The sequence below is a fragment of the Tardiphaga sp. 862_B3_N4_1 genome, assembly GCF_051811085.1.
GTDB classification, from domain to species: domain Bacteria; phylum Pseudomonadota; class Alphaproteobacteria; order Rhizobiales; family Xanthobacteraceae; genus Tardiphaga; species Tardiphaga robiniae.
The window spans coordinates 2,648,098-2,704,378 of record NZ_JBPWQB010000002.1 but is presented as its reverse complement, the minus strand read 5'-3'; the positions used below and the strand labels follow the sequence as shown (position 1 = coordinate 2,704,378).

The following is a 56,281-nucleotide window of genomic DNA, read 5'->3' as shown; positions in this document are numbered from 1 at the left end:
AGATAGCCCGACACGAACCGCGCGGCGATGCCAAGCCGGCGCAGCGCCTCGATCATGAACAGCGCGAAATCGCGGCAGGTGCCGGATTTGGTCTGCAGCGTATCGAGCGGATGCTGGGTGCCGTGCTCGTAGCGCTTGCGATAGGCGAACTGCTTGCGGATGCCGAGCGTCATGCCGGTCAGAATATTGACGGTCGGCGTGCGCCCCTGCGGGTCGAGAAATCCGCGCGCCCATGTGGCGAGTTCGCCATCGGGATCGCCATATTGCGGCCGGATGAATTCCTGCAGATCGGGCAGTTCTTCGCCGTCGTACAGGAACGGATAGAAATAGGCCTTGTCATCGGCGGTCAGCGCGAACTCGTCCGACGGCAGATGTTCGATGGTCGCGGTGGAGACGAAGGTGAGCTTTCGCGCGTGCTCGTCGAAGGTGGCGATCGCCACTGAATTGCCGAACACGTCGTGGATCCAGCGCAGCGACGCCGGCTCGGGCGTGATCTCGAGCTTGCCGTTGAGCATGCGCAGATCATGGCCATCGCGCGGCCGCAGCATGATCCGGTGTTCGCCGAACGCGACGGGATGCGCGTAGCGATATTCGGTCTTGTGATGAATCGTGAGCAGGGGCATCAATGGTTCGTTCATGCGTGATTTGTCCCGTGTAATTTATACGGAAGCCTGCAGAATCACAGGCCGGGATGCCGCATCGTTAGGCAATATCGGGAAAAAGCCTTGGACAGAATTTTGGACAGAGCCTTGGATAGCAATCAGGACACATCCCTACGTCTCGGCCCCCAGGAGGTTCCGCCCGTTCTGGAACTCAATACCGCCGGACACTCTCCTTTTCTGCTGACCTGCGATCACTACGGCCGGCTGATTCCCGAGATGCTCGGCGATCTCGGCCTGCCAGAAAGCGAGCTCGCCCGCCACATCGCCTGGGATGTCGGCATCGCCGGCGTGGCCGAGCAGATGGCTCGGGCGCTCGATGCGCATCTGGTAGCCCAGCGCTATTCGCGGCTCGTCATCGACTGCAACCGCCCGCCGGACGCCGTAAGCGCGATTCCGCTGATCAGCGAGGCGACCACCGTGCCCGGCAATGACGGTCTCACGTCCGATGCGAAGGCGCGCCGGCGCGAGCTGATCTTCGATCCGTATCACCGGCGCATCGACGAGGTGATCGATGCAAGGCTGGCGAAGGGCCAGCCGACAGTGCTGGTGTCGCTGCACAGTTTCACGCCTGTCTATGCCGGCATTCCCCGCCCCTGGCATATCGGCACGCTCTATCAGCACGACAGCAAACTGCCACCGCTGCTGCTGCAGCTGTTGCGCGCCGAAGCCGATCTGGTGGTGGGCGACAACGAGCCTTATGCGGTGTCCGATGCCACCGACTACACAATTCCCGTGCATGGCGAGAAGCGCGGGTTGATGAATACGGGCATCGAGATCCGGCAGGATCTGATCACCGATGTCAGCGGCCAGACCGAATGGGCGGAGCGGTTGACGCGCATCTTCGGCGAGATCGAGGCGACGCTGATCACGCCGCGCGCATCGCATCTCTAGCTCTTGATGCTGCCAATGCACCCGCGCGGCGTGAGGTGCCTAGCCGTGCGTCCCGATGAAATAAGCCACCACCACAAATCCCGCCGCAACCGCCCACAGGAAATACGCCGCGCGGCCACCAGGGCTCAGCGTCGAGTCAGACGGATTGTCCGGATTGACGAAGACCTTCACCGCGTCACCGTTCTTGTAGTCCATCCCGAACAGCCGCAACTGCCATTGCGGCGGGTTCGGGTTGCTGGTGCTCAGGCTCCCGGCGGATCCGATATAGGCGACGTGCTTGAAACGATAGTTGTATTGCACGTTCCGGGTCTGCATCACCGGCCCGCTACGACCGGTGTCGCTGTCACGGCTCACATAGGTCTCGGGCGCGCCCAGTTTGACGATGCCGGGCACGACCGGCCACTTCTTGGCCAGAGATCCCTGCCGGTGTAGCGCCAGGCCGAACAAGGCAACGAGGAAGCCGAACCCGCAGAGCGCCGTCACAATCGGCGATCGCTTCGGATCGGCAAGATGCTCTGCGATGAATTCGTTGATGCGGACGCCGCCAAAGATGCCGCCGACCACAATCGCCAGCACGATAACTGCAGCGATGCCAAGGCAGCCGCCGATCCCCTTCGGCATCTCGCGATCGAGCACGGCGTCGCGCGGGTGTCGCGGATTGTAATACACCATCACCGCGGTGCCGACCGGATAGCGCGCGATTGTCTCGGCGACTTCGAAATTGCCGCGGTCCTCGCCGATACTGACGCGGTTGTTGGTGAGCTTCTGTCCGCTAACGGTGTATTCGTAGACGATATTCGCAAAATTGCGTTTTTCGGTACGCTTGCGCTCCTCGCGCGTGTCGTCGAGCACCTTGACGTCGCGCACTTCGGAGGTCGAAACGATCACCTTGCCGAAGGTGGACGGCCAGTCCCTGGCAGCGCGGACCTGCAGATATTTATAGCCGGCAGCGACCAGGATCAGGCCGAACGGCGCCAGCAGCATGGCATAAACGAACCAGGGAATGTCGGGCACGGCGAAACCTCATGGCACGGCGCGGCGCGCCCCGAGGTTTGACGTGGCCATGCAGAGAAAGGTTCAGCGCGACAAAAGACTCACCGTGCCCGGGTCAGCGCCAGCCAGACCCCGCCGCCGATCATGAAGCCGCCGGAGATGCGCGACAGCAACCGCGTCCGCCGCGCCGAGAAGAATTGTCGTGCGCGGCCCGCGGCCACCGCGTAGACGATATCGGTGAGCGCGGCCGTCACCATGAAGGTCGCACCGAGAATTCCGACCTGCAGGATGTGGTTCTTCTCCATGTCGACGAATTGCGGAATGAAGGCGCCGAAGAACACGAGCACTTTCGGATTGCTGAGCAGCACCATCATGCCCTGCAGGAAGAAACCGCCGCGCGGCGGCGCCGGCGGCGTATCCGCATCGATGCCCTCGACCGGCGCGCGGACCATCTTGATGCCGAGCCACACCAGATAGGCCGCGCCGGCAAAGCGCACCCAGTCGAACCAGTAGCCCATGGTGGCCATCAGCGTCGCGAGGCCGAGCGCGACGATGCCGATGACCACGGCAAGACCCGCTTGCGTGCCGGCAATGCTGATCATCGCCGCGCGCGTGCCGTAGCGCAGGCCGTTGGCGATCACCAAAGTGACGTTCGGGCCAGGGAGCAGCGCCAGCGCGATGCAGGCAGCGACAAAGGCGAGATAGACTTGCAGGGACATCGGCACGCTCCTATTCCGATTTTATCTACGTCATGGCCGGGCTTGTCCCGGCCGTCCACGCCTTTACTGCAGGCTAAGACGTGGATGCCCGGCACAAGGCCGGGCATGACGACGGTGTGTTGTCTTAACACTAGCACTCGTATTGCTCGCAGCAAAACACACTTGCCCGGCAGGGCGCCATCTGGTTGCCTGTCACTGCACGCATGGAGCAACGGCCATGATCGATATCAACAGGTTCCGGCCCGCGATCGTCTACACGATCTATATCGCCGCCACGCCCGAAAAAGTGTGGCAGGCACTGACCTCGGCGGAGTTCAGCCGGCAGTATTTCTCCGGCTTCGCGGTGCAGCTCGAGGGAAACGTCGGCGGCGCGTTCAAGGTTCTCGCGCCGGATGGATCGTTGCATGTTTCGGGCGAGGTGATCGAACACGATCCGCCGCGCAAGGTCACCATCACATGGGACGTGAACTGGCCCGGACTTGTCGAAGCGCTCGGCTCGACACTCGTCACCTATGATCTCATGCCGTCGGCCGAGACGGTGAAGCTGACGATGACGCAGGCGCATGATCGCGAACTCAGCGACGACATCCTGTCCGGCGGACGCGCCGGTTGGCCAGCGATCCTTTCGAGCCTGAAGAGTTTGCTAGAAACGGGCAAGGTCCCCGCAATCCAGATGGAGCCGCCGCTGAAGCTACTGGCGGCGCTGAAGGAGATGGGGATCAAGGTGCCGGGGATGTGAGGCGAGGTGCCGGCCGTGCGCTCCCTCTCCCCGCATTTGCGGGGAGAGGTTAAGAAAGAGCGCTCTACCCCAGCGCCCGCAATTCCCGCCTGAGCACTTTGCCCGTCGCCGTCATCGGCAGCGACTCCGCAAACTGCACGTAACGCGGATATTCATGCGCCGCGAGTTGCGACTTGACGAAGTCCTGCAGCTCGCGCGCCAGCTCATCACTCGGTTCAAAGCCCGGGCGCAGCACGATCCAGGCCTTCACAGCCTCGGTGCGGATCGGATCGGGAATGCCGACCACCGCCGACAGCGCCACCGCGGGATGCTTCAGCAGCGTATGCTCGATCTCCGACGGACCGATACGATAACCTGCGGATGTGATCACGTCGTCTTCGCGTGACACGTACCAGAAGTAACCGTCATCATCCTGAATGCCGAGATCGCCGGTGAGCAGGAATTCGCCGGCGAATTTCTTGGCGGTACCTTCGGGGTTCTGCCAATAGCCGAGCATGGTGCAGGGATTAGGCTGTCTGATACCGACAATGCCCCGCTCGCCGCGCGGCAGTTCTTCGCCCTGCTCATTGACGATACGCACATCGAAACCCGGCGTCGGCTTGCCCATGGAGCCCGGGCGGATCGGAAACAGATCGGCATTGTTGCCGACCACGAGATTGCATTCGGTCTGGCCGTAGATTTCATGGGCATCGATACCGAACGTATTGCGCACCCAGTCGAGCAATTCAGAACCGAGCGACTCGCCGCCGGTGAGCATGCTACGCAGCTTCACGCCATCATGTTTCACGTTTGCCTGCCGCATCAGCTTCAGCGCCGTCGGCGGCAGGAACACATTGCGTATCTTGTGATCGGCCATCAGCTGCATCGCGGCGTCAGGTTCGAATTTCCTGGCGCGATAGCCAACGATCGGCACGCCGTGATACCAGGCCGGAAACAGCGCATCGAACAGCCCGCCGATCCAGGCCCAGTCGGCCGGCGTCCAGTAGACGTCGCCCGGCTTCGGAAAGAAGCCGTGCACCATCTCCACATTGGGCAGATGGCCGAGCAGCACGCGATGGGCATGCAGCGCGCCCTTGGGATTTCCCGTGGTGCCCGAGGTGTAGATGATGATGGCGGGATCGTCGCAGGACGTATCGACCGTGGTGAAGTCTTCGGACGCCGCCTCGATCGCCGACCAGAACGATTTGGCGCCGGCATGCGGTGCACTGTCCGTGACGTAGATATCTTGTAAATGAGGCAGCCGCTCGCGGATTTTCGACAACTTGTCCCAGCCACTCGCGTCGGTGACGATGGCCTTGGCCCCGGAATTGGCAAGGCGGAATTCCAACGCGTCCTCGCCGAACAGCGTGAACAGCGGCACCGACACCAGCCCGGACCGGAACGCCGCGAGATGCGCCACCGGCAATTCCACCGATTGGGACAAAAACACCGCAATGCGGTCGCCGCGCTGCAGGCCATCCGCCTTTAGCACATTGGCGAAGCTGCGCGAGAAAGCCTGCATCTCGTCGAAGGAGAAACGATGCGTGCCGCGGTCCTCGTCCACATAGATCAGCGCCAGCCGCCCGCTACCGTCGGCATGACGGTCGCAGGCCACCGTCGCGATGTTGAATCGCTCCGGCACATCCCAGCGGAAATTGCGGGCGAGCGTCTCATAATCCGTGGTTTCGACCAGCATGGCAGGCGCTCCCTGCGGCCTCGTTTGCTTCTTCTCGTTATTCCAGGGGAGAAGTCTGAACGGCCGCGGCCCCATTCTTAAACGAGGAGTCCCGTCCGCCAAAGTGCCTTGAAATTCCCGGCCCGGCATGGTCTCAAGCACCCTATTCGGAATCCGGCGCTATCAGCGCCTTCGCAAGTTCAATCCGGCAGAAATTCCCCATGGCACGCAGGTTTTCGGCCGCTTACCAGTCGGAGCCAGTATCCAGCCTGGCGCTGTGGGCGCGGCGCCTCGCGGTTTTCGCCGCCATTGCCGCCCTCACCTCGATCATCATCGTCCGCTTCGGGTTCCTCGAAGTGAAACCGGCACTGATGACCTTCTTCGGCGCGTTGGGATTCGCCGGCCTGTCGATCCTGGTGGCGCTCGCCGGCTTTGCCGCGATCTGGCAGAACGGCTCGCGGGGCATGAGCGTGATCATGGTGGCGCTGATGCTCGACGTCGTGATCCTGGCGTATCCCGGCTACCTTGCGTACCAGTATCGCAAGCTGCCGAAGATCCACGACATCACCACCGACCCGGTCGACCCGCCGCGCTTCGAGGCGCTGGCGCGGCTGCGGACCGGCGACGGCACCAATTCAGCCGTCTATTCCGGCCTCTACTCCGCGGAGCAGCAGCGCACGGCCTATCCGGATATCGAGCCGGTGGAGCTGGAGGTGCCTGTACAACGCGCCTATGACGTGACGCGCGCTTTGGTGGAAAAGCGCAAGTGGATCGTCATCGACGAGCGTCCGCCGCAGCCCCCGCGCCGCATTGGCCGCATCGAGGCGGTGGCGCGCACCCCTATCATGGGGTTTCGCGAGGACGTCTCGATCCGCTTCACACCCGACGGCGAAGGCTCGCGCGTCGATATTCGCTCGTCGTCACGCTATTTCGAAGGCGATCTCGGCAGCAACGCCGCGCGCATCACCAAGCTGATCGACGACATCAACACCGCCGTCGACAGCGCGCCGGCACCGAAGAAGGCAGCGACGCCGGCAAAGGCCGCGGCCAAGGGCGCGAAGAAGTAGGCTCCCGCCCCCCGACCAGCTCTTACCCCTGCGCGCGTTTCTCCACATTCGCGATCCGCTCTGGTACACCGAACTCCTGCCGGCAGACGTCGGCGAGAACCGCGATCCCTTCGCGGATTTCGTCATGCGTGGGGCTGGCAAAGCAGATGCGAATGTGGCTATGCGCATAGGCCTTGTCGACAGACCACTCCGGGCCGGGATTGATCGACACGCCGGCCTTGAGCGCGGCCTGATAGAGCTTCATCGCATCAACATTGGCGGGCAGTTTCACCCACAGAAAGATGCCGCCTTTGGGTTCGTCGAATTCCGCCGCCGTGCCGAACTGCTCGTTGAGCGCATCCATCAGCGTCTCCAGCTTGGCGCGTAGTCCGCGCGTCGCCTTCGGCACATGACTGGCGAAATGCGGCACGCAATATTCGGCGAGGACCATCTGCTCCAGGGCGCCTGAGCCGGCATCGGTCTTCAGCGCCAGCATGCGTGACATGATCTCCCAGGGCGCGACGATGTAGCCGACGCGAAGCGCAGGCGCGATCGACTTGGAGAACGAGCCGATATGGATCACGCTGCCGGTCTTATCCATCGCGTGAATCGCCGGCGGACGCTCGCCGTTCCAGATCAGATCGGCATAGCAATCGTCCTCAAAGATGGGGACGCCATATCTGGCAGACAGCGCCAGCAGCTCGCGGCGACGGCTTTCCGGCATGATGGTGGCGGTCGGGTTCTGCACGGTCGGGATCGTATAGATATATTTCGGCCGGATGCCCTTCGCCTTCAGATCTTCCAATGCTGAGGCTAGCGCGTCCATCCGCATGCCGTCGTCATCCAAGGGGATGCCGACGATATTGACGCCGAGACGGGTGAGCCGGTTGATGGAGCCTTGATAGCAGTCGCGCTCGATGATGACGGTGTCGCCCTTGGCCAGCAAGCTGTGATTGACGAGATCGAGCGCCTGCAGCGAGCCGGAGACGACCAGGATATCATCAGCCGTACAATCGATGCTTGCGTCGCGCTTCAGCTTGGCGGCGATGAAAGTGCGCAGCGGCAGATAGCCCTGCGGACCGCTCGCCAGACCGTAGGTTGCCAGCGTGCGTCCCTCGCGCAGCATGACGGCATTGGCGGCGGCAGTCAGGCCCTCCACCGGTACCTGATCCATATCGTTGTTCCCGCCGACGAAGCTGTATTTGGCGAGACCGGTCCATTTTGCCGCAGCCGCGGGCAGGCCCGGCGGCAGCAATGGCGCGTAGTCGAACCGTGTGGTGGTCATGGACGTCGTCTCCCTGAAGCTTTTTATGATGAAGGCTGCCTCGTTGGACCGCCCCCCGCGTGTATCGCGCGCCGAATGCCGGATATTACCGCTTTGCCCTCACGCGGCGCACCATTAGAGTGCCGCCGAAATGTAAGGCTTTTCCGGCAGGGGCATGCACGACTTAATCCGCGATATCACGCTGTGTATCCTGTTTGCGTGGGGCATCGGGCTTATTGCGCATTTCACCCGTCAGCCGTTGATTCTTGCTTATCTGATTGCCGGCTTCATCATTGGGCCATTCGGCATCGGCTGGGTCAAGTCGGACGAATCCATCAGCACGATCTCCGAACTCGGCCTGATCTTCATGCTGTTCATGATCGGTCTCGAGATCGATCTGAAGAAGATCATCCGCGCCGGCAAGGTCATCCTGTTCGCCGCGGGCGGCCAGTTGATCGCAGGCTGCGTGCTCGGCGCCGCCTTCTTCATGGCGCTCGGGCTCAAGCTCGGCGGCGGCGGATTCGATGCGCTGTATCTCAGCGTCGCCTGTGCGCTCTCCTCCACGGTGGTCATCGTCAAGGTGCTCTATGAGAAGCGCGAGCTGGACACTCTGCCCGGTCGCATCACGCTCGGCATCCTGGTGCTGCAGGATATCTTCGCGATCCTGTTTCTGGCGGTGCAGCCGAGCCTTGCCGATTTGCAGGTCAGCGTTGTCGCGCTGTCGATCGCCCGCGTCGGCGTGCTGGTCGCCACTGCGCTGATCCTGAGCCGCTATGTGCTGCCGGCGCTGTTCCATCAGATCGCGCGACGGCCGGAGCTGGTGCTGCTGGGCGCGCTGGCCTGGTGCTTCCTGATTGGCGAAATCGCCGAGCGGCTGCATCTGTCGCGCGAGATGGGCTCGCTGGTGGCTGGCGTATCGCTATCGACCTTCCCCTACGCGCTCGACGTCACTGCCAAGGTGACGACGCTGCGGGATTTCTTCATCACGCTGTTCTTCGTCGCCGTCGGCATGACGATCCCGATCCCGAACGGCGCCACTATCGGCCTCGCCCTGATCATCGCCGTGTTCACCGTGATCAGCCGCATGCTCACGACCTTCACGCCGCTGTATCTGATGAAGCAGGGCCTGCGCGCCAGCCTGTTGCCGGCGCTCAATCTGGCGCAGATCAGCGAATTCTCGCTGGTGGTGCTGCAAACGGGCATTGCCGCCGGCCATATCACAACGCAGACCTCCAGCGCGGCGTCCTTTGCCTTCGTGATCCTGGCGGTCCTCTCCACCTTCGCGATGATGCGCAGCGACCAGATCACGCGCCTCTTGATCGGCCCGATGAAGCGCATCGGGCTGCGCGACCTCGATCACGGCCAGGGCCGCGAGGGCGATCATGCCGAGGGCCATGGCGACGCCCGCCGCATCGTCATTCTCGGCTTCTTCCGCACCGCGTCCGCCCTGCTCGCCGAGATCGAGCGCCAGAACGCGTCGCTGCTCGACCAGATCAGCGTCGTCGACTTCAATCCGAACGTCTTCCGCACTTTGGTCGGGCGCGGCCAGCACGTGATCTATGGCGACATCAGCAATGTCGACACGCTGGTCCATGCCGGCGTCGGCAAGGCCGAGATCATCATTCTCAGCGTGCCGGACTCGCTCCTGAAGGGCGCGAATAACGAGAAACTGGTCCGCCATGTCCGCTCGATCAACCCTTCCGCCAAGATCATCTCGACGGCGGACGTGCTCGGCGACGTGAGCGATATTTACGCCGCCGGCGCCGACTACGTCACCGTGCCCCGGCTCAGCGACGCCCATGCGCTGTATGAGGTGATCGAGGCCGCCGATCAGGGCCTGCTGGACGATAAACGCGCCGAAATGGACGCGCAGCTGGCGGAGCGGCGGGAAGTGCTGCCTTGACCTCTCCCCGCTTGCGGGGAGAGGTCGCCGCGTCTTCGCGGCGGGTGAGGGGGACTTTCCATCCACTCATCAGTTCGTGGAACGTCCCCCTCATCCGACCCGATCATGCTTCGCAAGCTCGGGCCACCTTCTCCCCGCAAGCGGGGAGAAGGCAAACTCCCCATTCCGCACTGCGAACCCGCATACCGCCCCCCATTTCCGCGGGTTGCACCGCCCCCCGCTCTGCGCCATATGGACCTCACACAGAGCAAGAGTGCATCCGAGGCGAATTTTATGGCCGACCCGATTTCAGACGTTCTGCAAGCCTTTGCCGCCGGCGAAATGGTCGTGGTGACCGACGATGACGATCGCGAGGGTGAAGGCGACCTCATCGTCGCCGCGTCGTTCTGTACCGCCGAGAAGATGGCCTTCATCATCCGGCATACCTCCGGCATCGTCTGTGCGCCGATCACCACCGAGGATGCGCGGCGTCTGCGGCTCGATCCGATGGTCGTCAACAACGATAGCAACCACACCACCGCCTTTACCGTCTCCATCGACTACAAGCCCGATGGCGGTACCGGCATTTCAGCCGATGAGCGCGCCTCCTGCTGCCGCGCACTGGCCAATCCGAATGCCGGCGCCAATGACTTCGCCCGTCCCGGTCATATCTTCCCGCTGATCGCTAGGGAGGGCGGCGTGCTGATGCGCTCCGGCCATACCGAAGCCGCCGTCGATCTCTGCAAGCTGGCCAATCTCGCGCCCGTCGGCGTCATCAGCGAATTGATGAACGACGATGGCTCGGTGATGAAGGGCCAGCAGGTCGTCGACTTCGCGGCCAAGCACAAGCTCAAGCATGTCACGATCGCTGACATGATCGCCTATCGTCAGGCCCGCGAGAAGCTGATCGAGCGCGTCTCGACCTTCACCACCGACAGTCCGATCGGCCCGCTGCACGGCTATTCCTATCGCTCGCCGTTCGATCCGATCCACCATGTTGCCTTCGTTTACGGCAGCGTCGGCGACGGCAAGAACGTGCTGACGCGCTTCCACAAGCCGAACATCGTGCGCGACGTGTTTTTCGGCCCGGCTAAGATGCAGCCCGTGCTGGAACGCTTCAAGAAGAACGGCAGCGGCGTGCTGGTCTATCTGCGCGATGGCGCCGCGGGCGTGCCCGTCGAGCCGCTCGATGCGCCGAAGTCGGCGGAAGCCGACCGCAACCGGCAGTGGCGTGAAATCGGCGTCGGTGCACAGATCCTGCGCGATCTCGGCGTCACCTCGATCCGCCACCTGACCTCGTCGACCCATGACTACAAGGGCCTGTCGGGTTTCGGCATCGAGATCGCCTGCAACGAACAGCTTGATGGCGATAGTTCAAAGAACTAAAATGCCGTAGCACGCAATGCGCGGGTGCCGCCTGAGACGGCATCCTGTTGAGCGAAACAGCGCTTGCGACCAGAACACGCGCAGCCAATGCGCATTACTCAGCCATGATGTGAAAGGGATTTCGATGAGCGTTGCCCCCAAGGCAAAGGACAAGCCGGCCGCTGCAAGTTTCCAGTGGGACGATGCGTTCCTGCTCGATAGCCAGCTCACCGAAGACGAGCGCATGATCCGCGACACCGCGCGCGCTTACGCCCAGGACAAGCTGCTGCCGCGCGTCAACGACGCTTATCTCAATGAGCATACCGACCGCGAGATCTTCAACGAGATGGGCGAGCTCGGCCTGATCGGCATCACGCTGCCGGAAGACTATGGCTGCGCCAATGCCAGCTATGTCGCCTACGGCCTCGTCGCCCGCGAAATCGAGCGCGTCGACTCGGGCTACCGCTCGATGAACTCGGTGCAGTCGTCGCTGGTGATGTATCCGATCTATGCTTACGGCGATGAGAACCAGCGCAAGAAATACCTGCCCAAGCTCGCCACCGGTGAGTGGGTCGGCTGCTTCGGCCTCACCGAACCCGATGCCGGCTCCGATCCCGGCGGCATGAAGACCCGCGCCGAGAAGGTGTCGGACGGCTACAAGCTCTCGGGCTCCAAGATGTGGATCTCGAATGCGCCGATCGCCGACGTGTTCGTGGTGTGGGCGAAGTCCGCCGCGCATGACAACCAGATCCGCGGCTTCATTCTCGAGAAGGGCATGAAGGGCCTCACGGCGCCGAAGATCGGCGGGAAGCTCTCGCTGCGCGCTTCGATCACTGGCGAAATCGTCATGGACGGCGTGATCGTGCCGGAAGAGAATCTGCTGCCCAACGTGTCGGGCCTCAAGGGTCCGTTCGGCTGCCTCAATCGCGCCCGCTACGGCATCTCCTGGGGCGTGCTCGGCGCCGCCGAGGACTGCATGGCCCGCGCCCGCCAGTACACGCTGGACCGCAAGCAGTTCAACCGCCCGCTCGCGGCCACCCAGCTGGTGCAGAAGAAGCTCGCCGACATGCTGACCGAAATCTCGCTCGGCCTGCAGGGCTCGCTCCGCGTCGGTCGCCTGATGGACGAAGGCAATTTCCACCCGGACATGATCTCGGTGGTGAAGCGCAACAATTGCGGCAAGTCGCTGGATATCGCCCGCATGGCCCGCGACATGCACGGCGGCAACGGCATCCAGGCCGAATACCATGTGATGCGCCATGCGCAGAACCTGGAGACCGTGAACACCTATGAGGGCACGCATGACGTCCACGCGCTGATCCTGGGACGTGCGATCACGGGTATCCAGGCGTTCGGTTAAGCGCCTACGCTTCAGGTTTCAAAGCTTCGAAATGCCCGGCCTCGCGCCGGGCATTTTTTATTTTGGCCATACTTCCGTCATTCCGGGGCGTGGCCGGCTCTTGCCGGACGCGAACCTGGAATCCCGGAGTGTTTGGCTACGGAGACTCCCATGTCGAGATTCCGGGCTCGGTCCCGCCGCCTGCGGCGTCGGCCCCGCCCCGGAATGACAGAGGGTTGACGTTCGCCCTTTCATGTATCATCATAAGTTACATGAGACGAGACAACCGCCTCTCTGCCACGCTGCATGCGCTGCTGCACATGGCCGAGCAGAACCGCCCGATGACCTCCGCCGAACTGGCCATATGCATGACCACCAATGCAGTGGTCGTCCGCCGCACCATGGCGGGACTGCGCGAAGCGGGCCTCGTGCGTTCCGAAAAGGGCCATGGCGGCGGCTGGGAGATCGCGCGCGACCTCGCAACCGTGACGCTGAAGGACATCTATGACGCGCTGGGCAAGCCCAGCCTGATGGCCATGGGTATTCATCTGGAAAGCCCGACCTGCCTCGTCGAGCAGGCTGTCAATCACTCGCTCACATCGGCCTTCGCGGAAGCGGAAGCCGTGCTGATCGGCCGCCTTGCGGATGTCACGTTGGCGCAGCTCGCCGCGGATTTTCACGCGCGGGCGGAGGATCATCGCAGCAAAATTCAGAGCAAGATTTCAAGGAAGACAAAATGAGTTTCGATGCCATCGTCATCGGCGGCAGCTATGCCGGCCTCTCCGCAGCGCTGCAATTGGCGCGTGCCCGCCGCAAGGTCCTGGTCATGGATTCCGGCCAGCGCCGTAATCGCTTCGCTGAACACTCCCATGGCTTTCTCGGCCAAGATGGCCGGGCCCCCGGCGCAATCGCTGCAGACGCCCGCGCGCAGTTGATGAAATATCCCACTGTCGAATGGGTCGATGCGACGGCCGCAGGTGGCTCGGGCGTCGTGAACGACTTCATCGTCAGCGCCGAGACCGGCACGCATTATCAAGCTAGGCGCGTCATCCTCGCCGCCGGCGTCGTGGATGCACTGCCGGATGTCCCCGGCCTCACCGAGCGCTGGGGCAAGCATGTGTTTCACTGTCCGTATTGCCACGGCTATGAATTGGATCAGGGTCGCATCGGCGTGCTGGCATCGTCCGAGATGTCGATGCATCACGCCTTGATGCTGCCGGACTGGGGATCGACGACGCTGTTTCTCAACGGCGCGTTCACGCCGGACGCTGAGCAGATCACGCAACTGATGCAGCGCAGTGTCACTATCGAGCGCGAACCGATCAGGCGATTGTCAGGCGCATCCATCGATGTCGAACTCGCCGATGGCCGCGTCATTCCGCTCGATGGCATGTTCACGCTGACGCGCACCAGCCCGGCGTCACCGCTCGGCGCACAGCTTGGCTGTGCCCTGGAAGACGGGCCGATGGGACCGTTCCTGCAGACCGACATGTTCAAGGAAACCACCGTCTCCGGCGTATTCGCCTGCGGTGACATGGCGCGCGCGACGGGCTCCGTGGCGCTTGCGGTGGGCGATGGCGCGATGGCCGGGGTCGGCGCGCATCGATCGCTGATGTTCGGGACGGGGCACGCGTAACTTCCAGATCTGTGCTTCCAGAGTTCGTCATGCCCGGGCTTGTTCCGGGCATCCACGCCTCGACGGCGCATACGGCAGGACGTGGATGGCCGGGACAAGCCCGGCCATGACGGTGTTTAAGCATGCATGGCAGGCGCGTCTCCGCGCTGTTGATTTCCCTAATCATGTTGCTAGTCATCACAGGCCAAGAACACCCTGGGAAGGACCGACCATGAGCGACAAGGATAACGGCGCCAACGACGACGTTCCGTTCAATCGCGATTACCCGCTCAAGCCCGGCGTCGTCGATCAGGTTCGCCCAAACGTGCGCCGGGTTCTCTGCAACAACCCCTCGCCTTTCACCTTTACCGGAACCAACAGCTATATCGTCGGCACCGGCAAGGTCGCGATCATCGATCCCGGCCCGGCCAATGACGCCCATCTGCAGGCGCTGCTCGATGCCGTGAAGGGCGAGACCGTGACGCATATTTTCGTCACCCACACCCATAGCGACCATTCACCGAACACTGCAGCACTCAAGGCCGCCACATCAGCCACGGTCTATGCCGAAGGTCCACACCGCGCCTCGCGGCCCCGCTTCGAGAGTGAGAAACATTCGCCGGAATCCGGCGCCGACCGCGACTTCAAGCCGGACGTGCTGGTGGCCGATGGCGACGTGATCGAAGGCGACAGCTGGGCGCTGGAAGGCGTGGCGACACCGGGCCATACCGCCAACCACATGGCCTTTGCCTGGCGCGAGAAGAAGTATTTGTTTGTCGCCGATCACGTGATGGGCTGGTCGACCTCCATCGTCGCGCCGCCCGATGGCTCGATGATCGACTACATGGCCTCGCTCGATAAACTCGCCGCGCGCGATGAGGACCTGTATTTCTCCGGCCACGGCCCGGACATTCCCGACGCGCAGCGCTATGTCCGCTTTCTCATTCGCCACCGCCGCGCCCGCGAAGCCTCGATCCTGCATCGCCTCGGCAAGGGCGAGGCGGATATCCCGACCATCGTCCGCGCAATCTATATCGGCCTCGATCCCCGCCTGACCAACGCCGCCGGCTATTCCGTGCTGGCGCATCTGGAAGATCTCGTCGCCCGCGGCCTGGTGCTGACAGATGGCGATCCAGTCATCGGCGGAAGCTATCGGATGGCTGCTTAACCTCTCCCCGCATTGCGGGGAGAGGGAGCGAGAGGACGGTGCGTCGGCTCGAAGTGAGACAGTCCTTACGGCAAATTCACGATCTCGACCCAGTTCGGATTCTTGCCCACCGCGGTTTCGCTCAGCTTGGTCAGGCTGCCCGTCGCCTTATCGATGGAATAGGCCGTCATGCTATTGGATAGCTGCCCGACCGCCAGCAGATAGCGACCTGACGGATCGATGTTGAATCCGCGCGGCTGCTTCTCCGTGGCGGTGGAGCCGAGCGACGTCAGCGCGCCGGTTTTGGGATCGATACGAAACGCCGCGATCGTGTTGCTGGTGCGCTCCGACGCATAGAGAAACTTGCCGTCCGGCGTCAGATGGATATCCGCCGCCCAGGGCTTGCCGTCGAATCCCTTCGGCAAGGCAGAAGCGACCTGCGTTTCCTTCTTCAACGTGCCGGTGGCAGCGTCCCACGGAAATACATAGATCGCCGCGTCGAGTTCGTTGAGCAGATAGACGAACTTCTTGTCCGGCGAGAACACCAGATGGCGCGGGCCGCCCTTGGCCTTCACGCTCACGGTCGGCGGATCGTTCGGCGTCAGCTTTCCCGCCTTGGCATCGAATTTCTGCTGATAGATCACATCGCCGCCGAGGCTCGTATGCAGCACATAGCGATTGGTGGGATCGACGATGATGCAGTGCGCGTTCGGTTCGGTGGCGACGACCTGCTGTGCCGGCGCGATCACGCCATTCGGCCCGATCGCATTCACCGTCACCTTGTTGCCGCCATAGGACGCGCTGAGCAGAAAGCGCCCGGTGCGATCGACCGCGATATAGGCCATGGAATCCGCCAGTGGCCCGGGGCCGACCAGTTTCAGTTTTCCAGTTTTGGCATCGATATCGAAGGTCACCGCTGTGTACGGCTCGTTGCGCAAACCAGCATAGAGCCGGTGCTTTTCGGGACTGATGGCCAGCGGCAGCGAGCCGCCGGGCTTCGCCGGTCCCGGCACCGCCACGGTATCGATCGCAGCGAGACTGCCATTCGCCTTCAGTTCGAGGATGCTGATGTTCTGGCTGTCGGCATTGCCGACATAGACGTAAGTGGCGGCACTGGCCGATGACATGATGAACCCTGTTGCTAACGGGAGCGACACGATCGCCAGCAGCGCCTTCAAACCGGCGCTGGCACGCGTGAATGGCCAACGGCGCGAAACGGAACGAACCCGTACGAGCATCAACACCTCCCTGCCTCTTTTCATTGGGAGGGATGATGCTACCGCCTTTTCGAATAGGCAAGCTGCGCTGCGGCAAAGTCGGAACCGCGAGATCAGAACCGGCCGGCCACCGTCACCCGCAAGGCCAGCGGTTCGACCGGATGCAGCACGCGATCCATGATGCCGGTCTGGCACACCGCGGCAGATGCCGTCGGCGCTCCACCGCCCGCCGGGAAACACATGGCGAATAGCGAGTCCGTCTTCAGCAGCGAGCCATAGGCATAGGTGATCTGGTCGGACTTGCTGTCGAGCATGTTGAAGGCATCGAGCTGGATGCGCCAGCCATTGTCGAAGCGGTAACCAACCTGGCCGTTCAGCAAACCCGTGGCTGGCGAGATGAAGGCCGCGTCTTCAGTCAGCGGACGCGGGCCGAAATAACGATAGCGCAAGGCGCCAAACCAGCCGGTGGCATCGCCCAGCCTGATGCCAGCCGAGGCGATCATGTTGGGCGCGCCAGGAATGAAATTGCCGGGCGCGTTGCCGATCTGCGAGGCCGGATAGCCATCGAGCTCCGCATAGGCCGCCGCCTGATCGGCATTGCTGCCGCGAAAGCGCGCACGCGTCATTGCGAGGTCGGCTTCAAGACTCAGCCATGATGTCGGTTTGTAGTCGTTGGTCCATTCGAAGCCGACGCGGCGGCTGGGACGACTGGCTTCAGTATCTCCGGCGTCACCGACGAACAGGATTTCGGAGGCCGAATCCAGCATGAAGAAGGCGACCGAACTGGTCAGACCCGGCACGAGCTTGGTGCGCAATCCGATCTCTGCACCCTTGGTCTTCACCAGGAATGGCGAGCTATCGACCGGCGATCCGTCGCTCGGCGATTCCTTGATGGTCACACCGCGCGCATCGTTGCTGTGAAAGCCCTCGCCGGCATTCAGGAACAGTTCAGTCCTGGCGAAGGGACCAATCACCAAACCTGCCTTGGGGCTGCCGATGGTCGCCGTGGCGCTGCCGGAGTTCACCGGATTGAAGAACGAATTGACCGTGGTGTCGTAATAGTCACCGCGCCAGCCGATATTGGTGCGCAGCCAGTCGGTCCAGAAGGTGGTGTTCTGGACGAACACGCCGACGCTGCCTTCCTTCACGCCGTCGCTGCGCGTGATGGACAGATATTGCCGCTTGATGGTGTTGCCGAGGCTGACATTGATATCGTCGTAGCGGCTCTGGATGCCGACCTCGGTTTCGTTGCGGAAGCCCGCGATAGTGTACTTGAATGTATGCGCGGCATTGATGCCGCCGAGCACGCGGTCGTCATATTGGTGAAACTGGTCGCCATTGACGGGATCGCTCAGAAAGAACGTGAAGTTGTTCCACAGATTGAGCTTGCTCTTGATGACGTAGAAATCGAGTTTGGTTGCGCTGTCGAGATCGGTTTGCCGGAGACGGCCGGACAGCGAGAAACGCTCCGAATTGCCGCCATCGCTGGGATCGAGCGCGCCATAGCGGCCGATCTCGCCGGAAGTGATTGCGCGCAGCGGCACCTGATCGGTGGAATTCCACTTGTTGCCATAGGCCATACCGGTCAGCGACAAACCATTGTCGGCGGTGCCCTGGCTGTAGCGGATCACGCCATTGAGCTTCTGGAGCTTGTCGGGATTGTCCCACGGGCCGTTATAGATATTGGCCTCGGCGGCCACCAGCAGCGTGCCTTCGCCGACTTTGCCCGAGGTGACGCCGAAGGCGCGGTTATAGCCGAAGCTGCCTGACGTGATCGACGCCATGGTGCGCGCAACGCTGTCGATCAGGCTGACATGAACTGCACCGACGGACGAGAAGTCGCCTTCGTCGGCGAAATACGGCCCCTTGCGGACGTTGACTGAATTGATCAGCTCGGGGATCAGAAAATTTGTATCGGCATAGCCCTGGCCGTGACCATGGGTCCGCATGTTCACCGGCATGCCGTCGATGAAGATGGCGAGATCCGTGCCGTGATCAAGATTCACGCCGCGCAGGAAATACTGGTTGGCTTTGCCGTCACCGGAATGCTGGGTGACGATCAGGCCGGGCGCGACTTCGAGCGCTTCGGCCGGGCGCGACAGCGGCCGCGCATTGACCTCGGCGCCGCTGATATTCTTCTCGCTGGCGGAGGCGACCGGCGTCTGCGCTGCACTGGCGCCGGGCGTGACACTCATGCCGCCGGCCCCCAACGTCGGTGCGGCAACATGGCGTGCCTCCGGGCGGCCTGCCTCATTCCCGCTGCGCGGTACACGTGGTTTGGCCGCAGGCCGCGGCGGCGCCTCGACTTCGACCGGCGACAGCACTGTCGCCGGCTGCGCAGCCGACGGCGTGACAGCTGCGAGCGAAGCCAGGGCGATTCCGGCCGATGAAAAGAGAGAGCGATGCAACGGTCAGTCGGCCGGGCTATGCTGGGTTCAACCGGAACACACTGGCATGCCAAGTATGATGAAGTCAAAGATTCGTCATACTATTTGAGAGGACCGATGCAGCGCATTACGATCACGCTCGATGACGACCTGATGGAAGAGCTGGATGCGATGATCGCCGAACACGGCTATCAGAACCGCTCCGAAGCGATCCGCGATTTCGCCAGGGCCGGCATGCAGCAGGCGACACAAGAGAAGGGCAAGACCGGCGAATGCGTCGCCGCCCTGGTCTATGTCTATGATCACGCCCAGCGCGACCTGTCACGCCGTCTGGTCGACACCTATCACCATCACCACGACCTCTCGCTGGCGACGCTGCATGTGCATCTCGACGGCGACAACTGCATGGAAGTCACGGCGCTGCGTGGCTCGGGCAGCGAGGTGCAGCATTTCGCCGATCACATCATCGCGGAGCGCGGCGTGAAATATGGCCGCGTGGTGATGATGCCGACGGGGAAGAAGGCGGAAGGGAAGAAAAAGGGGCACAGTCACGGGTGATGGGGGGCTTCCTTCCCCTCTCCCCCAGCGCGGCGAAGCAGCGCGCAGCGGGAGAGGGTGGATCGAACCGCGCAGCGGTTCGAGACGGGAGAGGGAGCGCCACAGGCTCCGTACGTTGTGGCGCCCCCTCTCCCGCCTTCGCTTCGCTCAGGCACCCTCTCCCACCTAGCGAAGCTGCGCTTCGCTAGGTGGGAGAGGGGAAGCAAGAAAGATCAATCCCAATCCGGCGCGAAGCCCGGATTGACCAGCCGCTGCGTCTTCGGTAGCGCCGCGATCGCCTTGCGGTCGTCGTCGTCCAGCGTGACCTTCAGCGCATCGAGATTGGCCTGCTGACTTTCCTTGCGCGACGCCTTGGGGATCGCCGCGACGCCATCCTGATCGAGCAGCCATTTCAATGCGACCTGCGCCGCTGACACGCCGTGCTTGGCGGCGATCTTTTTCATCACATCGTTGTCGGCCAGCCGGCCCTGACCGAGCGGGCAATAGGCCACCAGCGGGATCGACTTCGACCGCAGATAGGTCAGCAGCTTCGTCTGGTCGAGCAGCGCGTGATATTCAACCTGGTTGCAGGCAACCGGCGCGCCGATCTCCTCCACCGCCTGCTTCATCAGCTTGACCGGAAAATTCGCGACGCCGATGGCGCGGACGCGGCCCTCATCCTTCAGCTTCAGCAGCGTCTCGAAGATCGCCGGCAGGTTCATGCCCTTCGAGGGCCAGTGCACCAGATAGAGATCGATGACATCGAGACCGAGTTTCTTCATGCTGGTGTCGAAGGCGCGCCTGATGGCATCCGGCGCGAGATTCTCGTGCCAGACCTTGGTGGTGACATGCAGATCCCTCCGCGCGATACCCGAAGCCTTGATGCCGGCGCCGACTTCGGCCTCGTTGCCATACATTTCGGCGGTGTCGATGTGGCGATAACCGAGGCCGATGGCGCTTTCCACGCCGGCGACGCAGCCGTCGCCCGTGAGCTTGAATGTGCCGAGGCCGAGCTTCGGCACTGAAATGCCCTGCGTGTTCAGATTGTCCATGTCACTTCCTCAAGCATGTCAATTCTTCAATATGGCGAAACCGTCCGAGACGACGGCGCCTGAAGTGTTTGATACGGTGCCAGCCTGCAACGATAAACTCAAATCACCGGGAGAGTTTCAGCACCATGGAAAAGGCATTACGCGGATGGCTCGACTCCCACGGCCTGCTGGCCATCACTGCGGCCGTGCTTGGGGTCATCAGCCTGCTGGCCATGATCCTGGTGGTGGGCGGCTTCTGGCTGGCGCGCTAAACGGCATCATCTCACGATGTCGCTGGTGGGCTTCTGAATGTCGCCCATGGACTGGTGCCAATCCCCGAAATACGCGACACTCCGGGCCTGATCGCCACCCGGATTCTCCATGCGCTATTCGCTGACGTCGCTGCTCAGGCAAACCCTCACCGGCCACAAAGGCTGGACGCCGCAATGGCGTGATGCTGCGCCGAAACCCGAATACGACATTGTCATTGTCGGCGGCGGCGGGCATGGGCTGGCGACCGCCTATTATCTGGCGAAGGAATACGGCCTCAGGAACATCGCCGTGCTGGAGAAGAGCTGGATCGGGTCAGGCAATATCGGCCGCAACACCACCATCATCCGCTCCAACTATCTGCTCTCCGAGAACATCTCGCTCTATGAGCTGTCGCTGAAACTGTGGGAAGGCCTCGAGCAGGACTTCAATTACAACGCCATGGTCAGCCAGCGTGGTGTGTTGAACCTCTATCATTCCGACGGCCAGCGCGACGCCTATGCCCGGCGCGGCAACATGATGCGGCTGAACGGCGCCGACAGCGAGTTGCTGGACCGCGAGGGCGTGCGCAAACTCTATCCGTTCCTGAATTTCGACAATGCACGCTTCCCGATCCAGGGCGGCTTGTTGCAGAAGCGCGGCGGCACCGTGCGCCATGATGCCGTCGCCTGGGGCTACGCCCGCGGCGCCAGCGATCGCGGCGTCGACGTGATCCAGAATTGCGAAGTGACAGGGATCGATATCGTCGACGGTCATGCGGTGGGCGTGCAGACCTCGCGCGGCGCGATCAGAGCGAAAAAGATCGGCCTCGCAGTCGCCGGCTCATCGTCTCGTGTCGCAGCCATGGCCGGGATGCGGCTGCCGATCGAGAGCCACGTGCTGCAGGCCTTCGTCTCCGAAGGATTGAAGCCTGTCATTCCCGGGGTCATCACCTTCGGGGCCGGGCATTTTTATATCAGCCAGTCCGACAAGGGCGGACTCGTGTTCGGCGGCGATATCGACGGCTACAACTCCTATGCCCAGCGCGGCAATCTGCCTGTCGTCGAGGATGTCTGCGAAGGCGGCATGGCCCTGATGCCGGCGATCGGCCGCGCACGCATGCTGCGCAACTGGGGCGGCCTCGTCGACATGTCGATGGACGGCTCGCCGATCATCGACCGCACCCATATCAATGGGCTCTACCTCAATGCCGGCTGGTGCTATGGCGGCTTCAAGGCGACGCCCGGCTCGGGCTTCGTCTTCGCGCATCTGCTGGCGAAAGACGAACCGCATCCTGCTGCCAATCGCCTGCTGCTTAACCGGTTTCGCTCAGGCCACATCATCGATGAAAAGGGCCAGGGCGCCCAACCGAACCTGCACTGAGGCCCCATGCGCATCCCCTGCCCTTATTGCGGATCCCGTGATGCTTCGGAATTTTCCTATTCCGGCGACGCCACGCTGACGCGGCCCGCGCTCGAGAACACGGACGCGATGTTCGACTATGTCTATCTGCGCGACAATTCAGTCGGCGTTCACAGGGAATACTGGTATCACGCCGCCGGCTGCCACGCCTGGCTGAAGGTGACGCGCAACGTCTCGACGCATGAGGTGATCGACGCCGTGCTGGCCCATGATGAGGCTGCATCATGAGCATCTCGCGTCGCCTCGCCTCCGGCGGATTGATCGACCGATCGAAGCCGATCAATTTCACCTTCGACGGCAAGACCTATGGCGGCTATACCGGCGACACATTGGCCTCGGCGCTGCTCGCCAACGACACGATGCTGGTCGGCCGGTCGTTCAAATATCACCGGCCGCGCGGCATCTTCTCGGCCGGGCCGGAAGAGCCGAATGCGCTGGTGACGCTGCGCTCGGGCGCGCGCGCCGAACCAAACACCAAGGCAACCACAGTCGAGCTGTTTGATGGCCTGGACGCATCGAGCCAGAATTGCTGGCCGTCGCCAAATTTCGATCTGCGCGCCGTGCATCAGCTCGCCGGCCCGCTGCTCAATGCAGGCTTCTACTACAAGACCTTCATGTGGCCGGCATTGTTCTGGGAGAAATTCTACGAGCCCGCCATCCGTGCCTCGGCGGGCCTCGGCGCACTCAGCGGCCTCGACGATCCCGACACTTACGAAAAATCGCACGCCTTCTGTGACCTGCTGGTGATCGGCGCAGGTCCCGCGGGCCTTGCCGCAGCGCTGGCCGCAGGCCGCGCCGGTGCGCGCGTGATCCTCGCCGAAGAAGACTTCGTTCTTGGAGGTCGTCTGCTCAGCGACACCGCGCAGATCGATGGCATCTCAGCGGCCTCATGGGCGACGCTAGCTGAAGCCGAACTCGGCACGCTACCGAATGTCCGCATCCTCAAGCGCACCGCCGTGTTCGGCGTCTATGACGGCGAATATGGCGCCATCGAGCGCGTCAGCGATCATCTGCCGGTGCCACCGCCGTTCATGCCGCGCCAACGGCTGTGGAAGATCGTCGCCAAGCAATGCGTGCTCGCCGCTGGCGCGCAGGAACGACCGCTTGTATTTCCCGGCAATGACAGGCCCGGCATCTTGCTGGCTTCGGCATTGCGCACTTATGCCAACCGCTTCGGCGTGGTGCCGGGCCAACGCGTTGCGATCTTCACGACATCGGACGATGGCTGGCGCAGTGCGTTCGACTTGCAAGCGGCCGGCGCCGAGATCGCTGTTGTGGTCGATGCACGGACGGAGGTTTCGCCTGAGGTGCGCAAACTCGCTGGCAATGCACCGCAGTTTCTCGGCGCGCATGTCTCCGACACGTCAGGCTATCGCAGGCTGACGACGATCGAGATCACCGACAGTGCGGGCAAGACCCGCAGCGTGGCTGTGGACACGCTTGGCGTTTCCGGCGGCTGGTCGCCGAGCATCGGCATCGCCACGCATCTGGGCGGCAAGGGCAACTGGTCGGAGGAGAAATCCGCATTTCTCTGCAACGACATGCCGCCCGGCATGCAAATCGCGGGCGCCGCAGCCGCGCAATGGACGCTGGCGCGGGCATTGGAGAGCGGTACACTGGCCGGAGCAAAAGCTGCTTCGCATGTCGGCGTCGGCCTGCAGACGCAGAAGCCCATCACCGCCAGCGACGAGGCGTCCGGCAACAATCCGGTCTGGCTGTTTAAGAGATCGCGCCGCAAGGCGTTCGTTGACCTGCAGAACGATGTCACCGCGACCGATATTGCTCTCGCTGCGCAGGAGGGCTTCCGTTCGGTCGAGCAGCTCAAGCGCTACACGACTTTGGGCATGGCGACCGATCAGGGCAAGACATCCAATGTCAACGGCTTGGCGATCCTCGCCGGCGAGATCAGGAAGACCATCGCCGAGACCGGCGCGACGCGGGCACGCCCACCGCATGTCCCGGTCGCCATCGGTGCTTTCGCGGGCCTGCACAGCGGCAAGCATTTCAAACCGGTGCGACTGACCGCGAGCCACACAGCCTCCGCTGCATTGAACGCCACCTTCGTCGAAGCCGGCCAATGGATGCGCGCGCAGTGGTTCAATGCGCCCGGCGAGAATGACTGGCTGCAGAGCGTCACCCGCGAGGTGAAGGCTGTGCGCTCCAGCGTCGGCATCTGCGATGTCTCGACCCTCGGCAAGATCGCGCTGTGCGGCTCCGATGTCGGCACGTTCCTCGACCACGTCTACATCAACACCTTCTCGACGCTGCCCGTCGGCAAGGTGCGCTACGGCGTGATGCTGCGCGAGGACGGTTTCGTGATGGACGACGGCACCACCGCGCGGCTCTCCGCCGATCACTATGTGATGACCACCACGACCGTGAATGCCGGCAAGGTGATGCAGCATCTCGAATACTGCCATCAGGTGCTGTGGCCCGAACTCGACCTGCAGATGGTCTCGGTCACCGAGCAATGGGCGCAGTATGCCGTCGCCGGGCCTAAGTCGCGCGAGCTGCTGCAGGCATTGCTCGACGATGCCTTCGATGTCTCCAACGAGTCCTTCCCCTATCTGGCCTGTGCCGAATTCCATGTCGGCAACATTCCGCTGCGGCTGTTTCGCGTCTCGTTCTCCGGCGAACTCGCTTACGAGATCGCCGCGCCCGCGGGCTATGGCGAGGCGCTGTTCAACGCGCTGATGCAGGCCGGCAAGCCGCTCGGCGTTACGCCCTATGGCACCGAAGCGCTCAGCGTGATGCGGATCGAAAAGGGCCATGTCGCCGGCTCCGAACTCAACGGCCAGACCGTGGCGCGCGATCTCGGGCTTGGACGCATGATGTCGGTGAAGAAGGAGTTTATCGGCCGCACCATGGCGGCGCGTGAAGCGCTGATCGATCCCGACCGCCCTACGCTGGTCGGCCTGCGCCCCGTCGATCGCAGCCAGCGCCTGCGCAACGGGTCACTGCTGTTCGCGCGCGGCGTGACGCCTGCGCCGGACAACAATGCCGGATTCATCACGTCGACGGCTTTCAGCCCGGGCAATAATCACTGGATCGGCCTTGGCCTGCTGGCGCGCGGACCGGAACGGCACGGCGAGGCCATCCGCGCCTGGGACCCCGTACGCTCCGGCGATCTCGAACTTGAGGTCGTCGATCCCGTCTTCGTCGATGCAGAAGGAGCGCGGTTGCGTGCTTGATCTCGCTCACATCTCCGCCTTCGCTGAGTTGCGCTCCATGGGCGATGGCCGCGGTGTCATCGCACGCGGGCGTCGCGGCATCGCCATTGCTACCGTCATGGCCCGCAGGGGCCAGAGTGCCCCGCTCGCTGCTGCCGTGAAGGAACAGTTCGATATCAACCTGCCACTGGGACCGCACGGCTCCGGCAGCGATGCGACGTCGTTTCTCGGCACCGGTCCCGGCCGCTGGCTGGTGACGCATGATGCGGGCACACCGCGTTTCGTCAATAGCCTTGCGCAGCAGCTCGACGGCCTCGCCTCCGTCGCCGATCAGTCCGACAGCGTTGGCCTGCTCCGGCTGTCAGGTCCGGCCCTGCTCGATGTGCTCGCCAAGGGCGTCGCCATCGATCTTAGCGCCGCGGCGTTTCCCGCCGGCAGCGTGGCCGCCACGCAGGTCGCGCATATGGGTGTGACGCTGTGGAAGGTGGATGAAGCGCCGACTTTCCACATCGCGGTTGCGCGCAGCATGGCTGGGAGTTTCCTGCATTGGCTGGAAGCGTCGGCGGCGATGGTCGGGCTGGCGGTGGAGTAGTCGTTTCTTAACCTCGCCCCGCTTGCGGGGAGAGGTCGGAGCCGAGTGGCTAGCGAGGCTTCGGGTGAGGGGGAGCTAGTGTTCTACTCGCTAGCTCCCCCTCACCCGTCGCGACAAGCTTCGCTTGTCACGCCACCCTCTCCCCGCAAGCGGGGCGAGGGAAGCAAGCCGCTCCATCCAACTAATATCCCCGGCTGCGATCCACCGAATCTTTCGGCTGCACGCCCAGCTTCACGGCTTCGGCCGTCGCCAAAATCGTATCGCCGATCGCGGTCATCGTGACCTCGCAGGCGTCGTGCGGCGTCAGCACGATCTGCGGATGCGACCAGAACGGATGGTCTTTGGGCAGCGGTTCGGTGTGGAATACATCGAGTGTCGCGCCGGAGAGCTGTCCGCTGGCGAGCGCATCGAGGATATCCTGCTCGACGGAGTGCTCGCCGCGACCGACCTGAATGAGATAGCTGCCGCGCGGCATCCTGGCGAACAGGCTTGCATTGAGGATACCGCGGGTTTCCTCGGTGAGCGGCAGCAGATTGACCAGTACCCCTGAGCCCGCGAGCATCGCGTCGAGCCCATCGCTGCCGTGGAAGCCGATCACACCCGGCGTCGTCGGCTTGGCCGAGCGGCTCCAGACCCGGACGGGAAAGCCGAGCATCGCCAGATCGGACGCGACGCGCGCGCCGATGGCACCGTAGCCGAGAATGCCGATCGCAACCTCGGACGGGCGACGTCCGCCGCCGAGGCGCTTCCATACGTGATCGCGCTGGTTCTGCAGATAAGTCCCGAACTGGCGCTGGTGATAGATCACGTTCCAGATCACGAAGCCCGACATCATCTGCGCCTGTGCCGGCTCGACCACGCGCACCACATCGATACCGTCGCGCAGGCTTGGACAATTCAGGATGCTGTCGGCACCGGCGCCGATGGAACACGCCGCCTTCAGGTTCGGATAGTGATCGAACGCATCCGCATGCGGATGCCAGCTCACCGCCATGTCGATTTTAGCGGGATCGGTGCCGTCGAGATGGTCGACAAAATTCACCTTGCCGTCGAGCCGGGCGATCTCGTTGGTCAGGTATTTGCGCAGGTTGATGGTCCTGCTCAGGAAAACGCAAGTCACGGGAGGCGTCGGCATAAGGTCATGCGGCCTGGGATGGCGAACTCTGGCCGGGGACGGCGCCGAGCAATTCGCGGGTGTAGGGATGTTCCGGCGACGCGAACAGCTGCGCCGTCGGCTTCAGCTCGACGATGACACCGCGCTGCATCACCGCGATGCGATCGCAGATCTGTGCGGCGACACGAAGGTCGTGGGTGATGAACAGCATCGAGAGACCAAGGCGGGCCTTGAGGTCTTCGAGCAGCTTCAGCACCTGCGCCTGCACCGAGACGTCGAGCGCGGAGACGGCTTCGTCGGCGACGATGATCTCCGGATCCATCGCAAGCGCGCGGGCGATGCCGAGACGCTGGCGCTGGCCGCCGGAGAATTCATGCGGATAGCGGTCGAGCGAACCGGCATCGAGGCCGACCATCCCCAGCAGATCACGCGCACGCTGCATCGCGATCTTGGGATCGGTGCCGCGGGCGATCGGGCCATCGGTGATGATCTGGCCGACCCGGCGACGCGGATTGAGCGAGGCGAACGGGTCCTGAAAGATCATCTGGATGCGGTGGCGCTGCGCGCGCAGCGCCTTGCCTTCGAGGGCCGTGAGATCGATATCCCCGATGCGCACGGTGCCGCGGTCGGCCTCGATCAGACGCATCACCAGACGCGCCACTGACGATTTGCCCGAACCGGACTCGCCGACCAGGCCGACGGTCTCGCCCTGCATGATGGAGAACGTGACTTCGTTGGCCGCCTGCACGCGGCGATCCGGCTTGAACCAGCCGCCCGAGGTCACATAGGTCTTGTCGAGGCCGATGACCTCGACAGCCTTCGCATTTTCATCCAGCGACGCGCGCACCGGCGGATGCATCGACGGCACGGCAGCGAGAAGCGCCTTGGTGTAATCGTGCTGCGGATTCCTGAAGACGGCGTCGATCGAGCCTTCTTCCACGATCTTGCCATGGCGCAACACCACGACACGATCGGCGATATCGGCAACGACGCCGAAATCGTGGGTGATGAACATCACCGCCATGTTGCGGCTGCGCTGCAGATTGCGGATCAGCTTGAGGATCTGAGCCTGCGTGGTGACGTCGAGTGCCGTGGTCGGCTCGTCGGCGACGAGCACCGATGGTTCGAGCGCAAGTGCCATGGCGATCATCGCACGCTGGCGCTGACCACCGGAGAGCTGGTGCGGATAGGCGCGGATGATGCGCTCTGGATCGGGCAGACCGACTTCCTTGGCGAGGCTGAGGGCCTTGGCGCGGCGCTCCTTCGGCGTCAAAAGATTATGCGCCTCGAACATTTCCATCATCTGCTCGCCAATCCGCATCAGCGGATTGAGCGCGGTCATCGGCTCCTGGAACACCATGGCGATGCCGCGGCCGCGCACTTCGCGCCAGCCGCTTTCGTCCAGCTTCAAGAGATTCTGCCCCTCGAACAGAACTTCGCCGGTCTCGGTCTTCACCGTATCCGGCAACAGGCCCATCAGCGCGTGCGCGCACATGGATTTGCCGGAACCGGATTCGCCGACGACGCAGACGATTTCACCGGGAATGAGATCGATGGAGACGCCATCGACCGCATAAGGGCGTTCGGCGCTCTTCGGCAAAGCAATCTTCAGGTTCTTGATGGAAACGGCGGGGGTAGCGGTCATCAGCGGCTATCCTTCGCCAGGCGCGGATTGAGCGCATCGTTGAGGCCTTCGCCGATCAGGTTCATGCCGAGCACCGAAATCAGGATGGCGACGCCGGGGAAGACCGTGATCCACCAGGCTTGACGGATCACCGTCCGGCCCGCGCCGACCATGTAGCCCCAGGACATCAGGTTGGGATCGCCGAGGCCGAGGAACGACAGCGAGGATTCCAGCAGGATCGCATTGGCCACCATCAGCGACGCCAGCACGATCACCGGCGACAGCGCATTCGGCAAAATCTCGCGCGAGATGATCCAGGTATTGCTCTGGCCGGTCACGATGGCCGCCTGGACATATTCGCGCGTGCGCAGCGACAGCACCTCGCCGCGTACCAGACGCGCCACCGGCGGCCACGAGACGATGGCGATGGAACCAACGATGGAATAGATCGACGGCTGCAGGATCGCCACGAGCACAATGGCCAGCGGGAAGCTCGGAATGGTCTGGAAGAACTCGGTGAAGCGCATCAGGGCGTCGTCGACCTTGCCGCCGAAATAACCGGCGATGGCGCCGAGCGGCACGCCGATGGTCAGCGCCACCGTGGTCGAGACGAGACCGACGAGCAACGACACGCGTGCGCCGTAGATCAGGCCGGCGAACACGTCGCGGCCCAGCGCATCGGTGCCGAGGGTCACCATGGGATTGGTGAAGGGCGGCAGGAACGGCCGCTGCACCATGCGCCAGGGCGAGGTCGGGAAGATCATCTGCCCGAACAGCGCGACGAAAATCGCAAGCGTGATGATGACCAGACCGATAACGCCGCCGGGATTGCGCAGCATCAATTTCCAGAACTTCTTCATGATGCAAACTCGATGCGTGGATCGACCAGTCGATAAACGAGGTCGGTGACGAGGTTGAAGATCAGGACCATCGCCGAGCAGACCACGAAGACGCCGAGCAGAAGGTTATAATCGCGTTGCAAGAGCGCCTCATAGAGCAACCTGCCAATGCCGGGCCATGCAAACACCGTCTCGGTGAGCACGGCGCCGCCGACCAACGTACCGGAATGGACGCCGGCCAGCGTCACCACCGGCAGTAGCGCGTTGCGCAGCACGTGGCGGCGCTGGATGATGTTGTCGCGCAGGCCCTTGGCGCGGGCGGTCTTGACGAAATCCAGCCGCTTGACCTCAAGCATCGAGGCGCGCGTCATGCGCGTATAGGTCGCCATGAAGAACAAGCCGATGGTCATCGCCGGCATCACCAGATGCAGAGCCACGTCTTTCACATGTGCCCATCCGGTAAAGTTTCCACCGACGGTCTCGTAGCCGAAGCTCGGCAGCCAGCCGAGATAGACCGAGAACAGCAGGATCGACATCAGCGCGACCCAGAAGATCGGCGTGGCATAGAACAGCAGCGCCGAGACAGTGATGGCGGTGTCCGCCCACGTCCCCGCAAATCTCGCGGCCAGCGTACCGAATGTGATGCCCAGTAACAGCGATATGCCGAACGCCGTCAGCGTCAGCAGCAGCGTCGCCGGCAGACGCTCGGCGATCAGCTTCGCGACCGGCATCTGCTGGCGGAACGAGAAACCGAGGTCGAGGGTGACGACACCCTTCACGTAAATGAACAGCTGCTCCGGCAGCGGTTTGTCCAGTGAGAACTTTTCACGCAGCTGCTGGACGAATTGCTCATCGCTGGCGCCGGCCTCACCGGCCATCACCGCTGCGGGATCACCGGGCGCAAGACGGATCAGGAAGAAGTTCATCACGATGATCGCAAGCAGGACGAACACGCCCTTCACGATCCTCTGGGCAACGAATGACAGCATCAGAGGTCCATCGCATTCAGGTCAGAGTACACAAAGAAAACCCGTGACGATCCCAGGGATCGTCACGGGCATCAGGCTGAAAGCTTACTTGTCGATCCAGGCGTCGCGGAAGCCGTCATTGACGCCGATACCGGTCGTGATCAGGTTCTTGATCTTGCAGTTGGTGATGGTCGGGAACTGCAGTTCAAGCTGCCATGCCACGGGCACGTCTTCGACGAGGATCTTCTGGACCTTCTCGTAGATTTCCTTGCGCTTCGAATCCGGCGTGGCAACGGCGCCCTCTTCGAATAGCTTGTCGACCTCGGGATTGGAGTATCCCTCGAGATTGTTGAAGAGCTGGCCCTTGGCGATTGCGCTCGTCACGTAGTTGCGGCCAACGCCGAGCGCCGGATCGCCGTACTGATAGAGATAGGTGAAGGAGATATCGTAATCCCACTCCATGTTCTTCTGGTTCGAACCAGGCACGTCGGTGGCGATGGTCTCGATATTCATGCCGACGTCGACGAGGTTCTGCTTCACAGCTTCACCCCAACGCGACCAGGTTTCGCCGTAAGGCAGCGGCATCAGGCGGACCTTCTCGCCCTTGTAGCCGGCTTCCTTCAGCAGCGCCTTGGCCTTGGCCGGATCGTACGGGTACTTCTGCACGTTGTCGGTGTAGAACTTGATCGCCGACGAGGACGGGCCGGTAGCCACCTTGCCGAGGCCGTTCCAGATCACGTCCCTGGCGAATTCGCGGTCCACCGCATACATGATCGCCTGACGAACCTTCTTGTTGGCGAGCACGGGGGTGCGGTTGTTGAGCCACATCCAGGCCATCGGCGAGAAGAACTCCCAGCCGTCGCCGGTGACGCAGGTGTTCGGCAGCTTGCTGACGCGCGGTACGTCGAAGTTCTCGATCGAACCGCCGGGCAGCACATCGACCTTGCCGGTCTCGTAGGCCACCGAACGCGCAGCGGCGTCCGGAATGATCTGCCAGTAAATGCCGTCGATATAGGGCTTGCCCTTGACGTGGTAGTTCGGGTTCTTCACCAGCTGGATGAATGAGCCCTTCTTCCATTCCTTGAACATGAACGGGCCAGTACCGATCGGCGTATTGTTCGCCGGATTGGTCTTGACGTCGGAGCCTTCATAGATGTGCTTCGGGATGATCGGCATCGAGCCGACTTCGAAGATGCCGATGAAGGGGCCAAAGGGCTGTTTCAGCGTGAAGACGACGGTGTAATCATCCGGTGCTTCGACCTTGTCGAGCTGCACGAGGTTGTTGCGCGCGCGGGCATGGGTGACCTTGAGCGTCTCGATGGAGAACAGCACGTCGCCAGCGGTGAACGGCTTGCCGTCGTGCCAGGTCACGCCCTGCTTGAGCTTGAACGTGTAGGTTTTCGCATCCGGGCTGATGGTCCAGCTCTCGGCGAGACCGGGCTGCGGCTCCAGTGTCTTGCTGTAGCGCAGCAGGCCTTCATAAATGTTGCCCGAGACCATCTGGGTCGGGCCGTTCTGGACGAGTGCCAGCATCAGGCCCGGCGGCTCTGGCTGGATCACCGCATTGATGGTGCCGCCCATCTTCGGCTCCTGCGCGAGCGCCATCGTGCTCGTGAAGACGAGCGGGCTCACGCTGGTCAGTGCCAAAGCCAATACAAATTTCTTCAACATATCTTTCCCCTTAGTGCCGGCTGGCACGTAACCCAGATCAGTTGACGATGTGTAGCGGAAGTCGGATCAATTCTTGTAATCGGCGTCCGTGCGATCGAGCATGCGCTTGAACGCTTCCCACTCGCTGTCCGGCTTGCCGCCTTCGGTGCCATGCACCTTGTCGTAACCGCGGTCATACTGGCCGGCGGTGTGTGCGGCAATGGCGTGGGACGGGCGAATGACTTCTGCGCCGGTTGAAAGAATCGCGAGCTGCGCGCGGCAGGAGCGCTCCATGTTGAACATCAGCTTGAAGGCCTCACCAACCGAGCGGCCGCAGGTGAGCAGGCCGTGGTTGCGCAGGATGAGAACCATCTTGTCGCCGAGATCGGCGACCAGGCGCTCACGCTCGGACAGGTCCAGCGCGATGCCTTCGAAGTCATGATATGCGATGCGGTCGGTGAACTGCATCGACCACTGGTTCAGCGGCTGCAGGCCGTCCTTCAGGCATGACACGGCAACACCGGCAACGGTATGCGTATGCAGCACGCACTGCGCATCGTGGCGCGCAGCGTGAACGGCGCTGTGAATGGTGAAGCCGGCCGGATTGATGCCGAGGCCGAGCGGATCGTCGACAACTTTACCGTCGACGTCGACGGTGACGAGGTTGCCGGCCGTCACTTCCTCGAAGCGCATGCCATAGGGATTGATCAGGAAGCGGTCCTGGGTGCCGGGGACGCGCACCGAAATATGCGTGTAAATGCTGTCATCGAGGCCGAGGCGATGGATCAGGCGATAGGCAGCGGCGAGGTCGATACGGACCTGCTTGGCGGCATCGAGGGTCGGCGTAAGGTTTGCGTGCATATTCACAGGCGCGGTTCCCGGCTTTTTTAAGGTGCGGGCAGGAAACACAATCGCATGGCAGCTCGCAAGATTAAACTGTCGACAATCGACGATTAATTCTTGTACAGGGGAAGAAACGGGTCCCCCGCATGCGTTTGATGTCTCCTCCAGTTGGTCTGACCGCCCTCGCCGACACCGATCTTGTCGGGCAGGTCGCACGCATCCTGACCCAGGCCATCATCAAGGGGCAGCTGCTGCCCGGCGCCAAAGTCGTCGAAGCCGGCATCGCCCGCGAGCTCGGCGTCAGCCGCGCCCCTGTCCGCGAGGCTGCACGGCTGCTCGAGCAACAGGGCCTGCTGGTCTCGCATCCGCGCCGCGGCTTCTTCGTCCGCAAGCTCGAAGCGACGGATATCGACGAGGTCTACGACCTGCGCATTTGCGTCGAATGTCATGCCGGCGTGCTCGCCTCCAAGAACATGACGCCTGCCAATCGCGACATGCTGCGCCGGCAGATCGACGTCATGCATGAGACTGCCGCGATCGACGATCACGCGCGACAGATCGAGGAAGATTACAAATTTCATCGCATGATCTGCGAAATTGCCGGCAGCAAACGCCTGTTGCGATTGTTCGACGATCTTGCTTCGGAACTGCGTATGACGATCGGCCTGATCGGCCGGCTCTATGACGATCCGCACCGTATTGCGCAGACCCATGAGGCACTGCTCGAAGTCCTCGAACAGGGGCATCCCGATATCATCACCGCGCGGATCGACTATCACATCGGCGCTGCCTGGCGCGAAGTCGGCAAGCTGGTCCGCGAACTTCCCTCCTCAACGAATGGAGCCGCTACGTGAAGGCAGTGTATTCCGACAAGCACAAGAGCCATGATCCGCAGTTCTTCCTAGTGCGCGGTCAGGTCCGTAAAACCACCGAGCAGCCGGAGCGCGCCGAGCGCCTGCTGAAAGGCCTCGCCGACGGCAAGCACACGATCGTCGCGCCGACCGAATTCGGCCAGGGCCCACGTGCCCGCGTGCACTCGCCGGAATATTTGCGCTTCCTCGAAGGCGCCTGGGAAGAATGGATCAAGCTGCCGGACTACGGCCCGGAAATGATCGCCAATATCCACCCGAACCGCGTGGCGGGCAGCTATCCCACCCACATCACCGGCAAGCTCGGCTGGCACACCGCCGATACCGCGGCGCCGATCGGTCCAGGCACCTGGCTAGGTGCCTGCGCATCCACCGACGTCGCCGTTACCGCGGCGCAGATGGTGATGGACGGTGAGGACGCGGTCTATGCGCTGTGTCGGCCGCCCGGCCATCACGCCTATCGCGACATGGCCGGCGGCTTCTGCTTCATGAATAATTCGGCCATCGCCGCCGAGCATCTGCGCACCAAGCATGAGCGCGTCGCAATCCTCGATGTCGACGTGCATCACGGCAACGGCACACAGGGCATTTTCTATGCGCGTCCGGACGTGTTGACAGTGTCGATCCATGCCGATCCCGTCGGTTACTACCCCTTCGTCTGGGGCTATGCCCATGAGAAGGGCGAAGGCAACGGCCTCGGCACCAATCTCAATATTCCGCTCGCGCTCGGCACCGGCGATGACGGCTTCATCGACGCGCTCGCTGTCGCCGAGAAGACCATCAAGTCGTTTGCGCCGACCGCCCTCGTTCTCGCCCTCGGCCTCGATGCATCCGAGCACGATCCGCTGGCCGCACTCAAGGTCACCACCCCGGGCTTCAAGCGCATCGGCGAAGCCGTGGCGCGCATGGGCCTGCCCACGGTGCTCGTTCAGGAAGGCGGATATCTCTCGGATATCCTAGGCGCCAACCTCACCTCGACCCTCGCCGGTTTCGAAGCCGCGCGGTGATTGGACTTATCGAGTGAACACCAGCACGCCGCGCTCTCTTAACCTCTCCCCGCTCTGCGCGGGGAGAGGTCGCCGCGTCTTCGCGGCGGGTGAGGGGCATGGCACGGCGCTCATCGCACGCACTGCACTTGCGGATCGCAAGAGCCCCTCACCCCACCCCTCTCTCCGCAAGAGCGGGGCGAGGGAGCTTACAGCGCCCGGCGCAGCAGCCTGCTCCATCCACTGATCCACACCCAACAACATCCAAGAAAACTCGAAGGACAAACTCGAATGTCGACCAACGCAGAAATCTTCGCACGCCGCGAAGCCGCCGTTCCCCGCGGCATCGGCCATTCCACTCCGATCTCGGCGCAGCGCGCGCTGAATGCGGAAGTCTGGGACGTCGAAGGCAAGCGCTATGTGGACTTCGCCGGCGGTATCGCCGTGCTCAACACCGGCCACTGCCACCCGACCATCATGGCCGCCGTGCGTGCGCAGATGGAGAACTTCACGCACACCTGCTTCCAGGTGCTGCTGTATGAATCCTACGTGACCCTCGCCGAGCGCCTGAACAAGCTGGCGCCGATCGACGGCGCCACCAAGACCGCATTCTTCACCACCGGCGCCGAAGCGACCGAGAACGCCATCAAGATGGCCCGCGCCGCCACCGGCCGCGCCGGCGTGATCGCCTTCACCGGCGGTTTCCATGGTCGCACCCATATGACCATGACCATGACCGGCAAGGTGTTCCCGTACAAGAAGGGCTTTGGCGGAGCCATGCCGGAAGTCTGGCACGTACCGTTTCCGGCCGCGCCGCTCGACGTCACGGTTGAGGAATCGCTCAAGTATCTGAGCTTCCTGTTCAAGGCCGACATTGATCCGGCCCGTGTCGCTGCCATCATCATCGAGCCGGTGCAGGGCGAAGGCGGCTTCCACCAGGCGCCGCCGGAATTGATGCGCGCGCTGCGCAAGATCTGCGACGAGAATGGAATCGTCTTCATCGCCGACGAAGTGCAGACCGGTTACGGCCGCACCGGCAAGATGTTCGCGATGGAACATTACGACGTGAAGCCTGACCTCATCACCGTGGCGAAGAGCCTCGCCGGCGGCTTCCCGCTGTCGGGCGTGATCGGCAAGGCCAAGATCATGGACGCAGCCGATCCGGGCGGCCTCGGCGGCACCTATGCCGGCAACCCGCTGGCGATTGCAGCAGCAATGGCCGTGCTCGACGTGTTCGAGAAAGAGAAGCTGATCGACCGCGCCAACCATATCGGCGAGCGCATCACCACGCGCCTGAAGAAAATGCAGCAGCGAAACGACCTCGTGCCGATCGCCAGCATCCGCAATGTCGGCGCCATGATCGCCTTCGACATCGTCAAGGAGCGCGGCTCTGATACGCCGGACGCCGAAGTGACCAAGAAGGTGACGCAGAAGGCCACCGAGGAAGGCCTGATCCTGCTGTCCTGCGGCGTCAATTTCAACACCATCCGCGTGCTCGTTCCGCTGACCGCCCAGGACGAAATCCTCGACGAAGGCATGGAAAAGCTCGAGCGCGCGCTGACCGCCTGAGCCCTCTCACAAGAAAAGGAAAAACAACATGGCTCTCGATCCCGCCCTCCGCGACAAGATCATCGCCGCCGTCGACAAGGGCTTCGATGCCCAGGTGAAGTTCACCCAGGACATGGTGCGCCACGTCTCCACGCGCGGCAACGAACACACGATGCAGGACTTCATGTTCCGCGCCATGAAGGCGCGCGGTTACAAGATGGAGCGCTTCGAGATGGACCGCGCCGCGCTCGGGCATCATCCCGGCGCCGGCGCGTGGGACGAACTGCATTCGACCGCGCCGATCGTGGTCGGCACGCATTATCCGCGCGAGGAAAAAGGCCGCTCGCTGATCATGCAGGGCCATGTGGACGTTGTGCCGGAAGGCCCGCACGACATGTGGACCACGCCGCCCTATGACCCCGTCATCCAAGGTGACTGGATGCAGGGCCGCGGCGCCGGCGACATGAAGGCCGGCTGCGCCTCCAACATCTTCGCGCTCGACGCACTCAAGAGCCTCGGCCTGCAGCCGGCAGCGACGGTCTATCTGCAGTCTGTCGTGGAAGAAGAATCCACCGGTGACGGCGCGCTGATGACGCATCTGCGCGGCTACAAGGCCGACGCCGTGGTGGTATCGGAGCCGTCGCATGAGACGATCACCCGCGCCAATATCGGCGTGGTCTGGTTCCAGGTCGAAGTCCGCGGCGTGCCGGTGCATGTGCAGCGCATGGGCACCGGCGCTAACGCCATCGACGGCGCCTATCGGATCATCGGTGAATTGCGCAAGCTCGAAGCGAAGTGGAATGCGACCAAGGACCAGCACGAGCACTTCAAGAACATCGAGAAACCGGTCAACCTGAACATCGGCAAGATCGCCGGCGGCGACTGGGCGTCGTCAGTCCCGGCCTGGTGCAAGGTGGACTTCCGCATCTCGCTGCTGCCCGGCAAGACCGCCGAAGCGGCAAAGAAGGAGATCACCGACTGCGTCGCCGCCTTCGCGCATCAGGACCCGTTCCTGTCGAATATCCCGCCGACCGTGACCTTCAACGGCTTCCAGGCCGAAGGCTACGAACTCAAGCCGGGCTCGGATGCAGAAGCCACGCTGGCCGCGGCGCATGAAGCGGTGTTCGGCCAGAAGCCGAAGCCAGAAATCTCGCTCGCCTATCTCGACAGCCGCGTCTACGCGTTGTTCGACAATGTGCCGACGCTGAACTACGGCTGCATCTCGCGCGGCGTCCACGGCTTCGACGAAGGCGTCAACCTGCCCTCGCTGAAGAAGACGACGACGGCACTGGCGCTGTTCATCGCCGAATGGTGCGGCGTGGAAGAGATCAAGGCTTGATCATTCAGGCCTCAGCCTGAAGACCGAATGGGCGGCGGAGCAATCCGCCGCCTTTTCATTTCTGCCAGCTGCAGATGCCACCTGTGCGGCACGGCCAGACCTGCACCCGCGTGTCCGCCGCATTGGCGTTCAGCGGATTGCTGCGACGGGCAACCTTCTTCTGCGCAGCGGCGCGCTGTGCCACCGGCTTCGCAGACTGCGCGCGCACAAGACGCGGTGCTGCCTTCGCCGGATCAGCTTTCACATTCGCCTTCGCATCGGCCTTGGCCTGGATCTGCACCTGCTCGAATGACGCGGGCGGGCCCAGCAGTTTCGGCGACAGCACGGCCTTCTGCAGGTCGAGCAGCAAGAATTCGCCGGGCTTGTATGTGTCCGCTTGCGCGGCACCGACGCACGCCAGCAGACTGACGCCGGCCGCAATCATACTCAAACGCTTGCAACTCATTTACGCCTCCTGAGGCCGGTTCCCGGCTTCTGGACTAACAATGTCTCTAAGTTAAGCATGGATAACGTTGAATCCAGCCTCGAGTTTCCCCGGAAAGTGCCTGCGGCGCAGGCATTTCTGGCGGTAAGACTAACCGTCCATGGCGCACCCACCGATTGATCCAGCGCAATGCGACTCCGCGCTGCTGCGCAGACCCTTCGCTCAATCACTCTCAGCAGCGGAGACCGCCATGACATCCGTCCAGCCCTATCCCGTCGTCAGCAATCTCATCGAACGCATTGGCGACTGGTTGATCCAGCGTCGCCAGCTCAACGAACTCGGTGCGCTCGACAGCGGCGAGTTCAAACGCATGGCCCATGAGCTTGGCCTTGCGCCAAGCGATCTCGATACGATCGTTCGCAGAGGCGTGAACGGTGCGGAGGAATTGCCGCAGATGCTCCGTGCGCTCGGTTTTGACGAAGCCGCCATTGCCAAGATCCGGCCGCCTGACATGATGGAGATGCGCCACGCCTGCGCCAGTTGCGCGCACAAGCGGGCCTGCGGGATCGACCTCGCAGCCAAAACGGCGGCGGCGAACTACGAGAACTATTGCGCCAATGCCAACGACATTACGCTGCTGGCCCGGGCTGCGGAGTAGATTATTCTCCACCTTTACTAAAAATGCTCGAAAGGCCGGCCAGGTAAGCCTAATCGGTTAGGTTAAGATTTGGTTTAAGTTGCGACAAAACCCGGCTGGGATAGCGTCGATCGCGTCGCGCAGTGGGGTGTGGAAGTCGCTTTCCAACCCCGAATTTCAATGCACGGCACGGGACCGCCGTTATTACCTGCGTCGGCGGTCCCACCCCTTGGCCGACAATCCTGACCACCCAAACACGCAGCCGTTACCGATCACGCGACCTGCGTCGTGCTGTGACTGCGTGCGTCCGATCACGTGCAGAGCATCGGTGACGCCTAGATATCAGCGAACACCTCCAGCAAATTCCCGTCGGGATCGCGAAAGAACAGCGTGCGATGTCCAAAGACCTGATCGGTCGGCGGTGACACGAGGCTGATACCTTTTCGCACTAATTCCTCGGCACACGCATCGACCTCCGCCACGGAAACCTTGAAGGCGAGCTGAAGTGCTGCACTGCCAACCGGGATCGGATGATCCGACGCGGTGCGGCTTGGCATCGCCAGAGCTAACGTGTTGCTGCCGATACGAAATTTATCCAGCCGGACGACAGCACGCGCTGCAGCGAAAAGCCGAGCAGCGTCTCGTAGAAGTGCCGCATCGCGTCCATGTCGCGGACGAAGATGACCGTGTAGTCGATGGCGCGAATGGCTTGAAAGGTTGACTCGGTGCCTGCGCCCTGTTCATCCATTCCGGCCTCTCCATGTTCATCCCGCGAGATGATCCATCAGCGTCAAGCCTCGCACAGCCGGCTGCGCGCCTACAACTGCAAGGCACATTGCGCCTGCGCGTCATCGCAACGCAACAGAAGTACACGTTGTGAATGCTCGCAATTTAATCCGCGACACAGTGTTGCTGCGCGCAATCTTCCTTGACTTGCTCTCGCCGCACTTGGCAGTCTGTGATCACACAAAAAAGCATCGGGCAACGACCCAGATGCCTCTAGGGAGAGACACCATGGACTCATTTCTGAGGCCGCTTGCGGTTGCGAGTATGATTGTTGCTGGCGCCCTTGCTTCCACTGCTCCAGCATCTGCCCAGCAAGCGCCGATCAAGATCGGCATTCCGACGTCGGTCCAGCTGCAGGTCGGCCGCGACACCCAGAACGCCGCGAAGCTGGCCATTGAAGAGATCAATGCCAAGGGCGGGTTGCTCGGCCGCAAGCTCGAAATGGTTGTCGCTGACGAGACCGAGAATCCCGAACAGGGCATTGCTGCAATCAAGAAGCTCACCGCCGACGACAAGGTCAACGTGCTGATCGGCGGCTACACGTCAGGCGTGACGCTGGCCCAGCTGCCGCACATCTCCAGCGCCAAGACAATCTATCTCGGCGTCGGTGCTGCTTCACCTGCCATCACCGCAAAGGTGAAAACCGACTATGAGAACTACAAATACATCTTCCGCGCCTTCCCCATCAACGCGGCGCATCAGGCGCGCGCGCTGGTCGACTTCATCAACGGCAAGCTGAAAGGCGAGATGGGCCTGAAGAAGATCGCCATCGTCGGCGAAAACGCCAAATGGGTGCAGGACCTCGTTCCGATCCTGAAAAAAGGCGCCACCGACGGCGGCACCGACGTGACGCTGGCCGAATTCTTCGACACCTCGACTTCTGATTTCTCACCGCTCTTCGCCAAGGTGAAGAACTCCGGCGCGCAATATCTGATCGTGATCCTGTCGCACGCCTCCTCGGACATCTTCGTCAAGCAGTGGCATGACGCTCAGGTACCGATTCCGATCGGCGGCATCGACGTCAAGAGCCAGGACGCCGACTTCTTCACGCGCGTCAGCGGCAAGGCCAATGCCGAAACCGTCGGCATGTTCGCCATCCGCGCGCCGCTTACCCCGAAGACCATTCCGTTCTGGGATGAATTCGTGAAGCGCTTCGGCACCGCGCCCGTCTATACCGGCATCGGCGCCTATGACGCCGTTTATGTCTATGCCGATGCCGTGAAGCGCGCCAACTCCATCGAGCCCGACGCTGTCATCAAGGAGCTGGAGAAGACCGACCATGTCGGCATCGCCGGCAAGCTGGTGTTCGACGAAGTACACGATGTGAAGACCGGCCCGGGACTGCAGAACCTGCTGTTCGTGCAGTGGCAGAAGGACGGCGCCCGCGTCGTGGTCTGGCCGAAGGAAGCCGCTACCGGCCCGATGATCGCACCGCCCTGGATGAGCAACTGATTTGTTGATGGCGGTCATCTGACCGCAGCGTAACCGCGCGGCCGGCGATCCCTCGCCGGCCGGAAAACGGGAGAAGCGAGCCCGAAGAAGTTCGCCCTCCGCCGTCCGGTCTTCAACAGCGGGTTCTCATGCTTCAGATTCTGATCTACGGCGCGGTCTCCAGCGCCATCTATGCGATGCTGGCCGTTGGTTTCACCCTGATCTTCGGCGTCGCCCGCATCCTCAATCTCGCCCATGGCTCGTTCTACGCACTCGGCGCCTATGCGGCCTATGTCCTCACCTCGCTGCTCGGCGTTCCGCTCTTCATCGCAGCTCCGCTGGCGGTATTGATCGTCGCAGGCTTCGGCGTGGTGATGGAGCGTTTTCTAGTGCGTCCGTTGCGCTCGTCTCAGCTCGCCGTGCTGATGATCACCCTCGCCGTCTCGCTCGCGGTCGAACAGGCGCTGTTCATCACTTTCGGCTCCGAATATCGCAACGTGCCTTCCTTCGTGGCTGACAAGCTCTCGATCGGCGGCGTCGATATCTCCGGCCAGCGCCTGCTCGCCCTTGTCGCCGGTGTCCTCGTGCTGCTCGGCCTCTGGCTGTTCATTCAGCGCACGCGCCTCGGCGCGGCCATCCTCGCGGTATCGCAGGATCCGGAAGCTGCGCAATATATGGGCATCCCGACCAACCGCATTTTCTCCATCGTGATGGCGATCTCCGCCGGCACCGCGGCGCTTGCCGGCGTGCTGGTGTCGCCGTTCCTCACGGTACAGCCGACCATGGGCCTGCTGCCCATGGTGAAGGCCTTCGCCATCGTCATCGTCGGCGGCCTCGGCTCGATCCCCGGCAGCATCATCGCGTCGCTGATCCTCGGCTATTCCGAGACCATCGTCGCCTATCTGATTTCAACATCATGGACGGAGCTGGTGTCGCTGGTCGCGGTCGTCGTCACGCTGATGATACGTCCGTCAGGACTCCTCGGGCGACGGGCAGCATTCTGACATGAAACGCATCGCCCCCATCGACATCGCAGGCGGAATCCTCGTCGTCGCCTTTCTCGCGCTGCTGCCCATGTTCGCTGCCAGCAACTATCTCACCGGCGTGCTCACGGTCTGCGTGATCTACGGCATCTGGGCATCGAGCTGGGACTTCATGTCCGGCCTCACCGGGCGCGAGAATTTCGGCCATTCGCTGTTCATCGGCGCTGGCGCCTATACCGCGGGCTTCCTGTCCTCGATCTGGTCGACAAATCCGTGGGTCAGCCTGCCGCTCGGCGTGGTGATCGCCATCGCTTTCAGCCTGCTGGTCGGCTTCCCGACATTGCGGCTGCGTGGGCCTTATTTCGCGCTGGCGATGCTGTCCGCCTCGGCGATCCTGCAGCGGCTGTGTCTGATCTTCTGGGAATATACCGGCGGCGAGGAAGGCATCTACGGCCTCGATCCCTTGATGAAAAACCCGCTGCATTACTACTGGTTCGTGCTGGCGATTCTCGCAGTCACCGTGATCGTACTGACACTGCTGGCCCGATCGCATTGGGGGCTCCTGCTGCGCGCCATCCGCGGCGACGAGGCGACCTGTCAGGCCGCCGGCATCAACGTCACCTTCTACAAGATCGTGTCGCTGATGATCTCAGCCGGCTTTGCCGGTCTGGGGGGCGCGCTCTATGCGCATTACCAGCTGCAGGTGTCGCCGCCGCTGTTCTCGGTCGTTGTGTCGATCACGGTCATCATCATGGTCTATGTTGGCGGCATCGGCTCGATCTATGGCGCCGCCATCGCCGCGATCCTGCTGACGCTGCTCACCGAGATGCTGCGCGGCTTCGGCGAATACCGGCTGTGGATCTACACGCTGACCCTGATGCTGATCCTGTTCTTCCTGCCCAATGGACTGATCGCGCCGCTCTGGCGCCGGCTGACGGAGCGCCTGCGATGACTGACCTGCTCGAAGTCAACGGCGTGACCAAGCGCTTCGGCGGCCTCACCGCCGTCAAGAACGCGAGCTTCACGCTGAAGAAAGGCGAGTTCACCGGCATTCTCGGCCCCAACGGCGCCGGCAAGACCACACTGTTCAACATCCTCACCGGCTTCATGCAGCCGACCACCGGCACTATTCACTTCAACGGCGAACTGGTGCGCGAACTCGCCCCCTACAAGGTGGTCAATCGCGGCATGGCGCGCACCTTCCAGCTCACGCGTCCCTTTGTCGGCATGAACCTATTGGAGAACGTGCTGGTGGCCTGCATGTCGCCGCGCGCCAGCGAGGACAAGGACAAGGAGGCGCGCGCCAGCTATCTGCTGGGACAGGTCGGCCTCGGCGGTCGTGACAAGGAACCGGTGGAGACGCTGCCATACGGCGACCTGCGACGGCTCGAGATCGCGCGTGCACTGGCGACCCGCCCCGACCTGCTGCTGCTCGACGAACCCTTCGCAGGGCTTGGCAGCAGCGAGATCGAACAACTGGCACAGTTGATCCGCAGGCTGCATCGCGAGGAGAACCTCACTATTTTGCTGATCGAACACAAGCTGCGCGAGTTCATGGCATTGGTATCGCGCGTGATCGCGATGAATTTCGGCGAGATCATCGCCGTCGGCCCACCGGAAGAAATCGTGAAGAACGAGAAGGTGATCGAAGCCTATATCGGCAAGACGGAGGAAGCCCATGCCTCTGCTTGAAGTCGCCGATCTCAAGGTCAGCTATGGCAAGGCGCTGGCGATCGAATCCGTCTCTATCAGGGTCGAGAAAGGCGAACTCATCGGCGTGCTCGGCCCCAATGGCGCCGGCAAGACCACGCTGCTGAAAGCGATCTCGCGCTCGATCGCATCGCAAGGCACACTGAATTTCAAGGATGCGTCCTTGCATCCGATCGAGCCATATAACGTCGTTGCCAAGGGCATCTGCCACTGTCCCGAGGGGCGAAAACTGTTCTCGGAATTGTCGGTGCTGAAGAACCTGCAGCTCGGCGCTTACCTGCGCAAGAACAACGCGGACGTCGAGAAGGACCTGGAGCGCGTCTTCACGCTATTCCCGGTGCTGCGCGAACGGCAATGGCAACAGTCCAGCACATTGTCCGGCGGCGAACAGCAGATGGTAGCCATCGGCCGCGCGCTGATGGGCCGGCCCGAGCTATTGCTTTTGGATGAGCCGTCCGTCGGCATCGCGCCGCGGCTGAAGGGGCTGATCTTCGACTCGATCCAGCAAATCCGGAGAGACGGCACCGCGATCCTGATCGTCGAACAGGACGCTACATCAACGCTGCGGATCGCGGATCGCGTCTATGTGCTGGAGCATGGACGGACGATCCGTGAGGGGACGTCTGCGGAGATTGCTGGCGACAAGTATATCCAGCAGATTTATCTGGGGGTGTGACGTTCACGTGCTCGCTTCTTACCTCTCCCCGCTTGCGGGGAGAGGTTAAGACAGCAACGCCTACGCCTTCCGCGTATACAGATGAAACCCGCCATAGATGCCCGAACGATCCGCAGCCAGACCTTCGGCACTGCGCGCCTCATCGCGCTGCCACGTCTCACGCAGCGATGCATGTTCAGGATCGTCCAGCGGCGACTCGGCACCGGCGGTGCGGAAGATCACCCGGATGCCATCCTTGCCGGCGCGGTCGATCGCGTCCCACAGCGCACGGATTTCATCCGGCGCCATCCAGTCCTGCGAATCCAGCAGCACGACCGCGTCGATCTGGCGGGCTGGAAGGCTCTCCAGGAACACGCGCAGATTGGCATGCACCGGCGTGACCAGAGCAGCGCGGCTGGCGGTGTCCGCGTAACGGCTCTGCTGCAGATAGAGCGGCAAGCACTTGTCACCGGGGCCGACATAGCTGCGGCTCAGCGCCTGCCAGGCAAAATAGTTGTTGGCGTTCGGATGCACGTCGATCAGAGCGAGCAGACGCTGATGCAGCACTTCGTTGAGCGGCTGATTGCCGCCCAGCAATGTGCGCTGCTGCGGCGGGATGCCGAGGCTGAACAACAGCGCTGGCGTCTTCGTTATCATACGAGCGAGCCGGGAGTGGAACAGCCAGTGCAGTCGTTCCAGCGCACGCTTGCGCGCCGGGGACTGCTTGTCCTCATGCAACAACGCCTTGAGATCGATGCGGGCAAGTTTCGCCAGCGTATGCGCGAAGCCGATGAAGCGGCCGAGCGCGCCGTGGCGATAGAAGCCGTCACTGAAGTAACCGTAGCGCGGGCGGCCCTGGATATCGCGTTCGTCCCAATAGCCGCGCGCTTCGGCATCGAGCAGCGGGCGCAGCCGCTCGCGATACAGGCCGACATTGGTATCCGAGGCGCCTTCGCCGAAGAATTTCCAGAAGTCCTGATAGTTCGGCAGTGCTCGCAGGCCTGCGAGCTTCAGCTTCAGCAGCGACAGATGCGCTTCATTCAGATCGACCGCATAGACATGCTCGGGCTTCGCCGACAGATAGGACAGCGCGTTGCAGCCGCCGCTGGAGATGGTGACAATCGTCGAACCGGGCGCCAGTTTCAGCGCCGCCATGTCCGCTTCGGGATCTTCCCAGATCTGGGTGTAGACCAGCCGACGGAACCAGAAGGCGAACAGCCTGTCCCAGATCGTCGTTTCCTCGCGACCACGGCTATTGCGAACGGCGTCGGCGATCAGATGCGTATTCATCGGTTTCTTGGACCCTTCGAATCGACAATCTGAAATTTTTATCAAGCGCAGACTGCGGTTTTGCGACAGTCATTCTAAATTTCGGCCGATTCCCGCGACGAAACCACTGTCACACCGCTGTCGTGTTGCGATGAAATGGATCGCTCATCCGGATGCGACGAGGTGCGCCATGACGATTGTCTCCGAATACGAAGACGGCGGTCAGCCCGCATGGTCGAACGAAGCCACGCATCGCATGAACCGGATGTATCGCTGGCAGCGCTTCATCTATGACGCAACGCGCCGGTACTATCTTCTCGGCCGTGATCAGCTCATCGCCGAACTGACACCCGCGTCGGACGCGACGGTGCTGGAGATCGGCTGCGGTACCGGCCGCAATCTGGTTCAGGCTGCCCGCAGATATCCACAAGCGGTATTCTACGGCATCGATATTTCGACCGAGATGCTGACCACGGCCATCGCTTCCATTGCCCGCAACGAGCTCACGGATACCGTCCGTGTCGCCCACGGCGATGCGACGAATTTCGATCCGGCACGCATCTTTGCTGTTCCGTCATTCGATCACGTCATGATTTCCTACAGCCTCTCGATGATCCCGAGCTGGCAGGATGTGCTCGATCACGCCGTGTCGCAGCTCAAGCCCGGCGGCCAACTGCATATCGTCGATTTCGGACATCAGGAGCGGTTGCCAAAGATCGCGAGCAAGCTGCTGTTGCGCTGGCTGACGCTGTTCGACGTGACGCCGCGCCGCGAGCTTCTCGATGTGCTGAAGGCACTCGCCGAGCGTCACCACGCCAATCTCGACTTCAATCGTCCGTTCCGCGGCTATGCGCAATCGGCGGTGCTGACACTGCTGAAGTAATTCAGGCGAGCTTGCGCCTGTTCACATTCCGGTAGGCTTCAACGGCGCCGAACAGCGTCAGCGACAGCACGAACGGAATCAGGTGATAGAACAGCCGGAACAGCAGCAGCACAGCTAGTAGCTGTTCGGTATGTTCGCCGCCGAGCCCGACCAGGATCGTCGCATCGAACACGCCGATGCCGGCGGGCGCATGGCTGGCGAAGCCGAGCAGCGTGGCGGCGATGAAGACGACGATCACCTGCGCGACGCCGACATCCATCGTCACGGGGATCAGCACATACATCGTCAGCGCCGCCGCGCCGAGATCGACGAGCCCGATGCCAATCTGAAAGAACACGTTGCGCCCGCTCGGAACCGGCACCGACCAGTTGCGGCCACCGAGCGTCCGCATACCGTTCCATGTCCAGCCGACATAAGCGATGATACCCACGAGAATGGCCACCGCGATGAAGCGGTTGATCTCGGGCGAGAGCTGATCGATCCGGCTGATGGCGCCTGGCTCATGCAGGGTGCTGAGCGCCAGTGCGGTGAGATTGCCGAGCCAGAAGGTGAGCCCGGTCAGGAAGCAGATGCGCGCGACGCCGGCGGGGCCGATGCCATGCGGTGCATAGATCCGGTAGCGCACCGCCGATGACACCAGCAGCACGGCGCCGGTTCCGTGCGAAATCGGATAGCTGGTGAAATTGGCCAGCGCTGCAACCCTGAAAGGAATGTCCCCTCGCCCGATCATCTGCAGCGCCAGCCAGTCATACAGCGTCAGGCTGCCATAGGAGATCGCCACCAGCACCAGCGCCAGCGCGATGCTGCCTGGCGGTACCATGTGCATGGCAGACAGCACGTGGGCGAAATCCACGCCCTTGAGCGCCTTGGACAGCGCCATAAACGCAATCGTAGCAATTGCTATGCTAAGGAGCGCGCCAAGCCACCTCCAGCTGAGGCGCGTACGCATCAGCTGCATGATATTTTTCAATGCGGGTGGCACATTGTTCTACTTTTCATTAGGTCTGAGCACGCCGTGATTCGCGCATGTGTTCGCGCGTTCTGTTGCACGTCCATGTGACAGCTGCGCAAAAGCAGCGTTTTGGCGTCATCCAACAATCCGGTGATTTCCAGATTTCGCCCCCGCCATGTCGCATCAAGGTCATGCGGGTTCCGTAAGCCATGCGCACTAAATGCACTGATTCATCCAAGCAGGACACCATGTCGACCGAGACCGAATATCAGCTCACCGAAAACCAGTGGGACACACTGCGGATGCTTCGCCCAGCGATCCTGCCACCGGCCAAGCTGAACCGTTACGTGCTCGATCAGCTGGTTGCGATGGGACTGGTTGCGCTATCGGACACTGATCCGGCGCTGACACCCACGGGCCGCGCCGTGGTTCTGCGCGGCTGTCCGCGACTGTGGGATCTGGCAGCGTGAGCCGGGGCCTTCGCCGTTAGGGCGCTTCCGCCCGCTGAAGCAGAAATGCGAGCGCGTCCTCGCAGCGATCTTCGACTTTGAAGCTGAGAAACTCGTCGGCGCGCGTGCGGCCGAGATTGACCGCGGCAATCGGAATTCCCGCGCGCACCGCCGCTTGCACGAAGCGAAAGCCGGAATAGACCATCAAAGACGAACCGGCGATCAGCATGGCATCGGCGTTCTGCAGGTGGCCGAGCGCGGCATCGACGAATGCGCGCGGCACGCTCTCGCCGAAGAACACGACATCCGGCTTGAGGATGCCGCCGCAGATCTCGCAGGCCGGCACCACGAATGATGCGAAATCGACGCCCTCCAGATCGGCATCGCCATCGGGCGCGACGGCCGCATCGAACTCGAGCCAGCCAGGGTTCAGGTGACCCATCTCGTGCTGGAATTCATCGCGCTGGATCCGGCGTTCACATCCCATGCAGCGCACGAGATCGAGCCGGCCGTGAAGATCGATGACCTTCTTGCTGCCTGCCGACTGATGCAGCCGGTCGACATTCTGCGTGAGCAGAACCTCGCATTTTCCGATCTGTTCGAGCCGCGCCAGCGCGTGATGCGCATCGTTCGGCCGCGCTTGGCCGAACCGACGCCAGCCAATGAGACTGCGCGCCCAATAACGCTGCCGCGTCAGTTCCTCGCCCATGAAGGCTTGGAAAGTCACAGGCTGCGTGCGCTTCCAGTTGCCGTCGGTGTCGCGATAATCGGGAATGCCCGAATTGGTGCTGCAGCCCGCACCGGTCAGGACAAACAGACGTTGATGGCGATCGACGAAGTCGCGAAGGACATTGGGTGGGGTCATAGGGGACGTTTATCTCTCGGCAGCAAATCATGCCAAACCGCCGCGGACGCGGCATCTAGGACTGCATATGTAGGGAGGGAATTCGGCGATTCCACCACTCGAGATCACGCCACAGCGTCGAACATCGCTGGCGAGGGGATGAACCGGTTTGTTCATGAGTGGAGACAAGGTGCTTGCGACAGTAGGAATGACTTATTTTATCTCTGCAATTGATCGACGTGAATTGCTCAAAACCTTTTTACCAAGACTTCAGACCCTGGCGGAAAACATTTCCCGAAGCGCCGCGGCGCTCAGGTAAATGAACCGCAACAGAAGCGATCGATTTTCCGCATCAGCCGCGCGCAGCACCAGATTGAATCCGTCATACTGGAAATATCTATGTCGGCGGCTAACACGCGCGGTCGCTTGCCGAAACGAAATCAATGGACGCTCCGCTTGGCCCAACCATAGGCGACCATTGCATCGTGAAACGCATTCCTAGCGTCAACAGTGCTGGCCGAATCTTCGCTCGCCGCAGTTAGCCTGCTGACGACGTCAACCCATTGAGGGGACGCGCGGGTTTCAGCTTCGACATAGCGCCGAATCCATCTCAGCGCCGAAACGACCGACAGCAGCTTCCGATCACCAGTCGGAGTCTGGCCAGGCGCATCAGCTGTCAAATTGATCGGCGCGAAGATGACCTGCACCGTTACCCCGTCGGTTAGCGGATGAAGTCCAAGCTAGTATGGCGCAAAATACAAGGTACCCGCAAAGTCACGAAATTCAATTTGGAAACAGGCGCCCGTAGGACCGCGCTGATGCCCATGAACCAATATGCTAACGAGAACCCAACCGGCTGTTCGTCATCGGACTGTTCAATGTTCCACCCATCCGCGCCTCGAACGGCAGGTTCAAGATCGCGACAAAAGTCAATGCCGGTTACTAGGTCCGACTCCATGCTTCGGCATGGTGGTTCCTGTCGGCCTTGCGCCATGAGCCAACCCTAGCGATGACCAAGCACGCGCAGCCTCAAACATGAATTTACTTGTCGAGCTTGAACACCATCTGTGTCGGGCGCACGAACCGCAATGCGATCAGAAGCAGCGTCATGACCATCACCATGTAGATCACGGCCATGGCATCGATGGAATAGACGGGGCGAACACCACCGGCAAACATATTGTAGAATAACGCGACGACGAGCGTCTGCGATCCACCGCCGCCGAGGAGAAATGCGAGCTCGAAATTCGATATCGTATTGACCAGCACAAGGACGCCGGCGGTCAGTATTCCCGGTACCATCAGGGGAAACAGAATCCGCCTGAAAATCTGAGCCCGGCTTGCGCCAAGCATTGACCCGCTCCATTCCAGATTGACGCTGATCTGCTCGAAAAATGGCATCAACACGAAGACGGCCAACGGGACCATCGGCACCAGGACCGCCAGAATCACGCCGACGACGGATCCGCCGACCCCGTATCGATAAAGAGTAGTCGCCAGCGGAATCCCGTAAGTCATTTGTGGGATGACCAGCGGCAGAAAATACAGCAGCAGAATGACCGATTTGAATCGGAAATTTCGTCGCGCAAGAATGTAAGCGGCCGGAAATCCAATGGCCAATGCAAGGAAGACGACAACGACTACGATTAGCAGCGTGACACCTAACACCTGCCCCAGATCGAAATTCTTCCACGCATAAGCGAACCAGTCCGTCGTATAGGCCGGCGGCAGCAGGCCGCCGAACCAACGCTTGGCAAACGAGCTCACGACAACATGCGACACGATCCCAAGCATGTTGAGGATGAAACCCACAATGAACAGATAGAGCGAGAGCTTCCACATTCTGCTTCGCATTGTGCGGCCCTATCTCTTTCCGACGCCCATGGTCGCTGCCGGCGACAACCGGCGACGGAACAGGATGATCACCAGCAGCGCTGCCAGCTGACACAGGCCCATAATCACTGCGATCGCGGAAGCAGCCGACATGTCATATTGTTCGAAGGCCTTCTGATAGGCCGCAATAGAGATCGTGCGCGTGGTACCCGCCGGCTGCCCGAGCATGATGGCCGAGGGAAAGACCGCAAAGCTCATGACGAACACCAGTGCGAATGCGATGGCAAGACCGGGCGCGATGAGCGGCAACATCACGCGTCGGAAGACAATCGAAGGTGTCGCACCAAGCATCCGCGCCGAGCGTTCAAGGCTGGGATCGATGCCGGATATGTATCCCAGCAGCATCAGGAAACAGAACGGAAACTGCTGCATGAACAACGCCAGCATAACGCCAGCGTAGTTATGGGTCAGAATGAACGGCTCTTTGATAAGCCCTAATCCGAGAAGGACCTGATTGAACCAACCCTGCGAACCATAGAAACCCAAGATACCTTCCGACAGCAGGATCACGCCAAGCGAAATAGGCATGATCAAGATCGTCGTCACGGTCCGTTCCATGAAAATGCCCCGGCGCATGCCGTAAGCCAGCCAAAGAGCGAGCAGAAGGACAACGATCGTAGTGGGAATCGCCAGACTGAAGGTGATCCAGATCGTACCATACTGATAGGGATCGCTGAAGAAGGTGAGATAGTTCGCGAGGCTGAAGCCGCCAACCTTTTGCGGCTGAAGGCTGAGATAGACACCATACAGAAACGGATAGACGAACATGCAGAGAACGTAGAGCAAGGACGGCAGCAAACAGAAGAATGCCAGCGCGTCGAATTCGCTCTTCTCATCGTTGGCTACGGCGCGCATTATTTTCTCGCCTATTCCGCAGGAAGCAGGACGACCTTGTCGATCGGAAACTGAAGGCCAATCGTGTCGGTGGTTCGTATCGCCTCGGCGGTGCGTAACCAGACTCGCGTGTTGTCATTGATGCGTATGGCGGCTTCCTGTTCCCGACCGAGATACTCGACCACTTCGACACGGCCACTAACATCTTCGGCACCGGAAACCACCTCACCGCCCGCCCGGATATCGTCCGGACGTATCGCCATCACCATGTCGGTATCCGCTCGCACATCGACCCCTGCCCGCGCGCGAATCCGGATTCCGTCACCAACGCCCTCGGCGATCCCGTCCAACACCGACGCGATCCTGACCTTGAAGAAATTCCGAAAGCCCATGAAGTCCGCCACGAAGACGTTCTTCGGCCGGTCGTGGATTTCCTGTGGGGTGCCCGACTGCATCAGGACGCCATTGCGCAGCACCACGATCCTGTCCGATAGCGACAATGCTTCGGCCTGGTCGTGGGTCACGTAGATCGACGTCAGCCCCAGCGCGGCGTGGATCTGCTTGATCTCCGCACGCATCTCGACCCTTAGCTTCGCGTCGAGATTCGAAAGCGGCTCGTCGAACAACATCAGGCGCGGATGCAACACGAGGGCACGCGCAATCGCAACGCGTTGCTGCTGACCGCCGGAGAGCTGGCCCGGATAGCGCTCCTCATAGCCGGTCAATTGCACCAGCTTGAGCATCGCATCGGTGCGCTTCTTGATCTCCTCCTTGGACAATGGCTTCAAGGTGAGCCCGAACGAAACGTTGTCGAAGACCGTCATGTGAGGAAACAGCGCGTAGTTTTGAAACACCATTCCGAACGCGCGCTTCTCGGGCGGCAGATGATCGACCCGCGCCCCATTGAGCCTGATCTCGCCCTCGGTCGCCGCAATCAGGCCAGCGACGATCGACAAGGCCGTCGACTTTCCGCATCCACTCGGTCCGAGAAAGGTGACGAACTCGCCCTTTCGGATATCGAGTTCAAGGTTGTCCAGCACGGTCTTGTTGCCATAGCGCTTGGTGATTCCAAGCTTCAGCGAGTCCAACGTATCTCCCGGCCCGTTCATGTCGTCCCGTTTCTGAGTAAGAAGCAACAAAGCCACCGGCGGGTCCGTGCATGCGGACCCACACGCTCATCGAATGGATTACTTCTTGACCTGGTTTGCGCCCACTTCCCGGTCCCAACGGTCCATCGCGTAGCTCAATTCCTTCACGCCGAGCGGCGGGGATACTTTCCATTTGGTGCCGACCTCGTCGTATTCGGGCCGCCAGAACTCCTTCACCAGTTCCTGAATCTCCTTGGGTGCCTTTTCCATGGTGGCCGCGGTGATCGTCGGCCCAATGAAGCCCGGCCAGGAAAGCACCTGCTGCTCGGGCCGGCGCATGAACTTCATGAGATCGAGAATGACGTCGACCTGTTCTTTCGGCACGCCTGTGGGGATGCACCAGTAATGTCCGTCGACCACGAAGGTCGTGTTCTGAAGGATGGTGATCTTGGAGTCCGGCGGGATGACGCTCTGGGCGCGGGGCTTCATGTCCCATTCCATGATGCCGGCAATCATCCAACGTTGCCCCTGGGCGAATTCCTTCAACGTGATCGCGGTGCCCGTCGGATAGTATTCGACGTATTGCCCAAGCTCCTTCAGATAGGCCCAGGTCTTGTCCCACCCCTTGTCGGGATCAAGCGGCTTTGAGTCATTCAGGATGTGGGCCATGCCCAGTACGATCGACCGTCCCGGTCCGCTATTCGCCGGACGCGCATACATCAGCCGGCCCGGATTTGCCTTTGCCCAGGCCAACAATTCTTCGGCGGTTTTCGGCGGGTTGGGCACCTTGCTGGGATTGTAGACGAACACCGGCCCGCCGGCGTTGCCCACCGACGGCACCATATAATCGCGGCCTTCGTCGTATAGCGCCTTGCCGGCAGGCGTCATCTCATCGCGCGGAAACTGTTTCTCGAAGTCAGGAATCTTGATCAGCTGGTTGTTGGCAGCGAGAAACGCGCCACCGTCCTGTCCGGTCAGCACAAGGTTGATGTCCAGCCGTCCGGCATCCTGCTGAGCTTTGATCTTGGCCGGCAGCTCCGGCGCCGGCGCACGCTGAATCCTGATCTCCTTGATCTTGTCGGGATTGGCCTTCTTGTAGTTCTCGATGATGACCTGGGTAGATGCGAGATCGCCACCGGTATCGATGATCGAGAGAACGATCGGCTCGGCGGCCCTCAGGGATTCACCAGCGAAGGCCGTCACGGCGAGGACAGCCACGGCGCCGGCAAACGGGCGCAATAATGCATTCGGACAGATCCGCATTTCCGATTCCTCCCTGGCATATGCACCCGCGTCGCGCGCGGTTGTCATTTATTTGTAAACACAGCATCGACGAGTTGGGCGACATCTGTCAAGCATTGGGAGATCGCAATCGGCCGATCATGAGCGGGACTTGCTGATGTCGCGATGTCGCACCTTGCCCGTCTTGCTCGTTCGCATATCAGTCTGTGACGTCATACCCGACCCTAAGAGCCGACAAGTCGGCGCCTTGAGAAGGTCGGCCATCGGGAGAAACGCATGCCAATTGGAGTCGGCCTGATTGGGCTCGGAATGGCGGTGAAGCCGCATATTCTTTCGTTACTTGAATTGCAGGCGCAGGGACGGATTACGATCGTCGGCGGATTTGCGCCGTCAGCGGACCGGCGGTCAGCGTTTTCACAGCAGTGGGGCGTTCCGGTTTTCGATAGCCAAGAGGATTTGCTGTCGCGCTCGGATCTCGATCTCGTCCTGATACTGACGCCCCCTGGAAGGCATCTGGCGACCGTGCAGGCTGCAGCCGCAGCAGGGAAGCACATTCTGGTGGAGAAGCCCGTCGAGATATCGGTTGCCAGGGGTGAGGAACTCGCGGCCGTCACGGAGGCTGCTGACGTGCGGTGCGGCGTGTGCCTGCAACATCGCTTTCGTCCCGCAGCACTACGCCTGAAGGCTGTGCTGGATCAAGGAGATCTGGGCGATATCCTGTCGGCGAGTGCATCGATCCGCTGGTGGCGTGATGACGCCTATTTCCGTCAACCGGGCCGCGGCATGAAGGCTCGCGATGGCGGCGGCGTATTGCTCACGCAGGCCATCCATACGCTTGATCTGCTTCTGCATTTCGTGGGGCCGCACAAGGACGTCGCCGGTTTTGCATCGACCTCACCGCTCCGAACGATCGATACTGAAGACGTGACCGCGGCCGCGGTCCGTTTCCAAAGCGGTGCCATCGGCGTGCTCGATGCCACCAGTGTTGCGCGGCCCGGCTATCCGGAGCGTATCGAAATCGCGGGCACGCGCGGTTCGGCCTATCTCGAGACGTTTCAATTGGTCATCCATCGTCACGAAGGCCCGCCAGAGACCGTCGGGACTGCGCAATCCGGCGGCGGAGGCGCCGATCCGATGGCATTCGATCACGGGCCACATCGGGGGGTGATCACCGAGATGCTGGATGCAATCGAACAACGACGCGAGCCGTTCAATAGCGTGCGCTCCGCTCTTCACGTGCAGCGGCTGATCGAGGCTTGGCTGTCAGACGCCGCCGCCCGCGATTGACCGGACGCCCTCACGGCCGCTCGCGCCTAAGCAGTTTGGCCAGCGCTACAATCCCGGATTGTCAGCGGCAGTGCACCGACTTGTCAAAAAGATGTAATGTTGCCAAAGACTGGAGCATGTTCGGAGCAAGGACGGGGTGAACATGGGCTCAACGGTCAAGCGGGACGACATTCCGGAGCGCCCGGCTGTGACGGGAAAGCTTAGCGACCGCGTCTACGATCATGTCCTCAGCCAGATCACGGTCGGAATCTACCCGGTCAATGCGCGGCTTCCTCCCGAGACACGCCTGGCAGATCAGCTTGGCGTTTCGCGCCCGGTCGTCCGTGAAGCACTGATGCGGCTGCGCGATGACGGCGTCGTCGCATCGCGGCAGGGCGCCGGTTCGTTCGTGATGCGACGTCCCGCGGCAGACGTTTACAACTACGCTCCTGTGGGAAGCATTGCCGATATACAGCGCTGTTTCGTATTTCGCATCGGCATCGAAGGAGAAGCTGCCGCGCTTGCCGCGCGCGATCACGATCCGGAAGGTCTGCGCCGGATCAGCGAAGCAATCGCAGCACTTGATCAAGTGATCGCAGATGCCGCGCTTGGCGTAGAGGAAGACATCGCGTTCCACCGCTCAGTCGCAGAGGCCACCGGCAACCGCTTCTTCGCGGCGACTCTCGCCGCGATCCAGTCTCAGGTGAGCGTGGGTATCACGCTCAATCGAAATCTCTCCTTGATCCAGCCTCGCGACCGACTTCTGCGTGGGCAAGAGGAGCACCGGGCCGTGCTCGATGCAATCGCCTCCAGAGACGAAGCCGGAGCGCGCGAAGCCATGCGGTCGCATATCGAGAATGCCCGCAAGCGCGTTTTTGAAGGCGGATAGCGGCGCACAGCAGCAACTCGCGCGCCCGGGCGGTTGTACTCAGATGAAAATGGGGAGATTTTTGACAGACGGCGGCGCCGTAAAATGACGCTAAGTCATTGAAATCATGGTCGGAGTGGCAGGATTCGAACCTGCGACCCCTGCGTCCCGAACGCAGTGCTCTACCGGGCTGAGCCACACTCCGACTAAGAGCGCGGCTTATAGCCTTGGGTTTCGCATCCTGCAAGAACCCCGGTAAAGAAGCCTGACCAATTTTGAAGACAAGGATCTGCCCTGCATGGCCGTAGGCCTGACCACCCGGATGAGCCCCGCCGACGCCGCCCATATCGCGGAGGCGGCGCGCTG

52 protein-coding genes, 1 tRNA gene and 1 pseudogene (2 of these 54 running past the window's edge) are annotated in these 56,281 nt (G+C 62.0%); 30 read left to right on the top strand and 24 right to left on the bottom strand.

What is annotated here, in order from left to right:
- On the bottom strand, window positions 1–623 hold the 5' portion of the coding sequence (locus tag AB8B02_RS30065; RefSeq protein WP_120289116.1) for a transglutaminase-like domain-containing protein. Its footprint begins 286 nt before the window's first position; 623 of the gene's 909 nt are visible here — the first part of the coding sequence; its start codon is at window positions 621–623; its stop codon lies beyond the left edge, outside the window.
- Window positions 624–749: 126 nt separating this feature from the next.
- On the opposite strand from AB8B02_RS30065, the gene AB8B02_RS30060 reads away from it, so the two are divergent.
- Window positions 750–1,553 (top strand): N-formylglutamate amidohydrolase, encoded by an 804-nt coding sequence (locus AB8B02_RS30060; protein WP_120288489.1) that lies wholly within the window; start codon window positions 750–752, stop codon window positions 1,551–1,553.
- 39 nt (window positions 1,554–1,592) lie between these two features.
- Here the strand turns inward: AB8B02_RS30060 and AB8B02_RS30055 are convergent, their stop codons facing one another.
- Both AB8B02_RS30055 and AB8B02_RS30050 read right to left on the bottom strand, forming a co-directional pair.
- Window positions 1,593–2,567 carry a DUF3592 domain-containing protein gene (locus AB8B02_RS30055; protein ID WP_439065880.1) on the bottom strand — a complete coding sequence of 325 codons (975 nt, stop codon included), beginning with the start codon at window positions 2,565–2,567 and terminating at the stop codon, window positions 1,593–1,595.
- Between the two features lie 80 nt (window positions 2,568–2,647).
- Complete coding sequence (locus AB8B02_RS30050) at window positions 2,648–3,265, bottom strand: LysE family translocator (RefSeq protein ID WP_120288488.1); 618 nt, start codon at window positions 3,263–3,265, stop codon at window positions 2,648–2,650.
- 217 nt (window positions 3,266–3,482) lie between these two features.
- Between AB8B02_RS30050 and AB8B02_RS30045 the strand changes: the two genes are divergently transcribed.
- Window positions 3,483–4,004, top strand: a complete 522-nt coding sequence (locus AB8B02_RS30045; RefSeq protein WP_439065879.1) for an SRPBCC family protein — start codon at window positions 3,483–3,485, stop codon at window positions 4,002–4,004.
- A gap of 64 nt (window positions 4,005–4,068) precedes the next feature.
- Here the strand turns inward: AB8B02_RS30045 and AB8B02_RS30040 are convergent, their stop codons facing one another.
- The gene (locus tag AB8B02_RS30040) at window positions 4,069–5,679 is read right to left on the bottom strand and encodes an acyl-CoA synthetase (protein ID WP_120288486.1); all 1,611 of its coding nucleotides are present in this window, start codon (window positions 5,677–5,679) and stop codon (window positions 4,069–4,071) included.
- Between the two features lie 200 nt (window positions 5,680–5,879).
- Between AB8B02_RS30040 and AB8B02_RS30035 the strand changes: the two genes are divergently transcribed.
- Window positions 5,880–6,725: a DUF1499 domain-containing protein gene (locus AB8B02_RS30035; protein WP_089262113.1), complete on the top strand. Its 846-nt coding sequence runs from the start codon at window positions 5,880–5,882 to the stop codon at window positions 6,723–6,725.
- 22 nt (window positions 6,726–6,747) lie between these two features.
- Here AB8B02_RS30035 and AB8B02_RS30030 read toward each other — a convergent pair whose 3' ends face one another.
- A complete protein-coding gene (locus tag AB8B02_RS30030) occupies window positions 6,748–7,989 on the bottom strand; it encodes a PLP-dependent aminotransferase family protein (RefSeq protein ID WP_120288485.1) in 1,242 nt (413 codons plus the stop codon).
- A 154-nt stretch (window positions 7,990–8,143) separates the two neighbouring features.
- On the opposite strand from AB8B02_RS30030, the gene AB8B02_RS30025 reads away from it, so the two are divergent.
- The 6 genes from AB8B02_RS30025 (at window position 8,144) to AB8B02_RS30000 (ending at window position 15,337) form a co-directional block, all read left to right on the top strand.
- Entirely contained in the window at window positions 8,144–9,871 is a 1,728-nt protein-coding gene (locus AB8B02_RS30025) for a cation:proton antiporter (protein WP_439065878.1), read from the top strand.
- 273 nt (window positions 9,872–10,144) lie between these two features.
- Window positions 10,145–11,236 carry a 3,4-dihydroxy-2-butanone-4-phosphate synthase gene (gene ribB / locus AB8B02_RS30020; RefSeq protein WP_120289113.1) on the top strand — a complete coding sequence of 364 codons (1,092 nt, stop codon included), beginning with the start codon at window positions 10,145–10,147 and terminating at the stop codon, window positions 11,234–11,236.
- Between the two features lie 124 nt (window positions 11,237–11,360).
- On the top strand, window positions 11,361–12,575 hold the full coding sequence (locus AB8B02_RS30015) for an acyl-CoA dehydrogenase (protein ID WP_120288483.1): 1,215 nt from the start codon (window positions 11,361–11,363) through the stop codon (window positions 12,573–12,575).
- 251 nt (window positions 12,576–12,826) lie between these two features.
- Window positions 12,827–13,294, top strand: coding sequence for an Rrf2 family transcriptional regulator (locus AB8B02_RS30010; RefSeq protein ID WP_120288482.1), 468 nt, complete (start codon window positions 12,827–12,829; stop codon window positions 13,292–13,294).
- Window positions 13,291–14,190 (top strand): NAD(P)/FAD-dependent oxidoreductase, encoded by a 900-nt coding sequence (locus tag AB8B02_RS30005; protein WP_120288481.1) that lies wholly within the window; start codon window positions 13,291–13,293, stop codon window positions 14,188–14,190. Before AB8B02_RS30010 ends, AB8B02_RS30005 begins: the two co-directional genes overlap by 4 nt.
- A gap of 211 nt (window positions 14,191–14,401) precedes the next feature.
- Entirely contained in the window at window positions 14,402–15,337 is a 936-nt protein-coding gene (locus AB8B02_RS30000; RefSeq protein ID WP_120288480.1) for an MBL fold metallo-hydrolase, read from the top strand.
- 65 nt (window positions 15,338–15,402) lie between these two features.
- On the opposite strand, the gene AB8B02_RS29995 is transcribed toward AB8B02_RS30000, so the two are convergent.
- Together AB8B02_RS29995 and AB8B02_RS29990 are read right to left on the bottom strand one after the other, a co-directional pair.
- Entirely contained in the window at window positions 15,403–16,554 is a 1,152-nt protein-coding gene (locus AB8B02_RS29995; RefSeq protein ID WP_120288479.1) for a lactonase family protein, read from the bottom strand.
- A 92-nt stretch (window positions 16,555–16,646) separates the two neighbouring features.
- Window positions 16,647–18,728, bottom strand: coding sequence for a TonB-dependent receptor (locus AB8B02_RS29990; RefSeq protein WP_231081208.1), 2,082 nt, complete (start codon window positions 18,726–18,728; stop codon window positions 16,647–16,649).
- 309 nt (window positions 18,729–19,037) lie between these two features.
- Between AB8B02_RS29990 and nikR the strand changes: the two genes are divergently transcribed.
- Window positions 19,038–19,478 (top strand): nickel-responsive transcriptional regulator NikR, encoded by a 441-nt coding sequence (nikR, locus tag AB8B02_RS29985; protein ID WP_120288477.1) that lies wholly within the window; start codon window positions 19,038–19,040, stop codon window positions 19,476–19,478.
- 212 nt (window positions 19,479–19,690) lie between these two features.
- Here the strand turns inward: nikR and AB8B02_RS29980 are convergent, their stop codons facing one another.
- Window positions 19,691–20,509, bottom strand: a complete 819-nt coding sequence (locus tag AB8B02_RS29980) for an aldo/keto reductase (RefSeq protein WP_120288476.1) — start codon at window positions 20,507–20,509, stop codon at window positions 19,691–19,693.
- A gap of 125 nt (window positions 20,510–20,634) precedes the next feature.
- Here AB8B02_RS29980 and AB8B02_RS29975 point away from each other — a divergent pair, with 125 nt between their 5' ends.
- The 5 genes from AB8B02_RS29975 to AB8B02_RS29955 all read left to right on the top strand — a co-directional run bounded on the left by AB8B02_RS29975 (window position 20,635) and on the right by AB8B02_RS29955 (window position 25,921).
- The gene (locus tag AB8B02_RS29975) at window positions 20,635–20,760 is read left to right on the top strand and encodes a hypothetical protein (protein WP_256461202.1); all 126 of its coding nucleotides are present in this window, start codon (window positions 20,635–20,637) and stop codon (window positions 20,758–20,760) included.
- Window positions 20,761–20,869: 109 nt separating this feature from the next.
- On the top strand, window positions 20,870–22,120 hold the full coding sequence (locus AB8B02_RS29970) for a sarcosine oxidase subunit beta family protein (RefSeq protein ID WP_120288475.1): 1,251 nt from the start codon (window positions 20,870–20,872) through the stop codon (window positions 22,118–22,120).
- Window positions 22,121–22,126: 6 nt separating this feature from the next.
- Entirely contained in the window at window positions 22,127–22,387 is a 261-nt protein-coding gene (locus tag AB8B02_RS29965; protein WP_120288474.1) for a sarcosine oxidase subunit delta, read from the top strand.
- The gene (locus AB8B02_RS29960) at window positions 22,384–25,350 is read left to right on the top strand and encodes a sarcosine oxidase subunit alpha family protein (protein WP_120288473.1); all 2,967 of its coding nucleotides are present in this window, start codon (window positions 22,384–22,386) and stop codon (window positions 25,348–25,350) included. Before AB8B02_RS29965 ends, AB8B02_RS29960 begins: the two co-directional genes overlap by 4 nt.
- The gene (locus AB8B02_RS29955; protein ID WP_158596753.1) at window positions 25,343–25,921 is read left to right on the top strand and encodes a sarcosine oxidase subunit gamma family protein; all 579 of its coding nucleotides are present in this window, start codon (window positions 25,343–25,345) and stop codon (window positions 25,919–25,921) included. Before AB8B02_RS29960 ends, AB8B02_RS29955 begins: the two co-directional genes overlap by 8 nt.
- 181 nt (window positions 25,922–26,102) lie before the next feature.
- On the opposite strand, the gene AB8B02_RS29950 is transcribed toward AB8B02_RS29955, so the two are convergent.
- From AB8B02_RS29950 to AB8B02_RS29925, 6 genes are all read right to left on the bottom strand, one after another.
- Complete coding sequence (locus AB8B02_RS29950; protein ID WP_120289112.1) at window positions 26,103–27,041, bottom strand: 2-hydroxyacid dehydrogenase; 939 nt, start codon at window positions 27,039–27,041, stop codon at window positions 26,103–26,105.
- A 19-nt stretch (window positions 27,042–27,060) separates the two neighbouring features.
- A complete protein-coding gene (locus AB8B02_RS29945) occupies window positions 27,061–28,680 on the bottom strand; it encodes an ABC transporter ATP-binding protein (RefSeq protein WP_120288471.1) in 1,620 nt (539 codons plus the stop codon).
- Window positions 28,680–29,519 carry an ABC transporter permease gene (locus tag AB8B02_RS29940; RefSeq protein WP_093759485.1) on the bottom strand — a complete coding sequence of 280 codons (840 nt, stop codon included), beginning with the start codon at window positions 29,517–29,519 and terminating at the stop codon, window positions 28,680–28,682. Before AB8B02_RS29940 ends, AB8B02_RS29945 begins: the two co-directional genes overlap by 1 nt.
- Window positions 29,516–30,487, bottom strand: coding sequence for an ABC transporter permease (locus AB8B02_RS29935; protein WP_120288470.1), 972 nt, complete (start codon window positions 30,485–30,487; stop codon window positions 29,516–29,518). The genes AB8B02_RS29940 and AB8B02_RS29935 overlap by 4 nt, the downstream gene beginning before the upstream one ends.
- Window positions 30,488–30,571: 84 nt before the next feature.
- On the bottom strand, window positions 30,572–32,137 hold the full coding sequence (locus tag AB8B02_RS29930) for an ABC transporter substrate-binding protein (protein ID WP_439065877.1): 1,566 nt from the start codon (window positions 32,135–32,137) through the stop codon (window positions 30,572–30,574).
- Window positions 32,138–32,203: 66 nt separating this feature from the next.
- Window positions 32,204–32,977, bottom strand: coding sequence for a class II aldolase/adducin family protein (locus AB8B02_RS29925; protein ID WP_093759488.1), 774 nt, complete (start codon window positions 32,975–32,977; stop codon window positions 32,204–32,206).
- Between the two features lie 137 nt (window positions 32,978–33,114).
- Between AB8B02_RS29925 and AB8B02_RS29920 the strand changes: the two genes are divergently transcribed.
- From AB8B02_RS29920 to AB8B02_RS29905, 4 genes are all read left to right on the top strand, one after another.
- Window positions 33,115–33,813, top strand: coding sequence for a GntR family transcriptional regulator (locus AB8B02_RS29920; RefSeq protein WP_231078048.1), 699 nt, complete (start codon window positions 33,115–33,117; stop codon window positions 33,811–33,813).
- The gene (locus AB8B02_RS29915) at window positions 33,810–34,835 is read left to right on the top strand and encodes a histone deacetylase family protein (RefSeq protein WP_120288468.1); all 1,026 of its coding nucleotides are present in this window, start codon (window positions 33,810–33,812) and stop codon (window positions 34,833–34,835) included. Before AB8B02_RS29920 ends, AB8B02_RS29915 begins: the two co-directional genes overlap by 4 nt.
- Window positions 34,836–35,105: 270 nt before the next feature.
- Window positions 35,106–36,383, top strand: a complete 1,278-nt coding sequence (gene gabT / locus AB8B02_RS29910) for a 4-aminobutyrate--2-oxoglutarate transaminase (RefSeq protein ID WP_120288466.1) — start codon at window positions 35,106–35,108, stop codon at window positions 36,381–36,383.
- A gap of 28 nt (window positions 36,384–36,411) precedes the next feature.
- Window positions 36,412–37,701 (top strand): ArgE/DapE family deacylase, encoded by a 1,290-nt coding sequence (locus tag AB8B02_RS29905; RefSeq protein ID WP_120288465.1) that lies wholly within the window; start codon window positions 36,412–36,414, stop codon window positions 37,699–37,701.
- A gap of 55 nt (window positions 37,702–37,756) precedes the next feature.
- Here the strand turns inward: AB8B02_RS29905 and AB8B02_RS29900 are convergent, their stop codons facing one another.
- Window positions 37,757–38,146 carry a hypothetical protein gene (locus AB8B02_RS29900; RefSeq protein WP_246297870.1) on the bottom strand — a complete coding sequence of 130 codons (390 nt, stop codon included), beginning with the start codon at window positions 38,144–38,146 and terminating at the stop codon, window positions 37,757–37,759.
- 229 nt (window positions 38,147–38,375) lie between these two features.
- Between AB8B02_RS29900 and AB8B02_RS29895 the strand changes: the two genes are divergently transcribed.
- On the top strand, window positions 38,376–38,783 hold the full coding sequence (locus AB8B02_RS29895) for a hypothetical protein (RefSeq protein WP_147421601.1): 408 nt from the start codon (window positions 38,376–38,378) through the stop codon (window positions 38,781–38,783).
- A 314-nt stretch (window positions 38,784–39,097) separates the two neighbouring features.
- Here AB8B02_RS29895 and AB8B02_RS29890 read toward each other — a convergent pair.
- A pseudogene (locus tag AB8B02_RS29890) lies at window positions 39,098–39,510 on the bottom strand (VOC family protein).
- Window positions 39,511–39,776: 266 nt separating this feature from the next.
- Here AB8B02_RS29890 and AB8B02_RS29885 point away from each other — a divergent pair.
- The 5 genes from AB8B02_RS29885 (at window position 39,777) to AB8B02_RS29865 (ending at window position 44,348) form a co-directional block, all read left to right on the top strand.
- Entirely contained in the window at window positions 39,777–41,000 is a 1,224-nt protein-coding gene (locus AB8B02_RS29885) for an ABC transporter substrate-binding protein (protein ID WP_120288462.1), read from the top strand.
- Between the two features lie 128 nt (window positions 41,001–41,128).
- The gene (locus AB8B02_RS29880) at window positions 41,129–41,983 is read left to right on the top strand and encodes a branched-chain amino acid ABC transporter permease (RefSeq protein WP_068733337.1); all 855 of its coding nucleotides are present in this window, start codon (window positions 41,129–41,131) and stop codon (window positions 41,981–41,983) included.
- A gap of 1 nt (window position 41,984) precedes the next feature.
- Window positions 41,985–42,914 (top strand): branched-chain amino acid ABC transporter permease, encoded by a 930-nt coding sequence (locus tag AB8B02_RS29875; RefSeq protein ID WP_120288461.1) that lies wholly within the window; start codon window positions 41,985–41,987, stop codon window positions 42,912–42,914.
- Window positions 42,911–43,654: an ABC transporter ATP-binding protein gene (locus AB8B02_RS29870; protein ID WP_120288460.1), complete on the top strand. Its 744-nt coding sequence runs from the start codon at window positions 42,911–42,913 to the stop codon at window positions 43,652–43,654. The genes AB8B02_RS29875 and AB8B02_RS29870 overlap by 4 nt, the downstream gene beginning before the upstream one ends.
- Window positions 43,641–44,348, top strand: coding sequence for an ABC transporter ATP-binding protein (locus AB8B02_RS29865; protein ID WP_089262171.1), 708 nt, complete (start codon window positions 43,641–43,643; stop codon window positions 44,346–44,348). The genes AB8B02_RS29870 and AB8B02_RS29865 overlap by 14 nt, the downstream gene beginning before the upstream one ends.
- A gap of 60 nt (window positions 44,349–44,408) precedes the next feature.
- Here the strand turns inward: AB8B02_RS29865 and AB8B02_RS29860 are convergent, their stop codons facing one another.
- Window positions 44,409–45,617, bottom strand: a complete 1,209-nt coding sequence (locus tag AB8B02_RS29860) for a DUF3419 family protein (RefSeq protein ID WP_309947573.1) — start codon at window positions 45,615–45,617, stop codon at window positions 44,409–44,411.
- Between the two features lie 169 nt (window positions 45,618–45,786).
- Between AB8B02_RS29860 and AB8B02_RS29855 the strand changes: the two genes are divergently transcribed.
- Window positions 45,787–46,479, top strand: a complete 693-nt coding sequence (locus AB8B02_RS29855) for a class I SAM-dependent methyltransferase (RefSeq protein ID WP_120288458.1) — start codon at window positions 45,787–45,789, stop codon at window positions 46,477–46,479.
- 1 nt (window position 46,480) lies between these two features.
- Here the strand turns inward: AB8B02_RS29855 and AB8B02_RS29850 are convergent, their stop codons facing one another.
- Entirely contained in the window at window positions 46,481–47,359 is an 879-nt protein-coding gene (locus tag AB8B02_RS29850) for a UPF0104 family protein (protein ID WP_120288457.1), read from the bottom strand.
- A gap of 320 nt (window positions 47,360–47,679) precedes the next feature.
- Here AB8B02_RS29850 and AB8B02_RS29845 point away from each other — a divergent pair, with 320 nt between their 5' ends.
- Window positions 47,680–47,901: a hypothetical protein gene (locus tag AB8B02_RS29845; protein ID WP_092139391.1), complete on the top strand. Its 222-nt coding sequence runs from the start codon at window positions 47,680–47,682 to the stop codon at window positions 47,899–47,901.
- Window positions 47,902–47,917: 16 nt separating this feature from the next.
- Here the strand turns inward: AB8B02_RS29845 and AB8B02_RS29840 are convergent, their stop codons facing one another.
- From AB8B02_RS29840 to AB8B02_RS29820, 5 genes are all read right to left on the bottom strand, one after another.
- On the bottom strand, window positions 47,918–48,745 hold the full coding sequence (locus tag AB8B02_RS29840; RefSeq protein WP_120288456.1) for an NAD-dependent protein deacetylase: 828 nt from the start codon (window positions 48,743–48,745) through the stop codon (window positions 47,918–47,920).
- A gap of 1,020 nt (window positions 48,746–49,765) precedes the next feature.
- Window positions 49,766–50,566: an ABC transporter permease gene (locus tag AB8B02_RS29835; RefSeq protein WP_244628390.1), complete on the bottom strand. Its 801-nt coding sequence runs from the start codon at window positions 50,564–50,566 to the stop codon at window positions 49,766–49,768.
- Between the two features lie 21 nt (window positions 50,567–50,587).
- On the bottom strand, window positions 50,588–51,472 hold the full coding sequence (locus AB8B02_RS29830) for an ABC transporter permease (protein WP_120288454.1): 885 nt from the start codon (window positions 51,470–51,472) through the stop codon (window positions 50,588–50,590).
- A gap of 11 nt (window positions 51,473–51,483) precedes the next feature.
- Window positions 51,484–52,539 (bottom strand): ABC transporter ATP-binding protein, encoded by a 1,056-nt coding sequence (locus tag AB8B02_RS29825; RefSeq protein ID WP_439065876.1) that lies wholly within the window; start codon window positions 52,537–52,539, stop codon window positions 51,484–51,486.
- A gap of 99 nt (window positions 52,540–52,638) precedes the next feature.
- Entirely contained in the window at window positions 52,639–53,802 is a 1,164-nt protein-coding gene (locus AB8B02_RS29820; RefSeq protein ID WP_158596752.1) for an ABC transporter substrate-binding protein, read from the bottom strand.
- A 255-nt stretch (window positions 53,803–54,057) separates the two neighbouring features.
- Between AB8B02_RS29820 and AB8B02_RS29815 the strand changes: the two genes are divergently transcribed.
- Both AB8B02_RS29815 and AB8B02_RS29810 read left to right on the top strand, forming a co-directional pair.
- Window positions 54,058–55,068, top strand: coding sequence for a Gfo/Idh/MocA family protein (locus AB8B02_RS29815; RefSeq protein ID WP_120288451.1), 1,011 nt, complete (start codon window positions 54,058–54,060; stop codon window positions 55,066–55,068).
- A gap of 142 nt (window positions 55,069–55,210) precedes the next feature.
- Window positions 55,211–55,936, top strand: coding sequence for a FadR/GntR family transcriptional regulator (locus tag AB8B02_RS29810; RefSeq protein ID WP_120288450.1), 726 nt, complete (start codon window positions 55,211–55,213; stop codon window positions 55,934–55,936).
- A 107-nt stretch (window positions 55,937–56,043) separates the two neighbouring features.
- On the opposite strand, the gene AB8B02_RS29805 is transcribed toward AB8B02_RS29810, so the two are convergent.
- Window positions 56,044–56,120 (bottom strand) — tRNA-Pro (locus AB8B02_RS29805).
- A 93-nt stretch (window positions 56,121–56,213) separates the two neighbouring features.
- On the opposite strand from AB8B02_RS29805, the gene AB8B02_RS29800 reads away from it, so the two are divergent.
- Window positions 56,214–56,281, top strand: the start of a protein-coding gene (locus AB8B02_RS29800) for an L-threonylcarbamoyladenylate synthase (RefSeq protein ID WP_120288449.1). The gene runs 928 nt beyond the window's last position; only the first 68 of its 996 coding nucleotides appear in the window; the start codon lies at window positions 56,214–56,216; its stop codon lies off the right edge, out of view.

Excerpts from the sequence above, each read along its gene's own strand:
- AB8B02_RS30025 (WP_439065878.1), top strand. The coding sequence starts at position 8,144 with ATGCACGACTTAATCCGCGATATCACGCTGTGTATCCTGTTTGCGTGG.
- AB8B02_RS29930 (WP_439065877.1), bottom strand. The coding sequence starts at position 32,137 with ATGTTGAAGAAATTTGTATTGGCTTTGGCACTGACCAGCGTGAGCCCG.
- AB8B02_RS29980 (WP_120288476.1), bottom strand. The coding sequence starts at position 20,509 with ATGGACAATCTGAACACGCAGGGCATTTCAGTGCCGAAGCTCGGCCTC.
- AB8B02_RS29900 (WP_246297870.1), bottom strand. The coding sequence starts at position 38,146 with ATGAGTTGCAAGCGTTTGAGTATGATTGCGGCCGGCGTCAGTCTGCTG.
- AB8B02_RS29855 (WP_120288458.1), top strand. The coding sequence starts at position 45,787 with ATGACGATTGTCTCCGAATACGAAGACGGCGGTCAGCCCGCATGGTCG.
- AB8B02_RS29995 (WP_120288479.1), bottom strand. The coding sequence starts at position 16,554 with ATGCTCGTACGGGTTCGTTCCGTTTCGCGCCGTTGGCCATTCACGCGT.
- AB8B02_RS30015 (WP_120288483.1), top strand. The coding sequence starts at position 11,361 with ATGAGCGTTGCCCCCAAGGCAAAGGACAAGCCGGCCGCTGCAAGTTTC.
- AB8B02_RS29820 (WP_158596752.1), bottom strand. The coding sequence starts at position 53,802 with ATGCGGATCTGTCCGAATGCATTATTGCGCCCGTTTGCCGGCGCCGTG.
- AB8B02_RS29990 (WP_231081208.1), bottom strand. The coding sequence starts at position 18,728 with ATGAGTGTCACGCCCGGCGCCAGTGCAGCGCAGACGCCGGTCGCCTCC.
- AB8B02_RS29865 (WP_089262171.1), top strand. The coding sequence starts at position 43,641 with ATGCCTCTGCTTGAAGTCGCCGATCTCAAGGTCAGCTATGGCAAGGCG.
- AB8B02_RS29965 (WP_120288474.1), top strand. The coding sequence starts at position 22,127 with ATGCGCATCCCCTGCCCTTATTGCGGATCCCGTGATGCTTCGGAATTT.
- nikR (WP_120288477.1), top strand. The coding sequence starts at position 19,038 with ATGCAGCGCATTACGATCACGCTCGATGACGACCTGATGGAAGAGCTG.
- ribB (WP_120289113.1), top strand. The coding sequence starts at position 10,145 with ATGGCCGACCCGATTTCAGACGTTCTGCAAGCCTTTGCCGCCGGCGAA.
- AB8B02_RS29830 (WP_120288454.1), bottom strand. The coding sequence starts at position 51,472 with ATGCGCGCCGTAGCCAACGATGAGAAGAGCGAATTCGACGCGCTGGCA.
- AB8B02_RS29885 (WP_120288462.1), top strand. The coding sequence starts at position 39,777 with ATGGACTCATTTCTGAGGCCGCTTGCGGTTGCGAGTATGATTGTTGCT.
- AB8B02_RS30050 (WP_120288488.1), bottom strand. The coding sequence starts at position 3,265 with ATGTCCCTGCAAGTCTATCTCGCCTTTGTCGCTGCCTGCATCGCGCTG.
- AB8B02_RS29850 (WP_120288457.1), bottom strand. The coding sequence starts at position 47,359 with ATGGCGCTGTCCAAGGCGCTCAAGGGCGTGGATTTCGCCCACGTGCTG.
- gabT (WP_120288466.1), top strand. The coding sequence starts at position 35,106 with ATGTCGACCAACGCAGAAATCTTCGCACGCCGCGAAGCCGCCGTTCCC.
- AB8B02_RS30010 (WP_120288482.1), top strand. The coding sequence starts at position 12,827 with ATGAGACGAGACAACCGCCTCTCTGCCACGCTGCATGCGCTGCTGCAC.
- AB8B02_RS29905 (WP_120288465.1), top strand. The coding sequence starts at position 36,412 with ATGGCTCTCGATCCCGCCCTCCGCGACAAGATCATCGCCGCCGTCGAC.
- AB8B02_RS29960 (WP_120288473.1), top strand. The coding sequence starts at position 22,384 with ATGAGCATCTCGCGTCGCCTCGCCTCCGGCGGATTGATCGACCGATCG.
- AB8B02_RS29810 (WP_120288450.1), top strand. The coding sequence starts at position 55,211 with ATGGGCTCAACGGTCAAGCGGGACGACATTCCGGAGCGCCCGGCTGTG.
- AB8B02_RS30040 (WP_120288486.1), bottom strand. The coding sequence starts at position 5,679 with ATGCTGGTCGAAACCACGGATTATGAGACGCTCGCCCGCAATTTCCGC.
- AB8B02_RS30000 (WP_120288480.1), top strand. The coding sequence starts at position 14,402 with ATGAGCGACAAGGATAACGGCGCCAACGACGACGTTCCGTTCAATCGC.
- AB8B02_RS29815 (WP_120288451.1), top strand. The coding sequence starts at position 54,058 with ATGCCAATTGGAGTCGGCCTGATTGGGCTCGGAATGGCGGTGAAGCCG.
- AB8B02_RS30030 (WP_120288485.1), bottom strand. The coding sequence starts at position 7,989 with ATGACCACCACACGGTTCGACTACGCGCCATTGCTGCCGCCGGGCCTG.
- AB8B02_RS29895 (WP_147421601.1), top strand. The coding sequence starts at position 38,376 with ATGACATCCGTCCAGCCCTATCCCGTCGTCAGCAATCTCATCGAACGC.
- AB8B02_RS30005 (WP_120288481.1), top strand. The coding sequence starts at position 13,291 with ATGAGTTTCGATGCCATCGTCATCGGCGGCAGCTATGCCGGCCTCTCC.
- AB8B02_RS29860 (WP_309947573.1), bottom strand. The coding sequence starts at position 45,617 with ATGAATACGCATCTGATCGCCGACGCCGTTCGCAATAGCCGTGGTCGC.
- AB8B02_RS29945 (WP_120288471.1), bottom strand. The coding sequence starts at position 28,680 with ATGACCGCTACCCCCGCCGTTTCCATCAAGAACCTGAAGATTGCTTTG.
- AB8B02_RS29870 (WP_120288460.1), top strand. The coding sequence starts at position 42,911 with ATGACTGACCTGCTCGAAGTCAACGGCGTGACCAAGCGCTTCGGCGGC.
- AB8B02_RS29880 (WP_068733337.1), top strand. The coding sequence starts at position 41,129 with ATGCTTCAGATTCTGATCTACGGCGCGGTCTCCAGCGCCATCTATGCG.
- AB8B02_RS30045 (WP_439065879.1), top strand. The coding sequence starts at position 3,483 with ATGATCGATATCAACAGGTTCCGGCCCGCGATCGTCTACACGATCTAT.
- AB8B02_RS30035 (WP_089262113.1), top strand. The coding sequence starts at position 5,880 with ATGGCACGCAGGTTTTCGGCCGCTTACCAGTCGGAGCCAGTATCCAGC.
- AB8B02_RS29935 (WP_120288470.1), bottom strand. The coding sequence starts at position 30,487 with ATGCTGTCATTCGTTGCCCAGAGGATCGTGAAGGGCGTGTTCGTCCTG.
- AB8B02_RS29835 (WP_244628390.1), bottom strand. The coding sequence starts at position 50,566 with ATGTGGAAGCTCTCGCTCTATCTGTTCATTGTGGGTTTCATCCTCAAC.
- AB8B02_RS29875 (WP_120288461.1), top strand. The coding sequence starts at position 41,985 with ATGAAACGCATCGCCCCCATCGACATCGCAGGCGGAATCCTCGTCGTC.
- AB8B02_RS29940 (WP_093759485.1), bottom strand. The coding sequence starts at position 29,519 with ATGAAGAAGTTCTGGAAATTGATGCTGCGCAATCCCGGCGGCGTTATC.
- AB8B02_RS29925 (WP_093759488.1), bottom strand. The coding sequence starts at position 32,977 with ATGCACGCAAACCTTACGCCGACCCTCGATGCCGCCAAGCAGGTCCGT.
- AB8B02_RS29840 (WP_120288456.1), bottom strand. The coding sequence starts at position 48,745 with ATGACCCCACCCAATGTCCTTCGCGACTTCGTCGATCGCCATCAACGT.
- AB8B02_RS29845 (WP_092139391.1), top strand. The coding sequence starts at position 47,680 with ATGTCGACCGAGACCGAATATCAGCTCACCGAAAACCAGTGGGACACA.
- AB8B02_RS29975 (WP_256461202.1), top strand. The coding sequence starts at position 20,635 with ATGGAAAAGGCATTACGCGGATGGCTCGACTCCCACGGCCTGCTGGCC.
- AB8B02_RS29970 (WP_120288475.1), top strand. The coding sequence starts at position 20,870 with ATGCGCTATTCGCTGACGTCGCTGCTCAGGCAAACCCTCACCGGCCAC.
- AB8B02_RS29920 (WP_231078048.1), top strand. The coding sequence starts at position 33,115 with ATGTCTCCTCCAGTTGGTCTGACCGCCCTCGCCGACACCGATCTTGTC.